Source organism: Paraburkholderia aspalathi (assembly GCF_900116445.1).
In the GTDB taxonomy this organism is placed as follows: Bacteria; Pseudomonadota; Gammaproteobacteria; order Burkholderiales; family Burkholderiaceae; genus Paraburkholderia; species Paraburkholderia aspalathi.
Map to the genome: position 1 here is coordinate 1 of NZ_FPBH01000024.1, position 56,878 is coordinate 56,878.

Annotated in this window: 52 protein-coding genes and 5 pseudogenes (1 of these 57 cut by a window edge); 23 read left to right on the forward strand and 34 right to left on the reverse strand. The window is 61.6% G+C overall.

Features of this window, described 5'->3' with window-relative positions:
- Positions 1–272 (reverse strand): catalase (locus BM438_RS29975; RefSeq protein ID WP_143131777.1); only part of this gene is annotated, 272 nt, incomplete at its 3' end.
- Between the two features lie 324 nt (positions 273–596).
- On the opposite strand from BM438_RS29975, the gene BM438_RS29980 reads away from it, so the two are divergent.
- From BM438_RS29980 to BM438_RS30010, 7 genes are all read left to right on the forward strand, one after another.
- Positions 597–2,393, forward strand: a complete 1,797-nt coding sequence (locus BM438_RS29980; protein WP_093642130.1) for a thiamine pyrophosphate-requiring protein — start codon at positions 597–599, stop codon at positions 2,391–2,393.
- Positions 2,390–3,532, forward strand: a complete 1,143-nt coding sequence (locus BM438_RS29985) for an enolase C-terminal domain-like protein (protein WP_093642133.1) — start codon at positions 2,390–2,392, stop codon at positions 3,530–3,532. Before BM438_RS29980 ends, BM438_RS29985 begins: the two co-directional genes overlap by 4 nt.
- A 17-nt stretch (positions 3,533–3,549) precedes the next feature.
- Positions 3,550–4,512, forward strand: a complete 963-nt coding sequence (locus tag BM438_RS29990) for a hypothetical protein (RefSeq protein WP_093642136.1) — start codon at positions 3,550–3,552, stop codon at positions 4,510–4,512.
- Entirely contained in the window at positions 4,509–5,162 is a 654-nt protein-coding gene (locus BM438_RS29995; protein WP_093642139.1) for a gluconate 2-dehydrogenase subunit 3 family protein, read from the forward strand. The genes BM438_RS29990 and BM438_RS29995 overlap by 4 nt, the downstream gene beginning before the upstream one ends.
- Positions 5,152–6,795 carry a GMC family oxidoreductase gene (locus BM438_RS30000; RefSeq protein ID WP_093642142.1) on the forward strand — a complete coding sequence of 548 codons (1,644 nt, stop codon included), beginning with the start codon at positions 5,152–5,154 and terminating at the stop codon, positions 6,793–6,795. Before BM438_RS29995 ends, BM438_RS30000 begins: the two co-directional genes overlap by 11 nt.
- 72 nt (positions 6,796–6,867) lie before the next feature.
- Positions 6,868–7,878 (forward strand): SDR family oxidoreductase, encoded by a 1,011-nt coding sequence (locus BM438_RS30005; RefSeq protein ID WP_244179488.1) that lies wholly within the window; start codon positions 6,868–6,870, stop codon positions 7,876–7,878.
- 17 nt (positions 7,879–7,895) lie between these two features.
- A complete protein-coding gene (locus BM438_RS30010; protein WP_093642530.1) occupies positions 7,896–9,710 on the forward strand; it encodes a glycoside hydrolase family 15 protein in 1,815 nt (604 codons plus the stop codon).
- 56 nt (positions 9,711–9,766) lie between these two features.
- On the opposite strand, the gene BM438_RS30015 is transcribed toward BM438_RS30010, so the two are convergent.
- Together BM438_RS30015 and BM438_RS30020 are read right to left on the reverse strand one after the other, a co-directional pair.
- Positions 9,767–10,120, reverse strand: coding sequence for a hypothetical protein (locus BM438_RS30015; protein ID WP_093642145.1), 354 nt, complete (start codon positions 10,118–10,120; stop codon positions 9,767–9,769).
- A gap of 97 nt (positions 10,121–10,217) precedes the next feature.
- Entirely contained in the window at positions 10,218–10,994 is a 777-nt protein-coding gene (locus BM438_RS30020) for a DUF4396 domain-containing protein (RefSeq protein WP_244179489.1), read from the reverse strand.
- A 108-nt stretch (positions 10,995–11,102) separates the two neighbouring features.
- On the opposite strand from BM438_RS30020, the gene BM438_RS30025 reads away from it, so the two are divergent.
- The 4 genes from BM438_RS30025 (at position 11,103) to BM438_RS46740 (ending at position 14,005) form a co-directional block, all read left to right on the forward strand.
- Positions 11,103–12,035 carry an SDR family oxidoreductase gene (locus BM438_RS30025; RefSeq protein ID WP_425270752.1) on the forward strand — a complete coding sequence of 311 codons (933 nt, stop codon included), beginning with the start codon at positions 11,103–11,105 and terminating at the stop codon, positions 12,033–12,035.
- 37 nt (positions 12,036–12,072) lie between these two features.
- Positions 12,073–13,383, forward strand: a complete 1,311-nt coding sequence (locus BM438_RS30030; protein ID WP_093642151.1) for an NRAMP family divalent metal transporter — start codon at positions 12,073–12,075, stop codon at positions 13,381–13,383.
- A gap of 78 nt (positions 13,384–13,461) precedes the next feature.
- Positions 13,462–13,749 carry a hypothetical protein gene (locus tag BM438_RS30035; RefSeq protein ID WP_093642536.1) on the forward strand — a complete coding sequence of 96 codons (288 nt, stop codon included), beginning with the start codon at positions 13,462–13,464 and terminating at the stop codon, positions 13,747–13,749.
- Positions 13,750–13,870: 121 nt separating this feature from the next.
- Complete coding sequence (locus BM438_RS46740) at positions 13,871–14,005, forward strand: hypothetical protein (RefSeq protein ID WP_279630566.1); 135 nt, start codon at positions 13,871–13,873, stop codon at positions 14,003–14,005.
- A gap of 554 nt (positions 14,006–14,559) precedes the next feature.
- Here BM438_RS46740 and BM438_RS30050 read toward each other — a convergent pair.
- The 5 genes from BM438_RS30050 to BM438_RS30070 form a co-directional block, all read right to left on the reverse strand.
- The gene (locus BM438_RS30050; RefSeq protein WP_093642154.1) at positions 14,560–16,809 is read right to left on the reverse strand and encodes a xanthine dehydrogenase family protein molybdopterin-binding subunit; all 2,250 of its coding nucleotides are present in this window, start codon (positions 16,807–16,809) and stop codon (positions 14,560–14,562) included.
- Entirely contained in the window at positions 16,806–17,810 is a 1,005-nt protein-coding gene (locus tag BM438_RS30055) for an FAD binding domain-containing protein (protein ID WP_093642157.1), read from the reverse strand. The genes BM438_RS30050 and BM438_RS30055 overlap by 4 nt, the downstream gene beginning before the upstream one ends.
- Complete coding sequence (locus BM438_RS30060; RefSeq protein WP_093642160.1) at positions 17,807–18,355, reverse strand: (2Fe-2S)-binding protein; 549 nt, start codon at positions 18,353–18,355, stop codon at positions 17,807–17,809. Before BM438_RS30060 ends, BM438_RS30055 begins: the two co-directional genes overlap by 4 nt.
- 116 nt (positions 18,356–18,471) lie before the next feature.
- The gene (locus tag BM438_RS30065) at positions 18,472–19,338 is read right to left on the reverse strand and encodes a glucose 1-dehydrogenase (protein ID WP_093642163.1); all 867 of its coding nucleotides are present in this window, start codon (positions 19,336–19,338) and stop codon (positions 18,472–18,474) included.
- A 94-nt stretch (positions 19,339–19,432) separates the two neighbouring features.
- On the reverse strand, positions 19,433–20,608 hold the full coding sequence (locus BM438_RS30070; protein ID WP_093642166.1) for a hypothetical protein: 1,176 nt from the start codon (positions 20,606–20,608) through the stop codon (positions 19,433–19,435).
- Between the two features lie 498 nt (positions 20,609–21,106).
- Here BM438_RS30070 and BM438_RS30075 point away from each other — a divergent pair, with 498 nt between their 5' ends.
- The gene (locus BM438_RS30075; RefSeq protein WP_341865788.1) at positions 21,107–21,454 is read left to right on the forward strand and encodes a hypothetical protein; all 348 of its coding nucleotides are present in this window, start codon (positions 21,107–21,109) and stop codon (positions 21,452–21,454) included.
- Here BM438_RS30075 and BM438_RS30080 read toward each other — a convergent pair.
- Positions 21,422–21,982 (reverse strand): annotated as a pseudogene (locus BM438_RS30080) (cupin). The gene BM438_RS30075 and the pseudogene BM438_RS30080 sit on opposite strands and share 33 nt — an antisense overlap.
- Positions 21,983–22,395: 413 nt before the next feature.
- On the opposite strand from BM438_RS30080, the gene BM438_RS30085 reads away from it, so the two are divergent.
- Complete coding sequence (locus BM438_RS30085; protein ID WP_093642173.1) at positions 22,396–22,737, forward strand: hypothetical protein; 342 nt, start codon at positions 22,396–22,398, stop codon at positions 22,735–22,737.
- A gap of 483 nt (positions 22,738–23,220) precedes the next feature.
- On the opposite strand, the pseudogene BM438_RS30090 reads toward BM438_RS30085, so the two are convergent.
- The 7 genes and pseudogenes from BM438_RS30090 to BM438_RS30130 form a co-directional block, all read right to left on the reverse strand.
- A pseudogene (locus BM438_RS30090) lies at positions 23,221–24,237 on the reverse strand (IS110 family RNA-guided transposase).
- A 2,299-nt stretch (positions 24,238–26,536) separates the two neighbouring features.
- Complete coding sequence (locus BM438_RS30105) at positions 26,537–26,989, reverse strand: PA2169 family four-helix-bundle protein (protein WP_093642180.1); 453 nt, start codon at positions 26,987–26,989, stop codon at positions 26,537–26,539.
- A gap of 190 nt (positions 26,990–27,179) precedes the next feature.
- Positions 27,180–27,761 (reverse strand): glycine zipper 2TM domain-containing protein, encoded by a 582-nt coding sequence (locus BM438_RS30110; protein ID WP_093642183.1) that lies wholly within the window; start codon positions 27,759–27,761, stop codon positions 27,180–27,182.
- 97 nt (positions 27,762–27,858) lie between these two features.
- The gene (locus BM438_RS30115) at positions 27,859–28,161 is read right to left on the reverse strand and encodes a DUF1488 family protein (protein WP_093642186.1); all 303 of its coding nucleotides are present in this window, start codon (positions 28,159–28,161) and stop codon (positions 27,859–27,861) included.
- Positions 28,162–28,203: 42 nt separating this feature from the next.
- Positions 28,204–28,746, reverse strand: coding sequence for a DUF4142 domain-containing protein (locus BM438_RS30120; protein ID WP_093642189.1), 543 nt, complete (start codon positions 28,744–28,746; stop codon positions 28,204–28,206).
- Between the two features lie 149 nt (positions 28,747–28,895).
- Positions 28,896–29,192 (reverse strand): hypothetical protein, encoded by a 297-nt coding sequence (locus tag BM438_RS30125; protein ID WP_093642539.1) that lies wholly within the window; start codon positions 29,190–29,192, stop codon positions 28,896–28,898.
- Between the two features lie 220 nt (positions 29,193–29,412).
- On the reverse strand, positions 29,413–29,661 hold the full coding sequence (locus BM438_RS30130; protein WP_093642192.1) for a hypothetical protein: 249 nt from the start codon (positions 29,659–29,661) through the stop codon (positions 29,413–29,415).
- A 37-nt stretch (positions 29,662–29,698) separates the two neighbouring features.
- Between BM438_RS30130 and BM438_RS45660 the strand changes: the two genes are divergently transcribed.
- Entirely contained in the window at positions 29,699–29,839 is a 141-nt protein-coding gene (locus tag BM438_RS45660; RefSeq protein WP_167378485.1) for a hypothetical protein, read from the forward strand.
- 441 nt (positions 29,840–30,280) lie between these two features.
- Here BM438_RS45660 and BM438_RS30135 read toward each other — a convergent pair whose 3' ends face one another.
- From BM438_RS30135 to BM438_RS30150, 3 genes and pseudogenes are all read right to left on the reverse strand, one after another.
- Positions 30,281–30,619 carry a BON domain-containing protein gene (locus BM438_RS30135; protein ID WP_093642195.1) on the reverse strand — a complete coding sequence of 113 codons (339 nt, stop codon included), beginning with the start codon at positions 30,617–30,619 and terminating at the stop codon, positions 30,281–30,283.
- A gap of 85 nt (positions 30,620–30,704) precedes the next feature.
- A pseudogene (gene ligD, locus BM438_RS46365) lies at positions 30,705–31,266 on the reverse strand (non-homologous end-joining DNA ligase LigD); the annotation flags it as partial.
- Between the two features lie 183 nt (positions 31,267–31,449).
- The gene (locus BM438_RS30150) at positions 31,450–31,986 is read right to left on the reverse strand and encodes a ferritin-like domain-containing protein (RefSeq protein WP_093642542.1); all 537 of its coding nucleotides are present in this window, start codon (positions 31,984–31,986) and stop codon (positions 31,450–31,452) included.
- A gap of 138 nt (positions 31,987–32,124) precedes the next feature.
- On the opposite strand from BM438_RS30150, the gene BM438_RS30155 reads away from it, so the two are divergent.
- Positions 32,125–32,514, forward strand: a complete 390-nt coding sequence (locus tag BM438_RS30155) for a DUF3175 domain-containing protein (RefSeq protein ID WP_093642204.1) — start codon at positions 32,125–32,127, stop codon at positions 32,512–32,514.
- Positions 32,515–32,577: 63 nt separating this feature from the next.
- Positions 32,578–33,549, forward strand: a pseudogene (locus tag BM438_RS46370) (cation:proton antiporter domain-containing protein); the annotation flags it as partial.
- A gap of 249 nt (positions 33,550–33,798) precedes the next feature.
- Here the strand turns inward: BM438_RS46370 and BM438_RS30165 are convergent.
- The 8 genes and pseudogenes from BM438_RS30165 to BM438_RS30200 form a co-directional block, all read right to left on the reverse strand.
- Positions 33,799–34,341 carry a cupin gene (locus BM438_RS30165; protein ID WP_093642209.1) on the reverse strand — a complete coding sequence of 181 codons (543 nt, stop codon included), beginning with the start codon at positions 34,339–34,341 and terminating at the stop codon, positions 33,799–33,801.
- Positions 34,342–34,469: 128 nt separating this feature from the next.
- The gene (locus BM438_RS30170) at positions 34,470–36,353 is read right to left on the reverse strand and encodes an AI-2E family transporter (RefSeq protein WP_093642213.1); all 1,884 of its coding nucleotides are present in this window, start codon (positions 36,351–36,353) and stop codon (positions 34,470–34,472) included.
- Between the two features lie 355 nt (positions 36,354–36,708).
- Entirely contained in the window at positions 36,709–37,410 is a 702-nt protein-coding gene (locus tag BM438_RS46865; protein WP_341865790.1) for a hypothetical protein, read from the reverse strand.
- A gap of 432 nt (positions 37,411–37,842) precedes the next feature.
- Positions 37,843–39,622, reverse strand: a pseudogene (locus BM438_RS30180) (SulP family inorganic anion transporter).
- Positions 39,623–39,624: 2 nt separating this feature from the next.
- Positions 39,625–40,017, reverse strand: coding sequence for a VOC family protein (locus BM438_RS30185; protein ID WP_093642216.1), 393 nt, complete (start codon positions 40,015–40,017; stop codon positions 39,625–39,627).
- A gap of 191 nt (positions 40,018–40,208) precedes the next feature.
- Entirely contained in the window at positions 40,209–40,388 is a 180-nt protein-coding gene (locus tag BM438_RS30190; RefSeq protein WP_093642220.1) for a hypothetical protein, read from the reverse strand.
- A gap of 224 nt (positions 40,389–40,612) precedes the next feature.
- On the reverse strand, positions 40,613–40,795 hold the full coding sequence (locus tag BM438_RS30195; protein ID WP_093642224.1) for a DUF2934 domain-containing protein: 183 nt from the start codon (positions 40,793–40,795) through the stop codon (positions 40,613–40,615).
- 179 nt (positions 40,796–40,974) lie between these two features.
- On the reverse strand, positions 40,975–42,039 hold the full coding sequence (locus BM438_RS30200; RefSeq protein ID WP_093642227.1) for a sensor histidine kinase: 1,065 nt from the start codon (positions 42,037–42,039) through the stop codon (positions 40,975–40,977).
- 282 nt (positions 42,040–42,321) lie between these two features.
- Here BM438_RS30200 and BM438_RS30205 point away from each other — a divergent pair, with 282 nt between their 5' ends.
- Positions 42,322–42,981 carry a gamma carbonic anhydrase family protein gene (locus BM438_RS30205; RefSeq protein WP_093642230.1) on the forward strand — a complete coding sequence of 220 codons (660 nt, stop codon included), beginning with the start codon at positions 42,322–42,324 and terminating at the stop codon, positions 42,979–42,981.
- A 381-nt stretch (positions 42,982–43,362) separates the two neighbouring features.
- On the opposite strand, the gene BM438_RS30210 is transcribed toward BM438_RS30205, so the two are convergent.
- A complete protein-coding gene (locus tag BM438_RS30210; protein WP_143131778.1) occupies positions 43,363–43,728 on the reverse strand; it encodes a hypothetical protein in 366 nt (121 codons plus the stop codon).
- Positions 43,729–44,008: 280 nt separating this feature from the next.
- On the opposite strand from BM438_RS30210, the gene BM438_RS30215 reads away from it, so the two are divergent.
- Positions 44,009–44,200, forward strand: a complete 192-nt coding sequence (locus BM438_RS30215; protein WP_093642548.1) for a DUF3008 family protein — start codon at positions 44,009–44,011, stop codon at positions 44,198–44,200.
- 155 nt (positions 44,201–44,355) lie between these two features.
- Positions 44,356–44,643: a hypothetical protein gene (locus BM438_RS30220; RefSeq protein ID WP_093642236.1), complete on the forward strand. Its 288-nt coding sequence runs from the start codon at positions 44,356–44,358 to the stop codon at positions 44,641–44,643.
- Between the two features lie 107 nt (positions 44,644–44,750).
- Here BM438_RS30220 and BM438_RS30225 read toward each other — a convergent pair whose 3' ends face one another.
- Complete coding sequence (locus BM438_RS30225) at positions 44,751–45,032, reverse strand: hypothetical protein (protein ID WP_093642239.1); 282 nt, start codon at positions 45,030–45,032, stop codon at positions 44,751–44,753.
- Positions 45,033–45,502: 470 nt separating this feature from the next.
- On the opposite strand from BM438_RS30225, the gene BM438_RS30235 reads away from it, so the two are divergent.
- The gene (locus BM438_RS30235; RefSeq protein WP_093642246.1) at positions 45,503–49,567 is read left to right on the forward strand and encodes a CheR family methyltransferase; all 4,065 of its coding nucleotides are present in this window, start codon (positions 45,503–45,505) and stop codon (positions 49,565–49,567) included.
- A gap of 560 nt (positions 49,568–50,127) precedes the next feature.
- Here the strand turns inward: BM438_RS30235 and BM438_RS30240 are convergent.
- Entirely contained in the window at positions 50,128–51,285 is a 1,158-nt protein-coding gene (locus tag BM438_RS30240) for a response regulator receiver protein (RefSeq protein ID WP_208620724.1), read from the reverse strand.
- 701 nt (positions 51,286–51,986) lie between these two features.
- Here BM438_RS30240 and BM438_RS30245 point away from each other — a divergent pair.
- Both BM438_RS30245 and BM438_RS30250 read left to right on the forward strand, forming a co-directional pair.
- Complete coding sequence (locus BM438_RS30245) at positions 51,987–52,511, forward strand: PRC-barrel domain-containing protein (RefSeq protein ID WP_093642249.1); 525 nt, start codon at positions 51,987–51,989, stop codon at positions 52,509–52,511.
- Positions 52,512–52,699: 188 nt separating this feature from the next.
- Positions 52,700–54,049, forward strand: a complete 1,350-nt coding sequence (locus BM438_RS30250) for a class I SAM-dependent methyltransferase (RefSeq protein WP_093642252.1) — start codon at positions 52,700–52,702, stop codon at positions 54,047–54,049.
- A 27-nt stretch (positions 54,050–54,076) separates the two neighbouring features.
- Here BM438_RS30250 and BM438_RS30255 read toward each other — a convergent pair whose 3' ends face one another.
- Entirely contained in the window at positions 54,077–54,577 is a 501-nt protein-coding gene (locus tag BM438_RS30255; RefSeq protein WP_244179490.1) for a universal stress protein, read from the reverse strand.
- Positions 54,578–54,878: 301 nt separating this feature from the next.
- Between BM438_RS30255 and BM438_RS45000 the strand changes: the two genes are divergently transcribed.
- Positions 54,879–55,148, forward strand: a complete 270-nt coding sequence (locus BM438_RS45000) for a hypothetical protein (protein WP_143131779.1) — start codon at positions 54,879–54,881, stop codon at positions 55,146–55,148.
- A gap of 46 nt (positions 55,149–55,194) precedes the next feature.
- Here the strand turns inward: BM438_RS45000 and BM438_RS30260 are convergent, their stop codons facing one another.
- From BM438_RS30260 to BM438_RS30270, 3 genes are all read right to left on the reverse strand, one after another.
- A complete protein-coding gene (locus tag BM438_RS30260) occupies positions 55,195–56,181 on the reverse strand; it encodes a zinc-dependent alcohol dehydrogenase family protein (protein WP_093642551.1) in 987 nt (328 codons plus the stop codon).
- Between the two features lie 83 nt (positions 56,182–56,264).
- On the reverse strand, positions 56,265–56,585 hold the full coding sequence (locus BM438_RS30265; RefSeq protein ID WP_093642255.1) for a non-heme iron oxygenase ferredoxin subunit: 321 nt from the start codon (positions 56,583–56,585) through the stop codon (positions 56,265–56,267).
- Position 56,586: 1 nt separating this feature from the next.
- Positions 56,587–56,878, reverse strand: the 3' portion of a protein-coding gene (locus BM438_RS30270; RefSeq protein WP_093642258.1) for an SUF system Fe-S cluster assembly protein. 71 nt of this gene lie beyond the right edge of the window; the window shows 292 of its 363 coding nt (coding positions 72–363); its start codon lies off the right edge, out of view; it ends in the stop codon at positions 56,587–56,589.

The window sequence follows — 56,878 nt, forward strand, 5'->3', positions numbered from 1 at the left end:
ACACCATGGGCTGCCGAGCCTCGCGCATGAACGATGCGCTCGGGGATACGTTCGTGGTCGAAGTGCGTGATCTTCTCACGCATGATGAAATCTTCGAGCAGCGAGGGGCCGCGCGGACCGGCGCGCAACGTGTTCTGATTGTCGGCGATCTTCACGCCCTGATTGGTTCGCAGCGCAGCGCCGTCGGGACGCACGCGAAACGATTCAAGATCCTGCATTTTGCTGTCGTCAGCCGGCGTTGCGGGCTGACGGGTGCCGGTTTTTCCTGCCATGGAAACTCTCCTTGGGTAAGCAGCGCCAGGGCGATGATTCGCACTGGCTCGAACATCCGAATCAGCAAACATTGTTCCCAATCACGGCTGCACGAATCCACTTCCGGCATGCCCTATGACACTCGCGCATACTGTGCTGCATGCGGCACGGAATTTCTGCGCCGGGCTAAAGAGGACACGCAGGTACATACATTGCTCAGCGTGGGAATGCACGCACTCAATGCGGCACCGCTGGATGCCGCGGATAAAGTGTCATATGTGACATCGGGCGCGGCAGGGCGTAACGCGTGAAGCCTTGCGCGCCATCCGTTTGTGGAGACTGCGATGGCTCAAACCGTCGGTGATTTTATTGTAGAAAGACTGCACGCCTGGGGCGTGCGGCGTATCTACGGGTACCCGGGAGACGGCATCAATGGCGTATTCGGTGCGCTGAACCGTGCAAAGGGAAAGATCGAGTTCGTCCAGGTGCGGCACGAGGAAATGGCGGCATTCATGGCCTCGGCGCATGCAAAGTTCACCGGCGAACTGGGGGTATGCATTGCCACTTCCGGGCCTGGCGCCTCGCATCTGATCACCGGGCTTTACGACGCCCGCATGGATCACATGCCCGTGCTGGCGATTGCCGGGCAACAGGCGCGTGCTGCGCTCGGCGGTCACTACCAGCAGGAACTGGACCTGCTGTCCATGTTCAAGGACGTCGCCGGTGCGTTCGTGGAGCAGGCGAGCGTGCCGTCGCAAGTCCGGCATCTGGTCGACCGTGCAGTACGCACCGCGCTTTCGGAGCGTAAGGTCACGGCTATCGTGCTGCCCAACGATCTGCAGGACCTTGCCTATGAAGCGCCCGGTCGCAAACACGGCACCCTGCATTCGGGCGTCGGCTATCGCGCGCCGCGACTCGTTCCCTACCCTGACGATCTGCAGCAGGCGGCCGACGTGCTTAACGCTGGCAACAAAGTCGCCATTCTGGTCGGCGCAGGCGCGTTGCATGCTACCGACGAAGTCATCGCCGTAGCGGAAAAACTCGGTGCGGGCGTCGCCAAGGCCCTGCTCGGCAAGGCCGCGCTGCCGGATGATTTGCCCTGGGTCACGGGTTCGATCGGGCTGCTCGGCACCAAGCCCAGCTACGAGCTGATGAGCGAGTGCGATACCTTGCTGATGATCGGCTCCGGATTTCCGTACTCCGAATTCCTCCCGAAAGAAGGCGCCGCGCGTGGCGTGCAGATCGACCTCAAGGCCGACATGCTGAGCTTGCGCTATCCGATGGAAGTCAACCTGGTGGGCGACAGCGTTGAGACGCTCCGCGCACTGCTGCCCTTGCTCGAGGAGAAACAAGACCGCGCGTGGCGCAAGAAAATCGAAGGCTGGACGGCCGACTGGTGGAATACGCTCGACAAGCGTGCCCATGAAGCCGGCAAGAACGGTATGAACCCTCAGCGCAGTGTCTGGGAACTCTCATCGCGCATACCGGCAAATGCCATCGTCACAAGCGACTCGGGCTCATGCGCGAACTGGTATGCACGCGATCTGAAAATACAGCGCGGCATGATGTGCTCGCTGTCAGGTGGTCTTGCATCAATGGGCGCGGCAGTGCCGTATGCGATCGCCGCGAAATTCGCGTACCCCGAGCGACCCGTGATCGCGCTGGTGGGTGACGGCGCGATGCAGATGAACAATATGGCGGAACTCATCACGGTGGCCAAATACTGGAAACAGTGGGCCGATCCGCGCTGGATCTGCATGGTGCTCAACAACAGCGATCTGAACCAGGTGACGTGGGAGCAACGCGCAATGGAAGGCGATCCGAAGTTCGAGGCATCGCAGGACATTCCGTCGGTGCCCTATCACCGCTTTGCGGAGTTGATTGGCCTCACCGGCATTTACGTCGACGACGCCGAACAGATGGGTGAAGCATGGGACCGGGCGCTCGCTTCGGACCGGCCGGTCGTGATCGAAGTAAAGGCCGATCCGGATATTCCGCCCCTACCGCCGCATATCACGCTGGCGCAGGCAAAAGCATTTGCATCGACGCTGATCAAGCGCGATCCGAATGAAGGCAACGTGATAGTCGAAACGGCGAAGCAGGTGCTCGATGCCGTGTTGCCGGGGCATCGCGACAAATGACGCCACGCCCGACGTCCCCCTCCCCGGTGTTTCCCGGAGCGGACGGTTCGCCAGTCCCGGTTACCGCGCTGCGTGCCCAGGCGTTTCGCATTCCGACCGATTTTCTGGAAGCCGACGGCACCTTCGCGTGGGACGCCACCACGCTGGTGCTGGTCGAACTGGACGCTGGCGGCCAGACCGGCATTGGCTACACATACAGCGACGCGAGCATCGTCAGGCTGATTCACGGCACGCTTGGCGCATGTGTGCTGGACGCCAGTGTCTGGGACATCGGCGCGCTGTGGTTGCGCATGCAACAGCAGGTGCGCAATCTCGGACGCGCGGGCCTCGCGTCCACCGCCATCTCGGCCGTCGACTGCGCACTATGGGATCTCAAAGCCAGACTGCTTGGCGTGCCGCTCGCACAACTACTCGGCGCACGGCGCACGCATGTACCAATCTACGGCAGCGGCGGCTTCACGACTTACGACGACAGGCAGTTGTGCGAACAATTGGCGCGTTGGGTCGACCAGGACGGTTGCCGCTGGGTCAAGATCAAAGTCGGCACAGAGCCGTCCAGGGACCCGGGCCGGGTCGCGGCGGCACGCGCCGCGATCGGCGACGCGGGGCTGTTCGTCGACGCCAACGGCGCGCTCAGCGTCAAGTCCGCGCTGTACTACGCGCAGGAGTTCGCCACCCAGGGCGTTGAATGGTTCGAAGAGCCGGTTTCATCCGACGACCGGTCCGGCCTAGCCGCGTTACGTGAACGCGTGCCGCCGGCTATGGAGATCGCCGCGGGAGAATACGGCTACACACTCGACGATTTTCGCCTGCTGCTCGAAGCGCGCGCCGTCGATGTGCTGCAAGCAGACGTGAGCCGATGCGGCGGCGTCACCGGCTTTCTGCAGGCGGCAGCGCTCTGTGAAGCGTTTCATATACCGTTGTCGGCGCATTGCGCACCGGCATTGCACCTGCATGTGGCCAGCGCTGTCCCCCGTCTGCGTCATCAGGAATGGTTCCACGATCACGTGCGCATCGAAGCGATGTTGTTCGACGGTGCACCCCAGCCTTTAAACGGCGCTATTGCACCCGATATGACGCGGCCCGGTTGCGGCCTGGCATTCAGGCATCGCGACGCGCAGCGCTATCTGATCCAATGAACGGAGCGAACTGACGAATGGGCTCTCAACGTCTTCTCGGTCTGGTTTGCGCTGCGGCGGGCGCGGCCGCGCTCACCGTGGTCGCCACGCGCAATCCGATCACGCCCAAGGCAGGCAGGCAACGCATCCCGTCCAGTGCACGCCCTCCTGCGCGCGCGGCGTCGCGCGACCTGGTTCATATTGCAGCTGCGCGCTCGTTCAATCATGGCTCGGCGCTTCTCGCCCTTTCGGTGCTCGCCGACAGCGCGATGGAACACTATCGCGGCTCGTTCGACAATCCGGCGATGTATGCGCCACTCGTCTCGTCGGCATTGTCGCTGCTCGCGGGGCTGCACGGCGGTGGCGATGCGAAAACGCACCGGCACACGCTTCGGCACGCAATTTATCTGACCGCTGCCGCGGTCGGTATATCGGGCACCGCGTTCCATGTCTATAACGTCACCAAGCGTCCCGGCGGCTGGAGCTGGAACAACCTGTTTTATGCCGCTCCGATCGGCGCACCCACGGCGTTGCTGCTCTCAGGCGCTCTGGGGACCGCCGCGGAACGTCTACGCGACGAACCGGCCGTTGACCCGCAACTGTTTGGTATGCCCGCCGGACGCGCGCTCGGCCTGCTGGTCGCGGCCGGTCTTGCCGGCACGGTCGCCGAGGCCGGACTGCTGCATTTTCGCGGCGCTTTCCAGAACCCGGTCATGTATGCGCCCGTCAGTCTGCCGCCAATCGCGGCTGCGTTACTCGCGCACGCCGCGCTCGGGGCACCGCGCGAACGGTGGTTCACTCGGTTATGGCTGCGGGTTACCGCGGCGCTCGGCCTCGCCGGTGCCGGTTTTCACGCGCGCGGCATTGCCCGCAATCAGGGCGGCTGGCGTAACTGGAGCCAGAATCTTTTCAATGGACCGCCATTGCCCGCGCCGCCCAGTTTTTCAGCTTTGGCATTGGCCGGTCTTGCCGCACTTCGCCTGCGGGAGACAGAAAAATGACCCACGCGAGGAACACCCGCTACCCCGGCTACGACGTACTGAACAAACGCGGCACGCCGTCGTGGGACGACGCGACGCGCGCGGTCATCGACGAACGCCTCGCCACGCCACGTGAGCCGCAATTTTTCAACGCCGCGCAATGGCTTGCGGTGGTTCACCTCTGCCGCTGCATCGTACCGCAGGCGGACGCCGAGCCGCTGGTACCGCTCGCGGCCCTGCTCGACGCGAAGCTCGCAGAAAACGCCGGTGACGGCTATCGCGACGCACGCCTGCCACCGACGCGCGACGCCTGGCGCATCGGCCTTGCCGCGCTCGACGCCGAAAGCCGCTCGCAATTCGACCTGCCGTTCTCTAGCCTTGAAAGACCCATTCAACACGCGCTGCTCGAGCAGATGCAACGCGGCGACATGCATCACGATGCGTGGCAGGACATGCCCTCGAAGCTCTTTTTCAGCAAGCGCCTGCTGCACGATATTTGCAGTGCGTACTACTCGCACCCCCATTCGTGGAGCGAAATGGGCTTCGGCGGCCCGGCCAATCCACGCGGCTACGTACGCATGCATTTCGACCGTCGCGATCCGTGGGAAGCCGCGGAGGCGGGCCCCGGCGTCGAGGATAAAGCGCGCAAGGAGAATCGCCGTGCTCGATGACGCCTTGCATCATCCGCGCGGCAAGGACGGACGCGCCCCGGACGTGTTCCGCACCGGCGCATGGGTGCCGATGTGCGCGTATCGCAACGACGAGGAAGTCGACTTTGCGATTGTCGGCACCGGCGCGGGCGGCGGCACGCTGGCGTGCCGCCTCGCCGAACAGGGCTTCAAGGTGGTCGCATTCGACGCGGGTGCGTGGTGGCGTCCGCTTGAGGAATTCGCTTCGGATGAAACGCACCAGGCCAAACTGTTCTGGACCGACGAGCGCATCTGCGACGGCGACAATCAGCTGCAACTCGGCAGCAACAACAGCGGCAAGGCGGTGGGTGGGAGCACCGTGCACTTCGCCATGGTGTCGCTGCGCTTTCGTCCCGAGTGGTTCAGATCGCGCAGCCTGCTGGGCTACGGCGCGGACTGGCCGCTCGACTGGCGTGAGATGTGGCGCTACTACGAGCAGGTCGAAAACGCATTGAAGATAGCCGGGCCGATCAGTTATCCATGGGGGCCGCCCCGGCCACGCTACCCGTACCGCGCGCATGAATTGAATGCGGCGGCGCTGGTGCTTGCACGCGGCGCCGAGGCGATGGGCATTCGCTGGACCGAGACACCCCTCGCCACGCTGTCCGCGCCGCGTGGACTCGCGCATCCCTGCGTATATCGCGGTTTTTGCGTGTCCGGTTGCGCAACCAACGCCAAGCAAAGCGCGCTGGTCACATGGATTCCGCGCGCTGTGAAGGCGGGCGCCGAGATACGCGATCTGGCGATGGTCGGCCGGATCGCGACGAATGCCGCAGGCCGCGTGAACGGCGTCGAGTATCTGCGGGAAGGGCGCTGGCAGTTTCAACGTGCCAAAAACGTAGTGGTGGCGGGCTACGCAATCGAGACGCCGCGCCTGTTATTGATGTCGGCGACGAGCCACTATCCCGACGGTCTGGCGAATAGCTCAGGGTTAGTCGGCAAGAACCTGATGGCGCAGTCGAACCAGGCGGTCTACGGCACGCTGGATGAAGAAATCCGCTGGTACAAGGGGCCGCCGTCGCTAGCCATTACCGAGCATTGGAATTACACCGATACCGGTAAAGACTTCTTTGGCGGTTACTCGTATATGAGCCAGGGACCGTTGCCAGAAGTTTGGGCCGGCGTGCAGAACAAACGCGGCTTGTGGGGCGACGCACTCGCCGCCGAGATGCTGAAGTACAACCATCAGGCAGGGCTGAAGATTGTCGGTGAAATGCTGCCGCAGGAGCGCAACCGCGTCACGCTTGCCGACGAAAAAGATCAGTACGGCTTGCCGGTCGCGCGCGTCACCTATTCGTGGTGCGACAACGACCGGCGACTCATCGCGCATTCGCTCGACTTCATGGAGCAGGCGCTCGCCGCAGCCGGCGGCCGCGACCTATGGCGCGAAGCCGACGATACCTGTCATCTGAACGGCACAGCGCGCATGGGCGACGATCCCGCGACGAGCGTTGTCAACGCCGACTGCCGAAGCTGGGACATACCCAACCTGTGGATTTGCGACGGGTCGGTGTTCCCGACCGTGGGCGGTGTCAATCCATCGCTGACGATCCAGGCGATTGCCTGCCGCACGGCGGAGCGCATCGGAATGCTCGCCGCGCGCGGCGAACTGTAGCGTGAATATGCAAGCCGCACCGGTGCGAAAGCCAAGCGCGTACGCGCCGTCACGGACAACTCAGGAGAACTTATGTGGCACATGCTCGATCGGCCCAAAGTCGTGGTTATCACAGGGGCGAGCGCGGGCGTGGGGCGGGCCGCCGCCCTCGCCTTCGCCCAACGCGGCGCGCATGTTGCGCTGCTGGCGCGTGACCTGGCGGCGCTCGACGACACCGCCGGGCAGGTGCGCAAGTTCGGCGTGCGGGCGCTGCCTGTTGCGCTCGACGTCAGCGACGCCGACGCGGTCGAGACTGCGGCCGCGCGCGTGGAAACCGAACTGGGTCCAATCGACGTGTGGATCAACAACGCGATGCTCACCGTGTTCGGCCCGGTGGCCAGCCTGACGCCGGACGAGTTCTCGCGCGTGACGCAGGTGACTTATCTGGGTTACGTCTGGGGCACGATGGCGGCACTGAGACGCATGGCGCCCCGCAATCGCGGCTGCATCGTGCAAGTGGGCTCGGCCCTGGCCTATCGCTCGATTCCGCTCCAGGCGGCCTATTGCGGCGCCAAGCATGCGATCCGCGGTTTCACTGACGCGCTTCGATGTGAACTGCTGCATGAACACAGCCGCATCCATCTGACAATGGTCCAGATGCCCGCGCTGAACACGCCGCAGTTCGACTGGGCCGAGAATCACATGCCCCATGCTCCGCAGCCGGTGGTGCCCATCTATCAGCCGGAAGTCGCGGCGCGTGCGATCGTCTGGGCGGCCGCGCACCGGCGAAGGGAGGTCTATGTCGGTATGTCGACGGTGAAGGCCATTCTCGCCAACAAGATTGCCCCCGGCTTGCTGGATCGCTTTCTCGGACGCACCGGATATCAGGCGCAAGAACGAGCGGCGCCGGTCGATGCGGCAGCCCCTTCCAATCTCTGGCAGCCGGTGACGGGCGCCCATCGCGTTCATGGTCCATTCGACGCGCAGGCAAACGGGCGCAGTGGCGCGCTATGGCTGGACACCCACCGACCACTCGTGCTCGGTGCCGCGTTGGTCATCGCGGCGTTGAGTTGGCGCCGGTGGGCTCGACGCCCGGATCGTTAGGCGGGTATCCCATGGCCATGCGCATCGAGGACTACGCGCTGCTCGGCGACGGCGAAAGCGCGGCATTGGTCGACCGGCAGGGTTCCATCGACTGGCTCTGCTGGCCCACGTTCGATGCGGATACGTGCTTCGCCGCATTGCTAGGCGGCCCGCGCAATGGGCACTGGCAGATCGCCCCACAGGAAGCTTGGGCGAGCAGCACGCGACGCTATTGCGGACAGACACTAATCCTTGAGACGACGTTCGAAAGCGTGTCCGGCACACTCGTACTGACCGACTGGATGGCGTGGCACGCCCCGCGACCCGTGCTCGTCAGACAGTTGCGTTGTGAGCGCGGCAGTATGAAGGTTGTCAGCAAACTGGCTGCGCGTTTCGACTATGGCAGGGCGATTCCGTGGTGCATGCAGGCGGATAAGCGCGTGCGGATGGTGTGCGGGCCGCGCGCGCTATGGCTCGACAGCACCACCGTGCACAGCACGAGTGACGAAAACTCGCTGCGCGCCAGCTTCGACATGTCAGCCGGAGAACAGCGGGACTTCGCTCTGACGTGTTGTCGATCATACGAAGACGAACCGCCACGACCGGCCATCGAACAGCTCTTTGCCGACACAAACCGTTTCTGGATCGATTGGTCTGCACGCAGCAGGATCGAAGGGGAATACGCCGAGCCCATCCGGCGCTCGCTGATCACCCTGCGTGCCCTGACGAGCACCACCACCGGCGGGATCGTCGCCTCGCCAACCAGTTCGCTGCCCGAGTTGATCGGCGGCACGCGCAATTGGGACTATCGCTTTTGCTGGCTGCGCGATGCCGGTTTTACGCTGCTTGCATTGCTCAGCGGCGGCTATCACGCCGAGGCCGCGAGCTGGCGCGACTGGCTGGTGCGGGCAATCGCGGGTCATCCGGCGCAATTGCAGATCCTGTATGGCGTCGACGGCTCACGCCGGGCCGACGAATGGGAATGCGCCTGGCTGCCCGGCTACGAATACTCGACTCCGGTGCGTTTCGGCAACGCGGCAGTGAATCAGTCGCAGCTCGACGTGTATGGAGAAGTGCTCAACGCACTGTATATGTCGCGATGCGCCGGATTGCCGCCAGACCCCGACGCATGGTCGCTCGAACAGCGCCTCGTCGAGCACCTGCAAGACATCTGGCGCGAACCCGACGACGGTATCTGGGAAGTGCGCAGCGGCGCCCGGCAGTTTACGTTCTCGAAAGTGATGGCATGGGTCGCGGTCAATCGGGCGCTGCGCTCAGCCAGCGAGTTTGGCATGCCCGCTCCGATCGCGCGCTGGTCCGCTCTAGCCGATGAGATCCGTCACGACGTGCTCACGCACGCCTTTGATCAGCAGCTCCAGACATTCATGCAAAGCTACGGCAGCCGGCGCCTTGACGCGAGTTGCCTCTTGATTCCCGTGACGGGATTCTTGCCGGTCGACGATCCACGGGTCACGGGAACGGTAAAGGCGATCGAAGCCGGCTTGATGGATGAAGGCCTACTGCTGCGCTATCGCGAAGACGGCGGCGACGGCGTCCGAGCCGAGGGCCAACGCCCGTTCCTGCCATGCAGTTTCTGGCTTGCCCAGGTGAGACACATGCAAGGCCGCGCCACGGAAGCGCGCGAACTGTTCGACCGGTTAATCGCCTTGCGAAACGACGTCGGTCTTCTCGCCGAAAAGTACGACAACGCTCGCCAGCGCCAGGTCGGCAATTTCCCGCAGGCGCTCTCGCATGTGGCACTCGTCAATGCGGGACTGTGTTTGCAGGGAAATGACGGAAGCAGCACGACGCCGGGACAAGCGACCCGCCATGGGTCTGGCGGTGTGCTATAGGGTTCGCTCGACTTTGCCAGGTGCATGGTTATCGTGCTTCAGGTGCTTCCCGTGTTTCATTCCGGCGCCGGGTCGCGGTTATGCCGCTCGCCCGCCTGTGCCGATGATTCGGGCGCTTGCGACACTTCGGGGTTCGACGGCGATTGCCCGCGCGCTTGCGATGCGCGCCTCGACGGCAGCCCCCCGCCGCCCGGCGGCTCCGGGACATCGCCCGTGCCGAGCGGAACCTCGGCTGTCTGACAGGTTGGCCGGCCGCCCTGGTGCGGCATGAATCCGTCCCGCGGTGTCGGTTGATCGAAGCTGCCTGGCGTGCCGCGCGCACGTGGCGCTTTTTGTTCATTTTCTGTGGCGCCGCCCTTCGTTGCATCCTTCTGGGCGTCCTGCCGTTTGTCGTGTCGATCAGTACTCATTGCACCTCCGGTTGCAAGGATTATCGCGTTTGCGCTTTGGAAGCGATGCAGCAAGCCGCGTGCCAGCACCTCGCAACTGATCGCCTTCGGAACGGAGTCACATCTTCTCCTTGATGCCCCGGCGAATCAGCCAGTAATTGACGGGATAAGTCGTAACGAAGCCCGCAATCATCGCTCCCTGCATGAATACCCAGTAGCTGGCATGAGTCGGTTTCGACGGATGGAAAAGTGGTGCCAACGCGATCATGCAGCCGAACATACCAAGCTCGTAGGCAAGGAGGGACAGCGTATCGGCCTTCACCGCCGCGACGATGCCATCACGAAAACCCAGGCCACGCATCGGTGCGATAGAGAAATATTGAAAGGCAACGCCGAAGAGGTAGGCCAGAATAAAGGCTGTGGCAAGTCTTGCGGCGGGTTCGGAGCCGGCGATTCTGATCGACAGCGCGAATACCAGCCATTCCCCTATAAAATCGCCAAGAGCGCATCCTGCGCCGCAATGCGTGGCGCCGAGAAACGTCGCCCACCACATGGGTGGGCTTTCTCTTTTTACACCGGGATTCGAGCGCCCGAACCGGTAATAGAAGAACAGACCCACCGGTCCCCAGTACAGCACAGTGAGCGGCCACGCCACCGACATGACCGCCATCGGCTGACGATGCGCACCCATCGTTACATCGCAGGCCACGACGGCCGCCGAGACAATGGATAACGTCAGCCACACCGTCGGAAAAGAGATCGACCCGTGCCATGCCATTGTTGATGTGCGGCGCTTGCGCGCGCCGTCCATTTGAGAATGTTTGGCTGGGCTCGTGACACGGACCTCGTTGCGCGCAACCCAGCCGCCTCTACGCCAGCGCTTTGTGGAGAGCATGTGGCGTGCCCGTCATTGATCGCCGCACGGGTGCGCCACGCATTAACCCAGGAATGGCCGTTGCTCGTCAATTGAGTCCATTCAAGCATCGCCAGGCAATGCTCGCCCATTCCACCGACCGGTACAAGGAGTCCACCCATGTCCGACACCAAAGATCAGTTCACGATGCAGGACCCTACAAAGCAGTACCCACAACCGCCATTCGAACGCCAGCCGCAATCGGCGCCGGGCCTCGCGAAACAGATGAATCCTCAGCCTGATCACGGCGAAACCAGCTACAAGGGGTTCGGCAGACTGGCAGGCCGGCGCGCACTGATCACCGGAGCGGATAGCGGCATCGGCCGCGCGGTCGCGATTGCATTTGCACGCGAAGGCGCCGACGTGGCGCTCAATTACCTGCCGAGCGAAGAACCGGACGGACGTGAGGTCGTGAAGCTGGTTGAGGCGGCCGGGCGCAAGGCTATCGCGCTACCTGGCGATATCGCCGACGAATCCTTTTGCACACGGCTGGTCGACCAGTCGACCGAACAGCTCGGCGGGCTCGACATTCTCGTGAACGTCGCGGGCAGGCAAACCTACGTCGCTAACATCGCCGGACTTTCGACGGAGCAGTTCGAAGCGACTTTCCGCACCAACGTGTTCGCCATGTTCTGGCTCTGCAAGGCTGCGTTGCCGCATCTGCCGCCGGGTGCGGCCATCATCAATACGACCTCGATCCAGAGCTATCAGCCAAGTCCCGGACTGCTCGATTACGCGTCGACCAAAGCTGCGATCACGGCCTTCACCCATGCATTGGCGAAACAGGTTGTCGGCAAGGGTGTCCGGGTGAATGCCGTCGCACCTGGTCCGGTGTTGACACCATTACAACCGAGCGGTGGTCAACCGCAGGAAAAGGTCGAGAAGTTCGGTTCCGAGGTTCCGATGAAGCGGCCAGGACAACCGGCTGAGCTCGCGCCAGTTTATGTGCTGCTGGCATCGCAGGAATCGAGCTTTGTGACCGGCGAGGTGTATGGTGTGACTGGCGGCAATCACCTGACGTGATGAACGCGGGCGCCGCCAGCGCAAATACAGGAAACCCATGTCTCTCGTCGGCGAACAGGAACGGGGCACAGAGGCACGCGACGAGCTACCCGCGCATTCGTGGGCTGTCCACGTCGGACCAGGACTTGTGTCGACCGCGACGGACAACGACCCGAGCGGCGTGGTCACCTATTCGCTGGCCGGCGCGCAATTCGGCTATGACATGCTCTGGACGTTCGCGCTGTCGTATCCGTCAATGGTAGCGTTCCAGCTCGTTGCCGCGAGAATCGCCGCGCAGACCGGCAAGGGGCTGACGGTGAACATGCGCGAGCACTATTCCCGCCTCCTGTTCTACCTTGCCGTCATGCGTTTTCTCATCGCCAACGTTTTCAACATTGCGACCGATGTCGTCGCAATGGGTGTCGGTGCACAACTCGTCTGGGGCGGATCGGTACCGCTGTTCGCCGCCGCATTCGGCGTCCTGTCGATGGCGCTTCAATGGCGGGTACCTTACGCGCGCTACGCACGGGTTCTGAAATGGCTCGCGGCGTGCCTGTTTGCGTACGTCGCGGTGACGGTAGTCAGCCATACTCCATGGCAGACCCTCGCCCTACGCGCTATCGTGCCGCGGATCACATGGAGCGAGGACTACTTCACGATGCTGCTCGCGGTGCTCGGTACGACGATCAGTCCGTATCTGCTTTTTTCTCAGGCCGAGCAGCAGATCGAAGAGCAAGGGCCACCATCGCAATTTGAATCAAAGGCGGCCGACCCGGCAAGCCATACGCGCAACCCACACCTGAAAAAAATGCGCCGCGACACCCTGATCAGAACGGCCCTCTCCAACGGGGTCGGCCTGTTCATCATGGCAGCCGCCGCGGCGACATTACATGCAAACGGACATGGCCTCGCCAATGCCAACGACGCCGCAAGCGTACTGCGCCCGCTGGTCGGTGACTACGCGTCTCATGTGACGGGAATTGCGTTCATCGGCACTGCCCTGCTCGCGCTGCCGGCGCTTGCCGGGTCGGCCGCCAATGCAGTAGTGAGCGCGCGCGACCGACTCACGGGCAAACAACACAACCGGCCGGTTGCGCGAGCGCTACTCGTCGTAATGGCGCTCGGCGTGTCGGTCGGCGTTGCGCTGACACTCACGCATGTCGAGCCGATTCGCGCGCTTTACTGGAGCGCTGTGCTCAATGGCTCGACTGCGACGCCCGTCATGGTGATGCTCGTGCTGCTAAGCATGAAACGCTCGGCAGTGGGCGATCTGAGTGCGCACTGGACCTTGCGTGCGCTGTGCTGGCTCGCAACGATATTCACCGGTGCGGCGCTGGCCGCCCGGTTTGCATGCGAGTGGCTTTCGTGAGCGCTGCACCGACCGGACACGATTCTTGCTGATCGAACAGGCAGGGGCATGCGTGCTCCGCGTTTTACAGAGGTCGCGATGAGTGAGAACGTGAAGAAGATTCTGCTAATCCTGTCAATGTCAGGATTAGCCATGGCCGCCACCGGCTGCAAGAAAGTGGATGACACGAGCAAGGACGCCATGAGTTCCGGCAGCAGCGGCGTAATGAGCAATTCTGCAGGATTGAGCGGAACACCCGGCACGAGCGACGCAGCCAGGCGCGCGAGCGATGCCGCGCCAGCGAGCAGCCCCGCAGCAGCGTCGAGCGAACTGGCGGTCAAAACCACGCCGGATGCGGCGGCCAGCGGAGCGTCGTCCGTGCAGTAAGCGCGCGGGTGCTGCGAAAAGCGCCGTCCGAAGCGCTCGCTGCCTGGGCTATTGCAGGAATGCAGCGCATTCGAGTGCGCCGCGACAAACATGCAGGCCTCGGCCGCACGGAGGATTTGCGATGAAGGACATAGACCTGAACGAGCGCGTGGAAGAAATTGAACTGGTGTTGTCCACCCTATTCGAATTGCCCAAAGCGCCTGCGACCAGCAGCTATGACGACGGCGCAATCTTTTTCATCCAGGCCCCTGGGTAATCGGGTCACATTGCGAGACGACGCTGGATGCACGATGCGTACTCATAGTACGCTTTCCGGAGGCGCAGATTCAGCGCTACGCACGGATGGACACAGCACAACGTATTCACGTGCGCGAACGCCTATGCCAGATGCCCCGGAATCGACTCCCATCAGGGATGCTGAGCAGCCATTCAAGGGAGATTGCGCCGAAGACCTGCAAACAGACGATCGGCTGCTGGAGTTCGACGATCCGCCCGAACCCTATTGATATCGCAAACGGCATGGCAAGCAATCGCCATTGTGTGCACGTCACGCTTTGGCGTCGTCCGGAAAAGGGCAGAACGGTCGCGCCGCCGGGCCTGGCATCACGTGTCAGAGTACCCCCCGCGATGGATTTTCAGGGTACCTCATGGAAGTCCGTTCAAGGTGGCGCCTGCACGAGTATTGCAGCACCGGGTGGCGGCCATGGCTTGCTCACCGCCAATAGTCTTCTGCAAAAATTGCAGCGCCGCGTAAAAAGACGCTACCTACATATATCTTCTATAAGCGGCTCCTTACCGGAGAAATCGCGCTTAGATGAACAGCTTGTCCAGCGTAATCGGCAAGTCCCTGACCCGCTTGCCGGTCGCGTGCCAGATTGCGTTGCCTACTGCGGCGGCCACGCCCACCACGCCGATCTCGCCGACACCCTTCGCCCCCAGCGGATTGACGATGTCGTCAGGTTCGTCCACAAATAGCACGTCGATAGCGTGGATGTCCGCGTTCACCGGGAAGTGGTATTCGGCAAGGTTATGGTTCATCAGCCGCCCGAGCGCCTGGTCGAACAGTCCGTGCTCATGTAGCGCCATGCTGATGCCCCACACGACGCCGCCGGCGATCTGACTGGCGGCGGTTTTCGGGTTGATGATGCGCCCCGCGGCGACAGCGCTGACGACGCGCGTCACACGCACGGCACCAAGCGCCTCGTCAACCCGCGTCTCGACGAACACTGCCGAATGCGTGCCCATCGAATACGCTTGCTGCTTTTCGTGCGGCTTGACGCTCGCCTGCTCTTCCAGTTGATCGAGCCCCGCACAATCCAGCAGCGTGTCGATGCTCACGGCCTCGCCCTCAGCCGTCCCGCACACCATTTGCTTGCCCGCGCGCTTCACGTCCTCGCGAGCAGCCTTCGCGAACCGGTCACCGCCATGCTCGCGCGCCAGTTCGACGAGATGGGTGTGCAGCCGCTTGCAGGCGGCATCGACCGCACTGCCTACCGAAGACACCGTCCACGAGCCCCCCTCGATGGGCGCCTTCGGCAGACGCGTGTCGCCAAGCTCGAAACTCACCTGTTCGATGGATACGCCCAGCGCATCGGCCGCAATCTGGCACATCGCTGTGTACGTGCCGGTGCCGATGTCGGCGGTCGAACTCGAAACCGTCACATGCCCATCGCGGCCTAATATCGCGCGCGCGGTGGCCTCGTTCTGCATGGCATCCCACGAACCGGACGCCATGCCCCACCCGATCAGCTCGCGGCCCTCGCGGCGCGCGCGCGGCTCGAGCGGCCGGTTCGCCCAGCCAAAACGCGCCGCGCCTTCGCGATAGCATTCGCGCAACGCCTTGCTCGAAAACGGCAGGTTCCTGTTGGCGTCTCGCTCGGCATAGTTGATCAGCCGCAATTCCAGCGGGTCCATCTTCAACGCTTCGGCCAGTTCGTCCATGGCGACTTCCAGCGGGAAAAAGCCCTGAGCCGCCCCCGGTGCGCGGGTATCGGCGGGCGTGGGTACGTCGAGGTGAACGACCTTGTATCCCATCGTCACGTTGTCGCACTTGTACAACTGCCCGGCCCAGTTCACCACCACATCGCAATAGTCCTCGTATCGCGAGGTCTCCGACACCGCCTCGTGAATCACCGCCTGCAGCGTTCCGTCCTTCGCGGCGCACAGCGCCACACGCTGGATCGATTGCGGTCGATGCGCGAAGGTAAACATCTGCTGCCGCGTCAGGCTGAGGCGCACCGGCCGCTTGAGTTCGAGCGCGGCCATCACCGCAAGCGCCAGATGATAGTGCGGCCGCAAGCCCGAGCCAAACGCCCCGCCGACAAACGGCGCGATTACTTGCACCTCGTCGTCCTTCAGCCCGAACACGCTGGTCAGGTAAGCCTTGGTGTTGACGACGCCCTGGGTCTTTTCATATACCGTCAGACGCCCGTGCTCGTCAGGCACCACGGTGCAGCCGTGCATTTCCATCGGATTGTGATACTCCGCGGGCGTGGTGTAGAACGCATCGACCCGCACCGCGGCACTCGCCAACATCGCATCCGCGTTGCCGCGAGCGGGTGGCGGCGGCTCGAAGCCGCCCTTTTCCGTCGAAGGGGGCACCGCACTCATCAGCGCCCGATCCAGGTCCGTCTCGTGCGGCGTGGCCTCGTAGCGCACCTTCACGAGCGACGCGGCATAGCGCGCCAATTCCAGCGAATCAGCTACCACCAGCGCAACCGGCTGCCCGCTGTACCACACTCGTTCGTCCCATAGCGGCCTGAACGGAACGCCGCCAGGCGCGACCTGATCCTTGTACAGTTTGCCGGCTTGCGGCAGTTGCGGGCGATTCTTGCGCGTGAGCACAAGCAGCACGCCGGGTATCGCGAGCGCGGCCGAAACATCGATAGATACGATATGCCCGGTCGCAATCGTGCTCGACACGACGGCACCGTACGTCAGCCGGTCGGCGGCAAAATCGGCCGCGTACTGCGCCGCGCCGGTCACCTTGAGCTTGCCGTCGACACGGTTATGCGGCACGCCGATGGCGGCCGGCGTCGGCAAAGTTTCGGAGCGGTTCATGATGCAGCCTCCCCGCGTGAGCGTTGCGCTGCGATGTCGAATGCGCGGACTATGACGCGCGCGGCCAGTTCGATCTTGAACGCATTGCCGCTGCGGCCGCGCGCGCCGTGCAGCAGCCGGCCCGCGAAGTCCTGCGCTGTGGCGGCGTTCAGAGGCTTGCCGCGCAAGCTGTCTTCCGCACCGGGATCACGCCACGGCTTATGGGCGACGCCGCCGAGCGCGCAACGCACGCCGGCGACCGTGTCTCCGTCAAGCTCGAGTCCAACCGCAGCCGATACCAGCGCGAATGCGTACGACGCACGATCGCGAACTTTTACGTAGGCGTGATGCGCGGCATACCCTTCTTTCGGCAATTCGACGGCGGTGATCAGTTCGCCTTCGGCCAGGTTGGTGTCGATGTGAGGCGTATCGCCAGGCAGGCGGTGGAACTCGGCGAAAGACAGCGCGCGCGTGCCTTTGAGGCCGGTCACATGTACCCTCGCATCGAGCGCCGCGAGCGCCACACAGAGATCGGACGGATGCACGGCGATGCACTGGTCGCTCGCGCCGAGGATCGCGTGGATGCGGTTGAGGCCGTCCATCGCGGGACAGCCGGTGCCCGGTTCGCGTTTGTTGCAAGCCGTACCGGCGTCGTAGAAATAGTAGCAACGCGTGCGTTGCAGGAGATTACCGCCCACGGTCGCTACATTGCGAATCTGTGCGGACGCGCCGGCAAGGATTGCCTCGGCGAGCAGCGGATAGCGCGCGGCGACGGTTTCGTCATAGGCGAGCGCACTGTTGGTCACCAGTGCGCCGATCTTCAGACCGCCGCCGGGCGTAGCCTCAATGCTTTTCAGCGGCAAGCGATTGATGTCGACCAGCGTCGCCGGTCGCGCCACATCCTCACGCAACAGGTCGACCAGGTTGGTTCCACCGGCAATGAACACGGCAGAGCCATTCGCGCGGCGCTGTTCGAGCGCCTCGCGCACGGCACTCGCGCGAGCATAGGAGAAGCGGTTCATGAGCGCGCTCCCTGCGATTGCCGCCCAGACCCCGCCCGATTGGCTACCTCCAGAATGGCCGCGACGATATTGACGTAAGCGCCGCAGCGGCACAGATTGCCGCTCATCAGTTCGCGGATATCGTCCTTGCTTTTGACGCGGCCTTCGTCGAGCATCGCCACCGCCGAGCAGATTTGCCCGGGCGTACAGTAGCCGCACTGGAACGCGTCGTGGTCGATGAAAGCCTGTTGCACCGGATGCAAGCTGTCGCCTTGCGCGAGTCCTTCGATGGTCGTGATCGACGCACCGTCGCGCACGGCCGCCAGCGCGAGACAGGTGTTGATGCGTTGACCGCCGACGATCGCTGTGCAGGCGCCGCATTGACCGTGATCGCAGCCCTTCTTCGTCCCGGTCAAATGACAGTGTTCCCGTAACAGATCGAGCAGCGTGGTCCACGCTTCTACTTCGAACGACTGGGTTTTGCCGTTGATCTCGAATGTCACCGGCACACGCTCGACAGCCGGCGGAGCGGTATCTTGCGCCGTTGCAACGATAGGCGTATCCATGGATCTTCTCCTGATGGACGGAAGGTGCAGCAACGCTTGCTCGGTGCGCGGGCGATGTGCCGTGCGGCAAGCGCTATTGCCTTGCTGAAGGCGACCGTCGGACCTGATTTACTGAACTAGATAATTGGCGCTCCGCCCGTTACGGCAATCGTTGCGCCCGAGATATAGCTTGCTTCGTCGGACGCCAGCATGACATAGACGGCTGCCAGCTCGGCAGGCTGGCCCGGGCGTTTCATGGGCACCTGCTCGCCGAATTTCTCGACTTTTTCGACCGGCATCGTCGACGGAATCAGCGGCGTCCAGATCGGCCCCGGCGCGACGCAGTTCGCCCGTATGCCCTTCTGCGCCAACAATTGAGCGAGGCCGCCCGTGAAGTTCTGGATCGCGCCCTTCGTCGTTGCGTAGGCAATCAACCCCGGATTAGGATGATCCGCATTGATCGACGACGTGTTCACGATCGACGCTCCGGGCTTCATATATTTCACGGCCGCCCGCGTAATCCTGAACATTGCGCCGATGTTGGTATCGAAGGTCTTGTCCCATTCCTCGTCGCTGATGTCTTCGAGCGACGGGTAGCTCATCTGGTAGGCCGCATTGTTCACCAGCACGTCGAGCCGTCCAAACGCCTCGAGCGCCCGCTCGACGATCTCCTTGCAATGCGCGGGACTCGTGATGTCACCGCGCAGCAGCAGCGCCTTTCGGCCCGCTTCTTCCACCCAGCGCGCGGTCTCGCGCGCGTCGTCGTCTTCGTTGAGATAGGAGATTAGCAGGTCGGCGCCCTCGCGCGCGAAGGCGATAGCGACAGCGCGGCCGATGCCGCTATCGCCGCCAGTGATAATCGCGGCTTTACCTGCGAGACGCCCTGAACCTCTATATGATTTCTCGCCGTGATCCGGCTTCGGCTTCATCGCTGCAGTTTGCCCGGAGGTCTGCTCCTGCTGCTGGTTCGGAAAAGGCGGAGTAGGATATTTCGGCTCGGTCATGACGGTCTCCAAGGGGCAAATGAAATACGCTGACGGGGCTGGGGTGTTTCCCGCACAGCAATCAGCGATGACGGCAGCGTAATGGCAAGCCGCATCAGTGGCCCGTAACGCGTTCCCAGCCCTGACGCACTGCAGCCTTGAACCGTTCCCACCCACTTTCTGGATAGTGCGACTCCCAATGCTCGCGAGCGCCCGGCTCGATCAGTTGCCAGTCCTGTCCGCGATATCGCTCGTCCTGCCCGAGCGTGGCTCCATGTGTGTAGGCGCGCCGATATTCGTCGTATGAGGCACCGGTATTCGCGTAGTGAGCCTCGTAGTCCTTGCGGAATTCATCGTCGTAAGGGTCGCCGTCCAGCGGGTTGTCCGTGACAGGATCATCCATGAGGCGTGTTCGCGAGATATGCTGCACGTTCGCGGCGCTCGTGCTGTCATCGAGCGGCGCCGCTGCGCGGGATTTGAGATCCGCGTCCACACCTTCCGCTGTGCGGGGGAGCCCGACGTCGGGTGCACCCGATTGCTGCCTCTGGTCAACGGACGGACCCGATCCACCACCCTCCGTGCGCGTTGTTGCCTGTTGCATCCCGCCGACCATGTTCGGCTCGGTCGACGAGAAGACACTGCGCTGAGTTTCGGTCCCGGCAGCGGCATAAGCTTCGCTGGTCGATTCCGGTGGCAATGCCGAAGCCGGCGATGTGCCACTCGAAATTCCGGGCTTGTCCATTGCATCCAACGAAGCAGCCATGCCCGCAGCAGGTCTGCTGCGTAACATCCCGCCGTCCTGCTGCCCTGTCGCCGGATCGTACTGGCTTGAAGGGTACCAGGCCGCCGGGCTACCGCGGTCGTCCGCGCGCTCTGACGTATCCGCTTGCATGGACCCAGTTCGCCAGGCATTGGCGCGCTCCTCGATGTCGGCTGCGCCCGCGCGGCGCATCAGCTCACGCGCCAGATCGACTTGCATTTCAGAAACATCGGCGCTGAGAACCGTCCCGCCTCGGCGAATAAATTCCCTGTAATCCTCAGTTACTCGCGGATACTCGCCCCGGCTGAAGAGCCGTGCGAACAGTTGTTCGAGTTGATCGAATACCGGCTTGTGATGGCCCACATCGCCACCGCCCGGTGCATAGACACGCGGCCCCTTTCCGACGGGGGCGTCAACCGACATTGAGTAGGTGGCAATATCGGCCTGCGCAACGCCAGCCTCGCGTAGTGCCCGTTGCGCCGTACACGCGTCCGCGTAGCGGTCGTAGACGCCTAACACGACTTGTCTCATGACTGCCTCCCTCCGTAATCCATCTGCGGCATTTTCTCCGCCGTACGGACCGGCCGCGCAACACGTGTGCCCGGTCGGCTCGACACGCAGTTGCGAAACCGCAGTCTAGTCACTGTCGACAATAGCTGCGACGACGCGAGACGCATCCAGATTGACGCAAGAATCCAACCCCGCGTCCCATCGCCATAGCGGATGACAGCTTGTGACGAACGACAGCACTGCGAAGCTATGCAGCGGCGGCAGCGCAACGGACCACTTGAGCGCCGCCTCCTCTTACAGGTTATCGCCTGCATTGACAACGAGTTATGAACGGAGATCAACGCCCGGGCAGCACCAAAGTCGCAAGCGCTATCTGAGTCGGCACAGGAAGTTGGCAATCAATAGCGAGTGAGCATAGCCAGTGAGGCATAGGGATTGCGGTCGGGGTCGTACGCGGGTCGTCACAGGCTCGCTACAACGTAACTCTCACTTCTGGAGGATCGGACGATGAAAACCTCAATGAAAAAACTGCTTGTTTCGGCGCTGATGATGGCATGTACCGGCGGCGCGTATGCGCAGGCAGGTGGTGCTGGAGGGAGCGGCGGCGCTGGCGTAGGAGGTGGCGGTGACGGTGGCAGCAATGGAGGCGGAGCAACGGGCACGAATGGCACCATAGCTCGGCCGGCCACCTCCCCGACACAAAACATGGGCGGCTACGGCAGCCCGGGCGGTACCGCTACCGGCGGCGGACAAGGGACTGGGACTGGTGCCTCACCTAACTCGATGACGCCGAACGGCGCGAATGGCATGAACGGCAGGAATGGCATGAACCGGTTAACGCCGGATACGCAACAGAACGGCCAATAGCGATGAGCGCCGTACACTCCCGCTCAATTGCGGAGGGCAGCGCTCGTCCAGCACCGGGTCGCTCGGGGGAAACGGCAGCGACTCCATGGCGATCAATTCTTCCGGGGTCAGCTTACCGCGCCGGATTTCCCATTGTTGCCTGCCGGGTAGGCGCCCACCACGAGCAGATTATCGGCGAATCCTTGCAGGCAGTGCCCGGTGCCGGCGGGCAGCAGTGCGTCGCCCGAGTGCAACGCGACCACGCGTCCACCGGGACCGCCAATGATGACCTCCGCCGAACCCGATGCGATGCCCAACACCTCGTGCGCCGACGAATGAAAATGGTGATAGTCGAAGATGCCGTTGCGCCATTGCGGCGGCCATTGGTTATGCAAGCGCCTCGAATTCGGTCGGCAGATCGTTGCATGTGTCCGGTATCGCGGTTCGGTAAATCGCCACGGCAAGCTTGCGGTTGTTCGACACCCAATCGCGCGGCGCCAGCGTGACCGCCTCGTAGTGTCCCCGTTCTATCTTCCGGCCGTACTGCATATCGCCCCCTTATTCCCGAATCTGTGTACCCGCAAACATCGTCTCCCGCGGTGTTGCACGACGAATTTCAGCGGCAAGCCTTACATCGCTCCGGGGAGCATTTACAAAGGCTGGCGTGGTGCAACCTCCCGCTCATCGGCCAGTCACGTCGCACCCCTTCTCTGCTGAGAAGATGCATAACTCGGAAGATGCATAGCTCGGGCCGCGGACGCATGCTTCAGAGCGATCTGGCTTTCGACGACGCGCCACGGATCATAGGCAGCACAGTGTGTTCCGCGACTTCGGGAACTTAATTGCGCTGAAGGTCCGACGCCTGATCTCATCAATGAGCGCTTGCGCAGCAGCGCCGCAAAGCGCCTCGGTGGAACGCTGCTTGCTGGCACTATGCGAATGCCACGCAACTGGAGTTCATCATGTCGAGCAGCAGAAATATGCCGCACGGTACCCGGCAAGATGCCGATAAAAATATGCTCCCGAACGAGCGTCACCCGCATGCCGACAAAACCGAGGAGCAGATCGACGAGGCCGTCGAGAATACCTTTCCTGCTAGCGATCCGCCGTCAACGGGTGGCTCGACCTGGATAGATCCCGGGCAACCCGTCTCACGCGAAACAGGGCTGCGCGCCAGATCATTGGCGGACACGGCTCAAAACGCGCAAGACTCACAGGAAAAACGCCGCCATCCACCATCCGAGAACGCGCTTGAATCGTCCCAGGACAAGAATCCGATTCCTCAAGATTCGGTGCGGAAATAAATTGCCGCGCGCGTCACCTGAGCGCCGCGGTCGGACAGAACGGAAGAAGAACCCGGTGATTCCTGTTGGCGAGTCATCATCGCACGCGCGTATCACCGGGCGCCTGTTCCATAGGCGGCTCGCTCCGCTGGATGAGTAGAGAAGACTTATGTGAACGTCTCCCGGATTGCAAACAATGTTGCGATTTTGGCTGGCAGGTAAAGGCAGCACGCTTATACTCGGCCTCGTCCCGTTTGCCAAATGATCTGGTCTACAGCAAGCAGGTGCTGGATTGCATATATACATTCGGCCTGTTGATGGCACAGCTGTGCCTGGCCCCAATGGATTTCGCCCGACGACTCCTTCATATATCCACGGCTTCGAAAGCCCTAAGTCTGTGCAGGTTCTATCGTCGACGGTCCAACCTATTTTGCCATTGAATCAGATCACTTGTGCAACCAAAGAAGAGGTGTAGCTGCGACACATGATGTATCGGGTGTCCGTTTATACCGGCGGCGCATACTCCCGACCGCGTGCGAGCAATTCCCAAATCGTTCTGGCAATCTTGTTCGCGAGTGCTACGACGGCCACGTTTGTTCCGCGTCGCGCCTGAACCTCGAGTATCCATCGGGATAGTTTGTCCGTATGCCTTACGGCTTGCTGAACGACCGATCGGGCACCGTATACCAGCAGCATTCGCTGATACCCGTTACGGCGCCTCGTAATACCGAACAGACGATCTTTGCCGCCTGAGGAGTGCTGACGTGGCGTCAAGCCAAGCCACGCTGCAAACTACCGGCCGTTTGAGAACTCAGAGGCGCTTCCGGTCGCAGCGATGACGCCGGTTGCGATCATCGGTCCGACCCCACGGATCTTCTCCAGGCGCTGGCTAGTGGGCGATGCCTTGTGCACTTGCTGGATCAGATCATCATACCGTGTGATCTGCCTGTCGAGCAGTGCAAGTCGGTCGTACATGTCGCGCATCATTGCGCGGGTCAGTCCTGTCAGCTCATTGCGCTCGTCGTCGATAATCGCGGGGAGTTGCGTCCTTACGTTCAGAGGTGTTTGGGCAATGACCACACCGTATTCAGCCAGCAGGCCTCGAATCTGATTGATCTGTGCGATGCGGTCCCGCATCAGCAGACTGCGGATGCGATGCATGGACTGGATGTCTTGCTGTTCAACGCTGTTGACTGCGACGTAGCGCATCGTCGGACGGGATGCCGCTTCAACAATCGCCTCCGCATCGTTTCGATCGTTCATCTGCGATTTGACGAACGGCTTGACGAATCGCGGCGCGATGATCTGGACGTGATGCCCCATTGCAGAGAACCGCCGAGCCCGGTAATGCGCTCCACCACAGGCTTCCATCACAATGCGGCAGCATGGCAGGCAAACGAACACTTCCAGGAGCTTGTTGCGGCTGACTCGTCGGCTCAATACCGGGTGGCCGCGCTCGTCAACGCCGCACAATTGGAAGACGTTCTTGGCAAGATCAATGCTCAGCGAGGTAACGTCCATGACACGCCTCCGCTCATTCGTGGATCAGTGAATGCTCATACTGCCATGTCTTCGGATGGAGATCGGTCGCGTTGATCTACCGAAGGTGGGACGAGGCCATTCCGCTATATCCGGCTTTGCACAAGCCGAAGCTGCGAGCCCTGACGGAATTCGCCAGGAACGTCCTCACCTGGGCCACGTGCTTCGAGTACAAGACTGTGTTCAGGTTTGCGTTCTTGCGGTCCGACCTGTTTTGCCATCACATGAAATCAACCCTAGCAACCTACCAGTTCCTGCTGTGTGAGGCCCAGCTCACAAGAGGTACTCTTCACGAAGTATTCGAAGCGGAACGGCAGCTGAAGAGGTTTTTGATGGGGACGGGCCATTCCCCGATCCCGTAATCGCCGTATCGGCAAGCCTTGGGAGACTACCATTTGTGGCCGAACTCCTGCCGACCGGGTAGTTGCATTGATAATTCGGCTGTCGATAAACTTCGAATCCCTCAATAAGGTTAATTATATTGATCAACATTCGACGACATGACAGACAGAGAGAAATATCGGATATGACGAGATGGCACGGCATGGTTTCCTCTGACTCCGTCAATTGTCGGGATTTGCCTTAAGATTGGGTTCTCCAATCGACCTGAAAAGCCTGCTGCGTGGGCTATGCGGACATCCAAACAGGGAACCGCGTACGGTGATGTTATCGACACTTCCATTAGCGTTATTATCGTCGACCAGAATCCCGGCTTCTGGCCCGGCCCACCCGGTATGCACGGCGTAACCTGTGCCGTAGAGGTCATATAGTACGCGTTTGACTGCGCTAATGGAATCAGCCGCATGCCGTTCCCGGACAGATCGATGATCAGAGAATCCGCCATGCTATCGTTAAATGGAGCAGCGACGAGCGGGAGGTACGGTCCGTCGATTAGCGGATATCTTGTCGAGATATGAACTCGCCCCCCGGATCGAAGTTCCCGAAGAGCCATTTGGCCCAAAAAGATTCGAGAACAATTCCAACGGCGCTGGCAGATCTAACCCATCAGCAACTACTCGCCCCAAGCCTGCCAGAGCCCCGGTTAGAGCGTTATCGATGTTTCCCATGGTTTGGACAGAATTGCCATCTTGATCTACAAAGCTTGCGTAGTTTCCGCCTAGGAGGAAGCCATCCGCCAAGGCACCAGCCCATGCGGCCTCTGGCAGGACCATGTCGCTTTCCATATCGGACACGTCCTCTGCCCCGATCGTCTGCATATCCGGAATTGCACCTTGGAAACTATTTCCCCGAGGAAACTCCTCGCTAGGTCGTCCGATGCGGCTTCGAACTGTGTGTCGTCAATGCTAATGCCGTTGGCGCCCGCCTCCGATTCAGTATAGCCTAGCCACGCACGAATGAGCCGAAAAACCCGGTATTGCCGTCAAGCTGTGCGGCAATACCAAACCGATTCGATGCGTCGGTCACCGCTGCGTTCCAGTTCACGTTCGCGTCGTCAAGCAGGCCTCCAGTATATCCATATGCCGCTGGGTATGAACCTGTCGAAACATAGCCCTGCGGCGTAGATATATGGTCGCGCGTCAACGTGAATAGGGTGGTCATGTTGCCCTTAGCTATGGAGTATCGGGCGGCATATTTTTTGCGTAAAAATTAAGTTAATTATCCTAACATAATGATCTACTTATAAAAAATAATAAAATCAATCGCACCACTGCGGCGTCGACGTCTTTATGGTCAACCTTAATATTTTCGCTGAACGCAGCCTTAATTAAATAATGTGGCTTTACGCCATGAATGATGTGATACCTGATGGACCACTCATCCGGATATTCTATCGCTACGTTGTTTCCATACTGAAGCCATTATGGAGGCAGACTCCTTTGACGCCGCCATCCGGCAACTGAAGGCTGAAGGGAAATCTGGCGAGGCCCTGTTTTTGCGAACTCGCGATCGAGGATCGGAGCCGGGCCGCCGACCTCTTCCGTCCCGTCCACGACAGCACCGGCGGGGTTGACGGCTGGCTGTCGCTGGAGGTATCTCCTATGCTGGCACATGATACGGACGGCACCATCACCATCGGCAGATCGAATGACCGCCAGAAACATCAAGTCAACTCATATTCACGTGACGTCCCGCAAGGGCCTTGTATGGCTCTCCGGATCGGAGCCGACGGCAGACGATAGATCCGCAGCCGAAGAAGTAGTTCATAAAAATCAAGGGAGCGACGAGCGTGAACACCGCCTGATGACCACGACTGAGTAATCGTCGTGGTCAGGGGCATTCTACAACCGGCGCCCGTTGGAGCGCCGGCGCTTACCACCGATCAATGCCTGACCTCCGCGTACTGGTTGCGCAGGTCACGCACGCGATCATGGTTTTGCAGCACGCCCTGATACTGACGCTCAACGACGCTGCGAACGTCCGACGGCAAATCCTCTTCAAGCGCGTTGTGATAGCGCTTCTTCGCTACATCCTCGCCTTTTTCGCATTCAGCCAGGATTTCGTGGTCGCTGCGATCCGTCACCGCCGACTTCACGTCGAGCCAGCCGCGATGCAAGGCACCGCTCATACTGCCGTGCATTTCCGGCTTGCCGCCCAAGCCTTGAACCACATCCTGCAATTCACGTGCGCCACGCGCGCAGTCTTCGGCCCGCGACAGAAACAGCGTTTTCAGTTGCCCGTCATGCGCGTCTTCCGCCGCCTTCAGAAAGCCCTTCTCGCCATCCTTCGACGTTTCGATCAGATCGTTCAGCAGGGAAACAATATTCGTAGCCATTCAATACCTCCTGGGGTTTCGTCAACCATGGAGTCTGTCGCCGCATACCCTCATGCAGCAGCCCAGAACCACGAATCTATGCGCATAGGGCGTGCCTGGAACGTACCGCCGGGTATGCAGATCGGCTGGCGTATGCAGGCCGTTCCTGTCTCCTGGTTCGCTGAAAACCCCGGCGAAAAATTCCCTCGATTCATACGTGCTTCCCGCTGACTTCGTTGAGCGGCTCCGGCTTTCTGGTTGGATCGAAGTCAGCCCACCGTCCTTGCTGCCAGCGGCCGCTCGCGCGTTCGATTTCCGCGCCTCCCGCGTCGCGCAACACCCGCGCGGCGTCCAACTGGTTGTCCGGCGACACGTGTACGGCAATCAGCACGCCGGATTCCCGGGTTTCTTCGTAATACGGCACCGCGTGTCCTGTCTTATTGGCTTCGATGGTACGTGCCATCGCGCCGACCAGTGAACCGACATACGCACCCACCCCGGCTGCGATCAGCGACACGACCAGGGGCGCCGAAAATGCTGCAAATATTCCGACGCCGACCATCGCACCCACCACCGCACCAATCGTGACGCCCATGCCGGCGCCCTTCGGCGCTTCCCTCGCGTTTGCGTCGGTGCTGGTATCGCCACCGAGTCGAAACCGCGCGTGCTGGCCGCGCGGATTAACGAAAAACAGCGCGACGTCCTCCTCGACGAAACCCGCAGCGAAGAGCCGTTGCGCCGCATCTTCAGCGGCGGGGAATGTCGTAAAGCGTGCTGCGACGATGAGTGACATGTGCCCTCCTTCAATCGTTGACTTGGCGGTTGCGGACTATGCCCTCCACCCCGGCGTACGCCAAGGCGCAAATGCGCGCGGTGACGCGCAGGGGGGACTATGCCGTGGTGTCGTGATCGGGTTCCATGCTGTCCACCCCGAACAGTCCGCTATGTGACACGACGTCTTTTCCACCGTTCCGATCGAGCGCTTCCGCGCAAACCGAATGGATGCGATTGCGGCCGGTGTCGAAAGCAGCCAGCAAGACGGGTTCCAGCGCGGAATCGGCGTCAAAATGATCTTCCAGCGCCTCGGCGATAATGGTGGATTCAACCGGCTTGCCGTCGACGCGCGTCGTAAAACGCATTGTCAGATTCGCACCGTCGAATACCGGCTGGTAGTCGGGAAAAGTGATGTGCATCGGAAATTCTCATAGGCTAGCCGCGCAAAATCGCAGTCGTGACTACCCCTTCATCACGCCAGCGAGTTGCTGCGCCATCGCGAGGTGATGCCTGATGGTCGGCAGCGCGTGCCCGGCCGCGGCCTTCAGTTGCGCATCGCTGCCGCTTTCGCTCTCGGTCTGGAACAGATCGACCGCCTTCCGGTGACCCTCGAGCGCAATTTGTTCGACGTACGCCTGATCGAACTCCTTGCCCTTAAGCGTCTCCAGCTTGCCGACCAGCGCGGAATCGGCGGCCGGTGCGGCGTCCAGCCCCTTTCTGGCAAACAGTGCGCCCATGCTGCGCGCAAGCTTCGTATGGTCGGTGATCATTTGCTGGAGGAATGTCCTGACCTGCGGATCGCCCGAATTCCTGAACGCTATTTTGCTTGCCGCGATTTCGGTGGCATTGGTCTGCGAAGCATCCTGCACGAACTGCTGGTCCGCCGCCGACAGCTTCACAGTGCCCGCCGCTGCATCGCTCGTTTGCGCATACGCTGCGCCGGTCGACGCGACACCAAGACCCAACGCGGCAGCCAGCACCTGAAGGAAACACCGGCATTTCATGCTTTTTCTCCCTGGTCGATGTTTTCGCCGAAACGCCGCGGATCGCGGATACATGCGGCGCAATGTTTCAGATCGCATTCGGCGAGGCAGGCTCGTTGAGCGCGCCGATCGCCGGCCGCAGGGAGAGAAGACAAGGCGCGCGGAGCGCCTCAGCCTTCTTCTTCGAACGCTGCCATCACTAGCCACAGGTCGCGCTCGCCATCGCGAATCTCGGCGGCAAGTGCATAGGGATCGTCCGGTCCGCATACGCGTGCGAGCGCCTGATGCGCGACCTCGCCGTTGTTGAATACACGTCCGGGTAGAGGACGCACTTCCTGTTTTCCCTCGAACATCCGCTGATTCCAGCGATACACGAGCGGCTGCGATTTCCAGTCACGGAAGCATTTTCTGACGTGCGTGAAATCGCCGCCGCAGATGTTCATCTGGCAATGAATTTTCGAGTCCATGATTGCATCTTCCGCGATGCAAGCGCATGCGTTCATTCCCACCCTTGCGAGAACCGGATCGCATGCATCGATTGCATCGATACTGCCGGAGCAGTAAGTCCGCGCTTGTCCACCTTGCAAGCCCGCCGGCATTACTGCTCCGGCGCCTACCTGGTCATGAGGCGTTCAACCCAGATCCTCTGACTGCGAATCGACGCCGAACCGGCATCATCGGCTGTCGCTAGCGCGCTTGCAGCCACCAACTGCCGTCAATAATTAGGAGCGCTGCCGCCATCAGCTGTTGCCTGGCCGTGCCCTGATTAGTTGGCTGTTTCATCACCCGTTCGCCGAAGTCTGGTTCGGTGAATGCGGCGTTCGCCGCTTGCTGCGCAACTGTTTCCTGCTGTCGTCGATTATGCCGCAAGGTCTGTGCCTTCCTGACGCACGGCTCGCGGTAATACTGGGCGCGTAGAACATTGGCACACAACATGCGCTGTCTTCATCCATAAGGTTTTTTGGAGAAAGCGATGCAATCCACGCAGATACCTCCTGACAACGTCGCCGGCATACCTGCATCGGAAGACGACCAGGCACAACCGGTACCGCCGGACGAGAGCGGCAATCTGCCCGAATTACCGGATCCTGCTGAAGTCGGCGAAGACGGCTAGGCATCGAGGCATCGAGGCGCGACTGTGTGCTACGCGGCCATAGCCCTGCTCATCGACGATTTGACAACGATGCAGCGCACGACGTGCACCTTCGGCATTCGCAGGCATGCAGGCACGCAGGCAAAGACTGTTCACCCGTTCTCCTCGTCTACGCATACGAAAGAATTGCGAACCAGTCTGTATCCTTTACGCGCGGCGCGTCGAAATTCGCGATGATCGTGTTTGATGACCTGGGTACCGCGTCTCACTCCGCGTACTTCCGCGCGGCGAAACCGTATCGCCACGGTCATCGATGCGGTGGCCGACAGCGCCTGACACTCATTGCGCAGATGTCTCTTCGTCTGGGGTCGAGCGCCGAATACCACGGATTGAAGCCCGGGACTGGCGCCCGGGCGTGCGATCTGGTGCTGCCCGTTCGTCGCACAAGGGAATGCGAGACGCTCATTGCGCGGCGACTTTCAGATTGTTCTTTACGCCGGCGACACCTGAGACGTTCTGCGCCACCTCTGCGGCAGCCGCTTTATCGTCCACTGTCGGCACCGTGCCGCTTAACCAGACGATGCCCTTGCGTGTCTGCACACGGATATGAGCCGACTTCACGTTTTTCGCGGTGAGCAGATCGGCTTTCACTTTCGTGGTGATCGTGCCGTCATCGAGATGTTGCCCCATCGTTTCGGAACTTGCCGGCGGGGCCGAGCCGCTGGTTTGCGCAGTCGCACTCAGCGCGAAGGTTACGCATGCGATGCTGCAGGCACCCCGGATGAACTCGATGGTCTTCATGGTTTCTCCTTCGCATGGCTTACGGGTTTCGAAATTCCCTGCTTTCACTATCTGGTCGAGCAAGGAACGTTCCGCACGAACGCCTTCAATCGCCTTTTCCTGACCAACCAAGACTCTTTCGCGTTGCCGCGGCGATGCGCTGCCGGCACTTCACGTAACCGGCCCACGGGTGGCCTTTGAGCGTGTCGCGGCGTTCGCGCAGGTTGCCGACGGTCCATTGATCACCGCTCGTCGTACGTTTGCCTTCATCCCACGCAAGCGGCACCGATACACCTACCCCTGCCCGCGCGTGCCGAAAATACCGCGCTTATGCTCGATCCGCGGTTGTTGCGCAGATAGTCGACGAATATCTTTTTCTTGCGGTTTTGCTTGCCCATCTTCGCGCTGAAACGCTCGGACAGCGTCCCGGCCATATGTTGAGCGATCGTCTGCGAAAACACCTTGAGCTCCTCCCAGCCCAGCGCATTCGCAAGCGGCACCACCACGTGCAGCCCGTTGCCCCCGCTCGTTTTGCACCACGATTAGAGTGCCGAACTCGGCAGGCAGTTCGCGTGTGAGCGGCGCCGCTTCAATCATCGCGCTCCAGTCAAAGACAGGTCCGGGTCAAGATCGAACACCATCCGGTCAGGCTTTCCCGCGGTCGACGCGGCCCCCTCGTTGACAAAATTGTAGAAGGATCCGCATCCGATGTCCGGCGCAACAAATCGACAAGTACCCGTTCCGCGCGCATCTCACTAGTTAGCATTCGAACACGATACCTCGACATCTGTCGCAGCGGCCTTCCATCCGTACGTGCAAGCGTGGTGCCGCGCCATCTACTTCCCGATCTTTTACGGCATGCCTTCAAGCAAATCGGCCATCTCATCCGCGTGTTCCTCTTCGACAGCCAGAATGTTCTCCATCATACGGCGCGATGTCGGGTCCTTGTCGGCGAGGTACTGCACGATCTCGCCATAGCTGTCGATCGCGATTCGCTCGGCGACCAGATCCTCGCGAATCATGTCGCCCAGTGTCTGGCCTTCGACGTATTCCGCGTGGCTGCGCGCGAGCAGTCCGTCGGGAGAGAAATTCGGTTCGCCGCCGAGCTGCACGATGCGCCCGGCGATCTGGTCCGCGTGCTGCTGCTCTTCGTTTGAGTGCTGCAGGAACTCGTCGGCAATGCTCTTCGACTGAATGCCCTTCGCCATGAAATGGTGGCGGCGATAGCGCAGCGTGCAAACGATCTCCGTGGCGAGCGCGTCGTTGAGCAGCTTCAGGACGGTCTCGCGGTCGGCGCGATAGCCCGCGGTCACGGCTCCTTCGGCAATATGGTCGCGGGCGCGCTTGCGGATGGTTTCAATGTCGCTCACGAAAAGCTTCTGTGACATGAGATTCTCCATGAGTTCCAACCCACCGAAATGGTGAGTTCCTTCATGGGCTACCCAGCATTCTTCGTACCCGTATCCACAAGCCCAGGCACAGGCATTGCGCACTTCCCGACTACGATCACCTGTTCGAAGGCCCGCATGCCACGTACGAAATCCCCTCACCCCTCGACGCGGCGCCATGCCGGCCGGCCTGCCCGCCAGCGCCACGCGAAGGCGAGGGCCGCACATCGAGCCCACTACCACGCGAGCAAGTCGCCCAACCGCTGGTCGCACCACGTGATGGAAACCAGCGACGCAATGGACATCGACGCCGGCATCTTCAGGACAGGCAGCGCGGAGGAGATTGCGCAATCGCTGAAACGTTCGTCCACGCAGAGTCGCCGTCGCAAAGGCACGCCGTTTCAATCGGCCATGTCGATGCTGAACTTCTATATCAACCGGGCCGGCAGAAACCTTCCCAGGTCGCGCCGCGACGTACTCGAAAAAGCCAAACACAAGTTGCGCGAAGCGTTCGGCCGCGAGCCCTGAGGGCAGGCGCACGCAGCATGCGCGAGACAGCGTAGTTCCATCGTCGGCGGCATCTTCGTGGAAATGGGCATTGCGAGTTCGATGGTCGAGCGCCTGCCTTGCAGCACCGCGATGCCTTATCTGGCTGCCGGCTTCGCGCTCGGCCCGGCGGGTATCGGACTGCTTGCTCTCTCTCGCACGATGCCGGCATGCCGCGCATCCTCACGCAGGGCGAGCTCCTGGTGTCGCTGTTCGCGATCGGCCTAAGGCTGAGGGTACCGGTACTCGACGCGTTATGGGGCTTGCCGCTGCGGGCTCGGATTGCTTGGCATGATCGTCACGGTGCCGCTCCTGACGCTGGCCTGGTGTCGGCATATTGCATCCTGACTGGGGACCATCGCTGCAGCTTGCCGCCATTCTCGCGCCGACCGACCTTGTGCTCGCGCATGACGTGCAGGAGCGTCACTCCAGCCGTCTGGAGCGCGTGCGCTTCGCGCTCTGGGCGAAGACGGCTTGAACGATGGCGTCGCGCTGCCGTTCGTGCTTGCCAGACCCGCGCTGTGTCCAAATGCACCAGCAGACACACAGCACGTGTTCCCGGTCGGCTTTCTGGGCATGACGGCATGGGGCATCGCTGGCTCAGTCGCCGTGGGCGCGCTGCTGGGCTGGACGACGACGCATGCAGTGGCCTGGCTGCGTACTCATCATGCGCAGGCACTCGGCCTCGAAGGTTTCTGCTCGCGTGGGTTGATCGAACTCCCGTACGGCGCTGCGCAATTGCTTTATACGTTCAGGTTCCTCGCCGTGTTCGCGGCGGGTGTCGCGGTGCGCTATGCCGAACTTCGGGCGAGCGGCGAGCGTTCGCTGATTGCCGCGATCGGCGCCGTCGATCCCAAAGATTTCGAAGCAACCGCCGCCCATCCGGAGAAAGCTCACGCATATATGGCCGAATCGGTGTTGGGCTTCACGATCGAACTCAAACGGATCGCCGAGATGGCCGCCATGACGATCGTCGGCAACGTCCTTTCGACACTTGCTGTACTCCTGATCACCTGGTGAACTGGTATCAGCGTCTGCGCGGCGCGGCCCGTTGAGCCGGCCGCGCGGCGTCCCTCACCATCGATGCGTCCACGGCCAGGCCGACACATATCGATCGAAAGCGGGAGGGGAAGTTATCCCGAATAATTTTGAATCCTTTTTGCTTTGCTCAGCGCGACGATCATCGAGGGGCGATCAGCCGTGTGACTGGCTCTTAGCGAGCGTGACGTTCTATTGAACGAACGATTCTTTTGAGGTTTTGCGGTTTCACGCCACACCAAGCCATTGCTCAATGACGGGACCGCGCTCGCCAAGCACCGGATCGCTCGGGGGAAACGGTAGCGACTCCATTGCAACAAGCTCGTCCGGGGTCAGCGCCCCGCGCCGGATGTCCCACTGTTGTCCCGGCGGATAGGCACCCACCACGCGCAGATTGCCGGCGAATGATTGCAGGCAATGTCCGGTGCCGGCAGGCAGCAGCAGCGCGTCGCCTGAACGCAACGTGAGCACGCGTCCACCGGGGCCGCCAACGATGACTTCAGCCGAGCCTGATGCGATGCCTAACACCTCATGCGCCGTCGAATGAAAATGATGATAGTCAAAGATGCTGTTGCGCCATTGCGGCGGCCACTGGTTATGTTCGAAAAGCGCCTCAAATTCGATGGTCAGATCGTTGCTCCCGCCAGGTATCGCCGCTCGGTAGATCGCCACAGCAAGTTTGCGATTGTTCGGCACCCAGCCGCGCGGCGCCAGCGTAAATGCTTCGTAGCGTCCCTGTTCCATCTTCCGCTCGTATTGCATATTGGCCATCCTGATTCCCGAATCTGTGCGTAAGAATTTCCACAATCTGCTGAACATGCTGAACAGGCACGCTCCGCGATGTACAGCGACGATTGACCATGATCTCGCTCCTGGAGGAGGGATGTCATGCGTCAGTCTCAGTGCATGGCATGGCTGGCATTGTCACGTTCCGGCTCCTGCTCGTGTTCCAGTGGCTGTTGCGCAGCTTGTGCGCAGGTCCGCAGCAACTGTTGGAACGACGCAACGACGGGGATCGTGCGTCCCGGTACCACGACAGAAGAATGTTCGCTAGCGGATTCGTCGTCTGCCGTCATGCCCAGTATCACGTCGCGGGAGACCCGCGTCTCGGTCAGCCGCAACACCAGCTTGCGCAGATATGGCGGCGGCTCGCCCGCGTCGAATGAAATCACGGATATGACTGGACGCGCCGCAAGCCGCGCTTCATCAAGACGTCCTGCGGCAAACCGCTCATAGCTTGCCAGCGAAGCCTCGAAACCGTGCTTGTTCAGGAGCTGCACAGCGATTGCGGTCAGCAGATCGTCCAGCTTGCCGCGACCGCCAATACATAACACGGGTACCGTCTGCACCCGTTCACCGTCCGGCGCGATCATCCTCACATCGCCGGCCTCCTCCAATCCGGCGATGATCGTGTGCGCCGCCGACCGGACCCGTCTGAGCTGGGCCGCCGGCACTACGCCACGCCGGACGTCGGCGTGCGCGATCCGCAGACCGGCCAGCACCGCGTCGTCATAGTACGCCGCCAGCGAACACGCTTTCAACAATGCGCCCGCCTGCTGCAATGCCTCTACCGGATCGTTGGCCAGCAGTCTCTGATAAAGATTTTCAGCTGGCGTCAGGCCAGGGCGATCGCCGAACAGGACATCAAGGAATTCGAGCCGTTCAACATGGCGGCCGAGCGTCACCAGGCACAGCATCAGCGGCGTTGATAGCACCAATCCCACCGGCCCCCACAGCCAGCTCCAGAAAATCGCCGCGACGACCACGGCAAGGGGGGAAAGTCCGTTGCCGCGCCCGTATAACCACGGCTCGATCAACTGACTCGAGGCTCCCTCGGTCACTGCAAAGAGACCTGCCGTGCCGGCCGCCGTCCACCATCCTGGACTGACTGCGACTGCCATGACCATTGCCATCAGCGCCGCGATCCACGCACCGACGTAAGGCACGAATCGCAGGAGCGCCGTCACGACGCCGAACAGCAGCGCGCCAGGCATCCCGATGATCGCAAGGCCTATTGCGACAAAAACGCCGACGCCCGCATTGATTGCCAGTTGCATCAGGAAATAGCGGCTCAGGCGGGTGGCGGCCTCGCTGATCGCCGTCGACGTTCGATGCAGGTCGCCCGAACCGAATAGCCGGATCATCCGGTCGCGCAACAGCTCGCGCTCCAGCAGAATGAAGATCGCGACCACCAGCACAATACCGGCTGTTTCCAGCGGGCCGACCACCGGCGACAGATAGCGCTGCGCAAGTTCAATCGGCGACGGCGTAGGTTCGTGCACTTCGACGGGCATCGGCGTACCGCTGCTCGCGGAAACCGGATTGTCCTTCCTGCGCGGGTCGCCAGGCGGCGGCGTGAAGCGCTTCAGCGCATTCGATATGCTCGCGAGCACCGTATCGGCGCGGCCGAGGGTATCTTCCTGCACGACACGGATCTTGTGCTCAACCGTCCACTGATACTGCGGCAGATCCTCCGCCAGTTGCGCCACCTGCGCGCCGATCAGCACACCGACCGCCGACAGTACGGAAAGCGCGCATAACACCGCGACGATCACCGACGGTAACCTGCCGAAACACAAGCGCCTCAGCAGTCCGACGAACGGCGCAACGATGAAGCTGAGCAGTACCGCCAGCGTTATTGGAATCAGCACGCCTCGTCCAACGTACAGCGCAGCGATCACGACCACGCCGCTGGCTAGCGAATTCAGCGCGCGCAAGCTTTGTGCTGCGGGAGCCAGTTCTTGCCGGCTCGGCGACAGGTGGGGTGATGAGCGGGGTTTCATGAACGCGTCGGCGCAATTCACATGCCTGTCACGATGCAAACACTGTTCCCGGCAGGCACCCTCAGGAAGTATCCCCTTGGCCCTTGTCATACCGCGAAGAAAGCCGGCGCCGAAGTCAGGGGAAAACATTGTCTAGCGTAATCGGCAGATCGCCAATACGCATTCCGGTCGCGTGACAATCGCATTCGCAATCGCCGCCGCGGATCGCGTGTGCGACGTAGAGCCGACCAGTCGCCCCGCGGATCATCAGCCGATACAGCTTGAGTTGCGCTGATCCGTGGCAGTCTGCTCCACCTCGATAGATGCCTACAGGCAGCGCCGGCGTTCAGGATGCCATGTCGCACACCCGAATGGGTCACGTGCTTTTCCCGCCTCCATCTATTCCCGCGCCTCTGCGCCACACCTCCTTTCCTTTTTCGGATAGCTGGCCGCTGCTATGCGTCGCGTCGGACTCTGTCCCTTCAACGACCATCGAGCCGCCCGCTTGTTCTTGCGCTTTTTGCTTTCTGTACTTCCGTGCAGCAATCCGTTCGTCTTGGGACTGCCCTGCATAGGTCCTCATTTCGCTCTCCGTAAGTTGCGATAGGGTTTGCTCACGCTTGCCAGGCGTGTGGGCTCGGACAGTCCCACGCCCGCCGGCGGCGCCATCGGTGTGCAGGCGACAGGTGCGGGTGCCCTCAGGATGGACCCTCCTGTACTTCAAAAAGCGCGTCATCGACATCGAGTTCGACCGAGCAGGCGCCTTGTCGCGGAGGTCGGTTGTATCGCTCGTCAAAGCGTCGCCGCACGAATGAGCCAAGCCGTTCCCGAAACGCGTTGCGTCTTGCCGTTTCCATTGCGCCGTAGCGATCGATCTGCTGTGCGGAGAACCTGAGCGCCACGACGCAGCGTGAATCCAGCGAGTGTCGCCGGTGGACGCGACAATCCACGAAAGATGAAGATAAAGACTCGATCCTTCCGCGTAACTTCGTATGGCAGGTGCCTTGGGCGACGCGAATAATTTTGCCAACTCCAGTTCGATCTCTTCGATCCGCAGCTCCCTGTCAAGCGGATTCATGATCGTTCCTCCTGTCGCTTCGCGGCTGCGCACGTATTTACATCTGCGCCGGGTCGCCGGGCAAGAACCCATGGTCGCGTACCCGTCGTCGGCGATGAAGCACCACTGCCGTTGCTGTCGTGCCGACCGGGAACAGCGATTCCGCTATCGTCCTTCCGCGAGCACGCACCACACGAAGTAACAATCGCAGCGAGGAGAAGAAGTTTCGCCCATCCGCTTAGCATCGCGCTCTCTACAAGCTTCACCCGTTTTGCGATGCGCGCCCGGCGGTCACGCCTGCCATGGGAATATTCACGATCGCCTGTTTATGCAGGCGCGCATGCCACAGCTGACACCGTTCACGCTACTTCAATAATGTCCAGCATCGCTCGTGCCCGCGGTGCACGCTAAGTACGGGCGAGACTGCAATCGGCCCCTTTTGGATTCTCGGGGTCACGCGTCGTCTTCCCAGTCGTGCCATCCGACGTGGTGCGTTTCGAGGTACTCGCCGACCGCGTGGCCCACCGTTGGCATGAAATGGTGCTCGCCGATCCGCCCGAAGATTCCATAGCGTTTCAGGCTGTCCTTGACCGGCCCCTTCAGCTCCGCGAAACATAGCTGCACGTGCAGCCCGTCGAGTTCTTCGTCGAGCAGTGTGAGCATGTCGGCAGCGGTAATGTCGATATCGGTGACCGGCTCGGCGGCAATCACGATCCAGCGCGTTGCCGTGGTGCGTAGTGCACCGCCCCCAGCACGCGCTCGCGAAAGATCTGCGCATTTGCGAAGAACAGCGGCGCGTCCCAGCGCAGCAGCACGAGGCCTGGGACGCGGCGCGCGTCCTGGTGTCGCGAGATATCGTGGTAGCCCTTCACGCCATCGACCCGGCCCAGCACGCTGAATAGGACCGCCACGCGCGCCACAGAAACATGAGTACCGCAAGCCCAAGCGCAATGCCGACGCCTGTCATCACGCCCGATAGCACTACCCCGGAGAAGCACACGAGCGCCTGCGCCAGTTCGCCCCGCCGCAGCCGGTAAAGTCGCAGCATCCCGCGGGTTTCGAGCAGCGCCAGCGATGCCGCCACCACTACCGCCGCAAGCGCCGCTTGCGGCGTATCGTGCAGCGCCTATGGCAGGAACGGGAGCAAGGTCGCCACCACCAGCGCGGCGACAAGACCGGTCCCCTGGGTCTTCGCCCCGGCGGCTTCGGCGACCGCCGTGCGCGAGCCGCTGGCGCTGACCGGAAACCCCTGAAACAGCGCGGCAGCGATATTCGCGATGCCCAGCGCGACGCATTCCTGGTTACGGTCAGCGGGCACGCCGCTGCGCAATCCGTAAGTCTGCGACAGCATGCTCACGTCGGTGAACGAGACGAGCGCGATGGCGGCGGCCGTCGCGCTCAGCACTGTCCACTCGTGCAACGAAGACAGCGGAACTTGCGGCGTTGACAGGCCGCGCGGCAACGTGCCGACCACGGCCACACCCGCGCTCGAGGCGAGATTGAGGAGTGCGGTCGCGAGGGTGGCCGCAGCAACCGCAATCAGGACACCCGGTGCCTTCGACGCCCAGCGTCGGCATCCCAGAATCATGGCGAGAGATAGCACGCCGATCGTCATCGCGGCTACGTTGGTCCGGCCTGCAAGTACACCGCCCACCAGTTCGCGCACCTGCTGCACGAACGTTTCGCTGTGGACGGAAAAGCCGAGCAGTTCCGGCAACTGGCTGAGCACGATCGTCAGCATGATGCCGTTCAGATAGCCATGACGGATCGCCGTCGAGAGCAGATCCGCCACGAAGCCGAGCTTCAGCAGACCGACCCCGGCGCAGATCGCGCTCGGCAGCAGCGCGAGCGCCGCAGCGAGCATGGCGGTGTGTGCTCCGCCGTCGTGTACCAGCGGCGTGACGGTCGCCACAATCAGCGCGACCAGGGCCGAATCTTGTCCCGGCACCAGGATGCGGCTCGGACCGGACAGCGCGTACGCGAGCAACGCCGCGAGCGGCGCGTACAACCCGGACACGGCCGGCATGCCCGCCGCTTCCGCATACGCCATCCCCGCAGGCACGAGAACCGCACTGAGCGTCACGCCAGCGACTACATCGTGCGGCAGCCAGCCAAGCCGATACGCCTTCACCCACGCCAAGGACGGGATCCAACAGGCCAGTCTGTTGGGAACAGCGCCCGGCCTCGCCGACGGCAGCGTTCTGCCGGTCACGGATTTTTCGTCAGCCGCCATACTCAATCAGCCATTGGCGAGCAGACCTCCACCACGAAGCCGTTGTTGTCGCGGACATAGCCAACCACCTGGCCCCAAGGCTTCTTCTCGGGCCGTTTGACCAGAACCGCACCGCCGGTGACAGCGCGATCAAACATCGACTCCACGTCGTTGGTTACAAGCCCAAGCTCCAGTGGTGGTGCAGCCTTTGCAGGGGACGCGGCTTCGAACGGAACACCGGCCAATCCATTAACGATGCTATTGGCGGCGAAGGCCAGTTTCGTCTCGCCCGTTCTGAGTTCACCGTAGTCGCCGGTGTCGGCCACCATCCCGCGCTCGAGGCCAAATGCTTTCTCATAGAAGGCTATCGTGTCGGTGACGGATTCGACATAGAGGATTGTGTATCCAAGCTTCATGAGATAGCTCCGGAGGTTACGGTGACTGGAAAGAGTCAGGCGAGCAACCAGGCGGATGAAAGGTCTACAGACCTGCCGGTAAGCTTTGCAATAACGGCTACGGCGGCAGAAAGCAGGTTCAACCGCGTGATGCCGCAGTCATCCAGAAAGTCTGGTGCGCGACAGGACGGATCGCCGGATACCATCTCCGCCTACTGACTGGCGCCCGACGCCGGTTGGCCCATCGCCGGCGGTACGCTGCTGCTGGCCGCCCCGGGGCTCATGGCGTTGCCGCTGTCGCTGTCGTGGTCGGCACGTTTGCACGCCGCGGTGCCTCCCGCGAGCAGTGTGGCTGTAATGATTACGAGCACATATTTCAAAGTCGATTCCATGACGTTTCTCCATGAAGATCACAGGGTGTCATGCCGTGAAACGGCGAACCCGCGCGATCTGACACCCCTTGCCGATGTCACGCACGGGTCGTGCCCACAGGGCGGGCAGCGTCGCGCACGCCAGTTACGCCCGACCACGGACAAGCCCATCGCTCAGGCAAAGGCATGAACCCGCGTTGCGGGAGGCGGCCCCGCAACGACTGGGGGAATCTCGGAGGGACCGGTCAGCCCGGTGCCGGAAGGTCTGTTTCACCCTTTTCACCGGCACCCGCATGCGCGAGTTCCTTCTCGACCAGAGTACGGGCCAGATGCCAGTACTCGTCCGCGCAGCCTTCAAGGCCGCCATCCTGTTGCCAGAGTTCATAGGCACGTGCACGGATCTTTTCTTCAACGGTCGTATTGCTCATTGCACAGATCTCCGTGAATCGGTCACATGCCGGAAATACCAGCATGCTCCTCGTGCCACACCCGGAGGGCGGCCATGGCGCCCCTGGCACATCACAGCTGGGCCGTGATGACCTCTGCCGGAAGCCGCCGCCCTTGCGGTGATAATCCGGTTGAAGCCGACAGGCATGTTTTCAATGGGTCAGGCATTGGCTCCATCTCCTAACCGCCGGGCCCGTCGCGGCACGCGAATGGTGAAGGTGGTGCCATCGCGTCTCGAACCCGCGTGCACGCTTCCGCCATGCGACTCGACGATCTGTCTGACTATGTAAAGGCCAAGCCCCAGGCCTTCGCCGGTCCGGTGCGAAGCCCCGTCCTGCCCGGCCCGACAGAGTGGATCGAAAATGTTGGAAAGCGCGTCGGCCGGAATGGTTGGCCCATGGTTGAACACCGCCGCTGTGACGCCGTCCCCTTCGGATCCAACCTCAACCAGGATTGTGCTGTGAGAATCTCCGTGCTGGATGGCATTACCGAGCAGATTGGTGGCGACTTGGGAAAGCCGCTCGACGTCCCGGAGGCCGTTCAGATTGCCACGGAACGTCGTCCGGATGGTGCGCTCCGGATTGAACGCTGAAATCTCGTCGATCGCCCGCTCGCAGATCACTTTCATGCTGGCCGGTCTGGGTTCGGCGGGCAAGGCATCGCCAAGCCGCGTGCGCGTGAAATCGAGAAGATGGTGGATGGGGAGCTGCATGCGGGCACAGCTTGCCTGGATGCGCGCTACCGCTTTCACGCACCGGTCGGGAAGATCGGCGACTTCAAGGAGATAGCCGGCGGACATGACCATTGCCTGCAGGGGCGACCTTAGATCATGCGCGAGAATCCCTTCGAAAAGGTCCCGTGTTCGGGTCAGGCCGTCCGAATAACGTCTGACTGATTCCGTCAGGGCCTGATCGACGGACTCATTGAAGCGTACCAGCTCGTCGAGCGCGTAGCCCTTCAGCCTGCGGTTCTCCGCGTGACTGCGCGCCTGATCCCTAATGCCGGGAGCCTGAAGCGGACGCTCCCCTTTCGATTTCGCTGACTGGTCACCTGCCTCTAGGGGCGCGCGCATGTCGGCGACGATCCCGGCCAAGATTTCCCGGGCCGAATCGCGGAGGTCTGCTTCGGTATACGAATGATCCATGACACCAGGACGCCGGGCAAATCCCGCCCAGTCATTCATGATCGGCTCGATATTTGCCTCGATGAAGTCAGCCAGATGCACGAGTCCTCCGGTTTATCGCTGCAGATTGTTTGGAAGCCCCCGTAACCGGGACTGTGATCACACGGTATGACACTGATTCTAGGTGTTGCGTAAGCGATGACGAAGAAAAACTGGCTCAGTCGCGGTTGTTTCCCTTGACGACGCTCGCCTGGCGCGGCCATGCAGCGACGAAGCGAATTGCAAACGCGACTCCACTCCATAAATTTTTGTCGCGAACTGGCGGAGGAATCAATTTTGCTCCCGATCCGATGTCCCGAAGACAACCGCAGGCGGAGAGATCGTATGCTCCTGGAACACGATGGTCACTCTCCCCACGTTCACCCGGCCTCACGCGTGGCGCCGAACGCGGTGCTCTGCGGCGAAGTCATCGTTGGCCCAAACTGTTCGATAGGCTTCGGTGCGGTGCTGGTGGCAGAAAGCGGTGTCGTGAGACTCGGTGGCAACTGCGTGATCATGGACACCGCCGTCCTGCGGGGCATAAACGGTGCACCGTTTACGCTTGGCAATCACGTTCTCGTCGGCCCCCGCGCCTGCCTCTCGGGCTGCACCGTCGAAGATGAGGTGTTCCTCGCCACGGGGTGCACCGTGTTTAATGGCGCGCGCATCGGTCGGCGTGCCGAGGTGCAGATCAACGGCATCGTGCACATCCGCGCGGTCCTGCCTCCGGGCGCCATCGTGCCGCTGGGCTGGGTGGCCGTCGGCGACCCGGTGCATATCCTGCCGCCCGGTCAGCATGACGCGATCTGGCGCGTGCAAAAACCACTCGACTTCCCAGGTTACGTGTTTGGCGTGAAGCGACCGCCGGATGGCCAGACCATCATCCCAGACGTCATGCCCCGCTATGCCCACGCGCTGAACCTTCGGCACGCCGACGACCGGGTGATTAACGAAGACTGGGAAGACAGTGGCGCCAGGCCACCCCGCGACGTTCCAGGATCCTGACAGATGGACGGTGGCGAACGGCGCCCCACAGGCGCGCATCGACAACGGATATAACGGGACCGGACTATGGAGGCCGGTACGCGCAGGCGACCGGGCGGTGCCCGGAATGAAGTCGTTCCCGACGATTTCATCGTACGGCCGGCCGCACCACCGCGCAGCGGCCTGCCTGAGGATTGTGACCGTCTGGCAGATGCTCGGCGACGGGGCTGGCAAGGCAACTCGAATCGAGGTTGCTGTCGGTCGTCGTCGCGGGTTTGAAGAACTGACCGTCACATTCACGACGCAATCGTCAACAATTCTGGCCAATCCGGTGGACCGCCTGATCGCATTGCCATGGGTTCTGGACACGTGTTTTTATTCCTCAGCGCCACCCGCCCGACGTTACCGGAAATGGTCCATATGCAGCGCGGCGGCCAGTGCCGCATCGGTGCCCGGGCGATCGAGTGCCTGCGCGAACGCGCTGTACATGTTGGCTAGCGCCGCGCGTTGCCCGTTAATGTCAAGCCCCTCGATTTCGTCCAGCAATCCTGGCGCGAAGGAGACCGCGACCGGTACCTCATGATTGTCCCGAATGAATGAAAAAACCAGCCCGCCTTTGCCCGCGGAGCTCACCACGAACGGGATCCGACGCGCCTCGAAGTACCGGCCGAACTGCTCTGCCAGCTCCCGTTGTATACCTGCAGGAACGGATATCGACATGGTGAGGCCTGTTGGGTCGGATTCGGTTGGGCGCGCGGTCAGTTTCACAGGGTCTGCGAAATGTCATGCAAGGCGGCTGTGACATTCATACCGGCCTGGGTGAGCCGTTTCGTTCTCCACAGCATGGAGTCGAAAGGTGAACCCATGTGCAGCATCAGGCGTGCCTGCGGTAGCTTTGCAGTCACGACGTGAGCGGAACAGCGTCGTGAATCAGGTTCTGACAGGCGACGCCAGGGCACGTCCCTTGCTGGCGGGATGCAGTAAACCGTGATCCGCGGCAAATCGCTCGTGGATGAAAGTGGACGTATCTTATTTACAGGGGAATCAGATGCCCGCGAAATCAAAAGCCCAAAAGATGGCTGCTGGTGTGGCGCTCGTCGCAAAGAAGGGAGAGAAGCCGGCAGGAGAACTCAGGGGTGCCGCGAAGTCGATGTACGAGTCGATGAACAGGGAGCAGCTTGAAGCATTCGCGTCAACCAGCCAGAAAGGTAAGCCGGTCCATAAATCGAAATTCGGATAAATGGATTCGCCGATCGGCTGATTCGCGACCCGGTTGTGGTCAATGCTGGAAAGGTGCTGTCCGGAGCCTCGGCCCGAATGCATGCTTCATGACGAGCTTCGCGGAACTGATGACCAAATCAGGCCTGACGAATGCGAAATAGCCTGGAGACCGACATGGCAGCGACAGTCCCCATCGTTTTGTTCGTGGTTGTCGCGGCTTGCTATGCGCACTATGCGATCCCGAAGTTCACCAGGGGCGCGATGCAGAGGGTGGTCGCTCACGCTGTCCTGCTGCTGGTAGGTGTTGCCTGCGGCGCTGCAAGCATGTGGACAACGGGACTGGGTGGGCCGGGACCGGCGGCGCCGCGGTGGCTGGTATTCGTCATCGCCTTTGGCACCGTGCACGTGCCGGCAGCGGCGATCCTGTTTATCAAGCAGTTGCGCGGATCGGCGCAATCATGAAAATACGCCCGGCGGCCGGCAGGCGCGAGCGGGAGTCGATCCCGGCAAGCGGCGTAACCGGGCGAATCACGACTGACCGCGCACCAGTGCGTCGAGACCCATGCCTTTCACGTATCGATCCTGCTGTCACTTCGTTGTACGAAAGGTTGGGTAGCCTGGCCACCGGAGATGTCGTCATCACGCTCATTGATCCACGCAATGGCCGATTGGCGCCCGCACTGGATAGCCTCTTCCTCGCTGTCAAACCATGCGAGGTTGCGCTCGATGTGCATTTCAGTGTCGACATCATCGTCAGACGAGGACCGCGTCAGGCGCGCGTGCGCGAAGAAGAGTCCAAACGAGAAATCTGGCGTCGCGTCGACGATCCAGCCGTGATAGGAGAACGTCATGGTCCGCTCCGATACTTCAAACTGACCGGGATTTCGAACGAGCACGGATTCGTGATGATGCAGCCGCCAGAACGAGGGGCGACTCCGGGGACGTCGGCTTATGCGCGAGCGTCACATCAATGTCGTGCTGCACTTACTGTTATAGACCCTACGGTGTAGCGTGCCAGCGTTTCCCATCGTTTTTCTGAGGCTGTAACGATCCGCTGTCGCGATCTGCCGCATCACCACTCCACTGGCGGCATGCCTCCTGCACGTCCGGCAGCCGCGCAGCCTCGTCTGTTCGAACTGACGGGTCCTTTCCTTCCGGGGAGTCCCGGCGTACGCTACCAGTCTGAGCCCATTCTCATCATCCATTGCCAGCGCGGCTCGAACCGCGTCGATGCATATCCTGGCCTGTAACCGTTTAATGACCACCGACGCCCCACCCTCGGCCCCCCCAACCCGACTCCGCCCCGGCTGCGCCCGCCCCACTGGACTTTCCGGTGGTGGGCATAGGGGCGTCGGCCGGTGGCATCCAGGCGCCCCTGCGCTTCTTCGAACAGATGCCCCAGGACGCCGGCATGGCGTTTGTCGTTGTGCTTCACCTGTCGCCCCGACACGAGAGCCGCGCCGACGACGTGATCCAGCGGGTGACCGCGATGCCAGTCGCGCAGGTGCGCGAACCGACGCGCATCGAAAAGAATCATGTCTATCTGATCTCACCGTCCAACGATCTCTCGATGGCCGACGGTTATCTGCGGGTGACGCACGCTGAACGCCATGCTGGACGGCCGGTCGCCATCGACCGGTTTTTCCGCAGCCTCGCCGAGGTCCACGGCTCCCGCGCCATCAGCGTCATCCTGTCTGGCACCGGCAGCGACGACGCGGTCGGCATCGGTCGCATCAAGGAGTGCGGAGGCATCACGCTCGCGCAAAGTCCCGGGGATGCGGAATACCCGGAGATGCCGCAAAACGCGCTCGCGAGCGGCCTCGTGGACATCGCGCTGCCGGTCGTCGACCTGCCGCAAAAACTGGTCGAACTGTGGACGAATGCCCGGACCATCCAGTTGCCGGCCGACGATACGGCTTCAACTGTCGTGAAGGCGCCCGCCGCTGCAAACGAGACCGCTGAACACGCCTTGCAGGAGATCCTGTCGACCCTGCGCGTGCGGACCGGTCACGACTTCCGGCATTACAAGCGCGCCGCCGTGCTGCGACGCATCGAACGGCGCCTGCAGGTCAACGCCCTGCCCGATCTGCCGGCCTATGAGCAGTTTCTGGGCAAGCATGCCGACGAAACCCGTGCGCTGCTCAGGGACATGCTGATCGGCGTGACGAATTTCTTTCGTGACCGCGAGGCGTTCGAGGCGCTCGAACGGGAGGTCATGCCCCGCATCCTCGCCGGCAAGCACGACGAGCAGGTTCGCGTGTGGGTAGCGGGCTGCTCCACGGGTGAAGAAGCCTATTCCGTGGCGATCCTGCTTTGCGAGGAAATCGCCAGCGGGACAGAAGCGGATCGCATCCAGGTGTTCGCCACTGACATCGACGAGCGGGCGATCGAGGTGGCCCGGGCCGGCCGCTATCCGGACTCGATCCTGACCGACGTTCCGCCAGCGCGGTTGCGGCAGTTTTTTACGCATGAGCGCAGTGGTTATACGGTCAATAAATTGCTGCGCGAAAAGGTGCTGTTCGCCGCGCACAATATCCTGCGCGATCCGCCGTTCTCCCAGCTTGATCTGGTGGCGTGCCGCAATCTGCTCATCTATCTCGATCGCACCGTCCAGCGTCGGGCGCTGCAGACTTTTCATTTCGCGCTGCAGCCCGGCGGGTATCTGTTTCTCGGCAGTTCCGAATCGGCAGAAATTGCGGAAGACCTGTTTTCTCCGGTCGACAAGAAAAACCGCATCTATCGCGCCAGGCCTGTCACGAGCGGCAAACGGGTCGCGCCATCTCTGCCGGTCGCCGGCCGGGCGGCGCAACCCGTGTCGGTCGATGTTGCGAAACCTCCGCGACAGGCCGCCAGTTATTCATTTGCCCCACTGCACCGGCAGGTGATCGAGCATTACGCAGCGCCCAGCATCCTGGTCGACCGGGATGCGGAAATCCCGCACATGTCCGAACAGGCCGGCCGCTTCCAGCGCTACGTGGGAGGCGAACCATCGCATAACCTGCTCCGGATGATCAATCCGGACCTGCGCCTCGAGCTGAGAACGGCGCTGTTCCAGGTACTGCAGCACGGCAGCAGCGTGAAGGTGGAGCACGTACGGCTCTCGCGCGGCGATACCGGGTCCTACGTCAATCTGACGGTGCATCCGTTCCACGACGATGCAGCCGGGGGTAACGTGATGGCCGTATTTTTTGACGAGCTTGAGGATACCGACAGTCAGGAAAGCCAGGAGAACCCGGAAGCTGGCCTCCCCACCGACCAGAATCCCGTCATCACGCACCTCGAGAACGAGTTACACCGCACGAAGGAACTGCTGCAGTCGAATATCGAGCAGTCGAACGTATCGAATGAGGAGCTGAAGGCATCAAACGAGGAGTTACGCTCGGCGACGGAGGAACTTGAAACCAGCAAGGAAGAACTGCAGTCCGTCAATGAGGAACTGGTCACGGTCAACGCCGAGTTGCAGACGAAGGTCGAGGATGAGGCCAGGGCGAACGACGACCTGCAGAATCTGATTGCGTCGACCGGCATTGCAACCATCTTTGTCTACCGGGGCATGCGCATCAAGCGCTTTACGGCGCCCGCGGTCGGCATCTTCAACATTATCCCGACGGACATTGGCCGGCCGTTGCTGGACCTGACGCACCGCCTGAACTACCCCGAACTGGCGCAGGACGCTGCGGCAGCATTCGAAACGCTGAAGCTGACTGAACGGGAAGTCAGCACGCGTGACGGACAGTGGTTCATCGCGCGGCTCACGCCCTACCGGACGCTTGATGACCGCATCGACGGCGCGGTGCTCACCCTTATCGACATCACGGCACGCCGACAGGCGGAAGCGGCGGCGCAGGCAAGCGAAGAGCGGCTGAAGTTCGCGGCGCTCACCACCAACGACTATGCGATCATCGTGCAGGATCAGGACGGCACGATCGTGAGCTGGAACAGGGGCGCGCAGAACGTGTTCGGCTTCGGCGAAGAAGAAGCGCTCGGCCAGCCGGTCGATCTGATCTTCTCGGCCGAGGACCGGACACAGGGGGCGCCGCTTGCCGAACGCACGGAGGCCGCGAAGTCGGGGCGGGCGGATGACGAGCGGTGGCATGTGCGCAAGGACGGCAGACGAATCTACTGTAGCGGCGTGATGACGCCGATCGAGACACCGGGCTTCCGGGGGTTCGCCAAGATCGCGCGCGATCTCACCGATCGCAAAAGCGTTGAAAGCCAGCAGACCGTTCAGCTTGAACTCGAGCGGCGGGTGCGCGAGCGTGCAGAATTGGCCAACCGGCAGAAGGACGAGTTTTTCGCGGTGCTCTCGCACGAGCTCAAGAACCCACTGAACCTGATTCACGTCAAGGCCGAGATGTTATCTCGCGCGGCGGAGTTCCGGGAAGCCCCGCTCATCCAGGATGCGGCCGACGTCATTCTTCGCGCGGTCGTGGGTCAGGCGAAGATCATTGACGACCTGCTGGATCTGTCACGGGCGCGCACGGGAAAGCTCGCGCTCCACCTCGCCGCGGTCGATATGGCTTCGATTGTGCACACAGTGGTCGATGCGAGTGCAGTCGACGCAGCAGCCAGTGGCATTACGTTGTCGGTGTCCGGTGTGGACACGCCCATCCCGATCCAGGCGGATGCCGTGCGCGTCGAACAGATGCTCTGGAATGTGATCCGCAATGCGCTGAAATTCACGCCGTCAGGAGGAAGGGTCGATGTGGTCGTATCCCATGGCAACGGGTACGTAAGCGTTGATGTGACTGACACGGGACAGGGCATTGCTCCTGATTTTCTGCCGCGGGTGTTTGACATGTTCAGTCAGGCCCATACCGGTGCGGGCCGCGAGCACGGCGGGCTGGGCATCGGTCTGTCGCTGGTCCGGCAACTGGCGCAGATGCACGGCGGCCGGATCGAGGCCTATTCCGAAGGAATTGGACGAGGCGCGCGTTTCTGCCTCAGGTTGCCCGACATCGCGCCCGCGTCGCCCTCACCGTCCCCGCGCATTGCCGTTGATGCGAGCGTGCTGCATGGGTTACGTGTATTGCTCGTTGACGATTCTGCAGAAGGGCTTGAGGGTTTCCGGGCGCTGCTGGAAATGGAAGGCGCACAGGTCCGGCCTGAACCGGGCGGCAAGTCCGCGCTCGCCGCTGCGAAAGAGACGCAATTTGACCTGGTCCTGTCGGACATCGGCATGCCCGGTATGAGCGGTTATGACCTCATCGCAGAACTACGAAAACTCCCGCAGACGGCAACCATCCCGGCCATCGCGCTGACTGGGTTCGGACGGAATAAGGATGAGGCCGAAGCACTGCAGGCGGGTTTCGACGCACATCTGGGAAAGCCAGTGTCGCTGCACGCGTTGCTGGCCGCAATCGCCGATATCCGGTCGAGGCGGTAAAGGGGGGCCGGCGGTAGCGGGAAGCAACTTCGTCCACTATTGGTTAATGAACTTGGCCGAAACTTGACGACAAGGCAAGACCCCGTTGCAGGGCTCGCGTCGATCCGCAGTGGTGGTTCATCAAGACTGCGATGAACCGTGTCGCTCGGACCTTGTTGCAGATGAGTGTGATGACCAGGTCATTTGAATAAAACACTTATTCCTGTCCTTATGACTGGGATTTGTGCTCAAAGGTGGGCGCCTCGTTGACGGATCACGAACGGCTAGGCAAAGCGCGTTCCTCATTCAGATCGGCCAATACCAAAATCATGTTTCACGTCAGGCGCAGCATTTTCCGTCATTGGCCACATCGCTCAATCGATATTTATTCCGTTTTTTGGCTTTAAAACGCAGTTCGCGCTGAACCTGAATATCGCCAGATCAACACTCGCGGAAGGCCGCGACTTACACTCTCCAAGCGGCAGGCATGCCCCGTATGGAGGCCCGCAGACATTCTGGTGGGCATTCACCGACCATCGGATCGCCGCTAATACGGCGTATTGGCTACCAAACAAACCGCTTCAGTCGAGCGCGTCACTGTCATCCCGCGAAACGTCAGTGCCGACGCAAGGTGAGAAGGAACTCCTGGCTCGCTGTCGATGGGAAGCACGTCCATCTGCGCGGCCAGAACTGCGAACATCGTCATGCTCGCGCAACGCACTCAATTTCGTGCGGATCAAACGCTTGACCGGAACCGTGGCGAGCCCGACCAGGTGCGCGAAGACAAGTTGCCTCCAGATGCGGTCAACATTGAACCTGCGCGTCCGCGCCTGGCGCTCGAGGACTCTCTTCCGGTCCGGCAAATGCAGCAGGGAGCAGTGTTTAAACCAGCGAAGGTCCCGGTGAGTGTTTCCGGACCAATGGCGACCGACGACCCGATACGAGCCCACATCGATGATCTGGTGTCCGTCATCGGCAAGTAGGTTAAGCGCTGCCGAAACGAACGCTTCGTCTCCGTTGTGACTGAGTTGGTCAGTCACAAGCCTGTAGCGATTGAAGCATTCGCGCGCACGGGGCACCAATTCGGCGATGAAGTTCGCAGAAGCGAAGAGACACTCGCCCCCAAACCACCGTGGGTTCTCTAGCGGCCTACCCGCGACCATCTCCAGATCGGAAATGACGCGCTCCGCGCCATATGCGAAGAACTCCTGATCTGAAATGTCGAATGCGCCCGCACCGCAGCGATAACAGCGTTGCAACACGCCCTGATCGAACGATCGCAGCGCGACCATATCTGTATCAAGAAGGAGGGCCAGCGTCCCCTTTGGCAAGCTTTCGCCTATCTGTTGCAAAAGATCGAGCTTGAAGTGAGCCGCGTAAAAGCGTGTTGTTTTAGGCAGCGTCAATGACGGTTTCAGTTCAAGCAACTTCAGGCGTGCACTCCCGTTGACGTCAGCGAGGTAGCCTTCTACCTGCTCCCGGGCATTCGTGGCAATCGTGAGCGCCGGAATCCGGGCTGCAAGCAGGCTCCGGTTCAACGTTATCGCCTGTTCGACATAACCGAAGGAGTCGACACTCGTGCAATTCGGGCTCCCATTTCCTTGCGGGTCGATATAAACAAGTGCGCAGGGCATGACACTCACATGATCCTGGTCTCTTGCGCACGCCGAGCGATCATCGACAAGGCCAATGCCTGCATCAACCAGTTTTACACATTCGTAGAGTCTCGCGCCAGCCATCGATCCACCGTTATTCCGCATTTTCGACCACGCTTGCCGCGCGACGTTTCGCCAGCGGCGGCATGGTCGATAGACTCAAGCTTCGTCCAGTTGCACCGGCCGTTGCATCGCAAAAACGTAGCATCTGGCGGACGTAGTATCCGCTGACCACCCCCGGAAGTCAGCCTTACCGGTCACGACGGCTGTCCGGTCATATTTATACGTAACAATAGTCGCGTGCCACAATCTGTTTCCTGGCATGGTCCGCACCACTAACGGATTCGTACAACCCGATGACATGCCCGGCGTTGCTGCATCGTCGGTTCGGGAATCTTCGTCCCCATGGGACACGCAACTGCGGCGAATACCGGACCGCCGGCCGACGCTTCCTTCGTTCCAGGCGAAATCGCCTGTGCCCTCGCCAGTCTTTGCCGCACCACGATGGCCTCTACTGCGCCGCTTCGCGAGCATCGATCTGGCGCGAGAAGCCGCACCTGATAGCACCGCGATCCAGGATTCCGGGCACGCGTGATGCTACGGTCTACATATCCTCTGCCCGCGGCGGGACCGATGCCGCAGCATGCCACTCACACGCGGGAACCGAGGCCGGCGGGAGCGTCGCAGGAGATATCGGGAATGCTGCAGTTGTCGTCGTGCTTGGCGGCACGCAGTCCTGTCACGTCGTCTCATCAAACCATTGTTGATAAACAGGGAGCCCTTTCATGAACCAGATCAGTCAGTCCGCCACTGAAGGCGCCGCAAAGATCGCGCCCGCGAGCGACGATCCGGCCGACGGGCCGGGCCCCGATGTAATGGCGGCGGCGACGCTCGACGGCACTACCGTGCTGAGCGCGGACGGCGACGACGTCGGCAAGATCGGGGAGATCATGCTCGACATGCGCACCGGCCGCGTAGCGTACGCGGTGCTGGCAAGCGGCGGCTTTCTTGGCATCGGCGGCAAGCTGTTCGCGATCCCATGGTGCGCGCTGACACTCGACAGGTCGCGCGAATGCTTTGTGCTGTCGGCATCGTCCGGGCAGATCAGGAATGCACCGGGCTTCGACAAGGATAACTGGCCGGCGATGGCCGATCCGGATTGGGCCACCACCGTGCATGCGTACTACGGCAGAAAGCCTTACTGGAAAGGCCGCACGGAAGCACCCGTGGACGAGCGCGGCGATCTGCGGATCGGTGAAAGCGTTGCGGATTCACCGGCGTCGCCGGAGCGAGGGGACGTCAAACTCTAACACTGGCGACCTTCGCGTCGCGCGGAAGTAAAAACCGCCGAATCACCTGAAAACGGGCCGCCGGTTTTTCCTTGTGAGCTTTCAACCTGAGAGAACCGGTGCCCCGTCGCCGCAACGGTCACGCCGGATATAACCCGTCTCGCCTGAAGCCAGCATCACATACCAAGTTGCTGCAAGGAGTAGATACCATGACGTTGTCGAGTCTCTTGCGTTCGCCCGCGGAACAGCAGATCGCCGGTTTGCCGCTGCCCTGTTCCGTGGCGCTGCCCGACGGCCGACGTATCGGAGCACAGCAGCCGCGTCTGTCGTTCGTGATCCGCGACATGCGGGCCCTGCTGCATCTGACGCAGGGCGCGATCGGGCGGCTGGCGGAAGACTATGTGGAAGGCCGCCTCGAGATCGAAGGGAACATGCATGATCTGATGGCGACCGCACCTGCGTTGCTGCGCAGCGATCCCACACACGAAACGCACGGATGGCTGATGGGCCCGATCAGCCGTACTCGCCGTGCGATCTGGGAGCGCACACATCATAGCCGGGCCAAGGACGCGGCGCAGATCCAGCATCACTACGATATCTCCGATGATTTTTACGCGCTGTGGCTCGACCCATTGCGCGTGTACTCATGTGCCTATTTTTCGGCGACGGACATGTCGCTCGCCGAAGCTCAGCAGGCGAAGCTAGATCACATCTGCAGGAAACTGATGCTGCGCGCGGGCGAGCGTTTTCTAGACGTGGGCGCCGGTTGGGGCGCGCTCCTGCTGTGGGCTGCCGAACACTACGGCGTTGTCGCGACCGGCATCACGCTGTCGAGGAATCAGCACACATACGTCAACCGGCTGATCGAACAAAAGGGACTGCAGGGCCGCGTCAAGATGCTGTTGCAGGACTACCGCGAGGTCGACGAGTCGAGGCCATTCGACAAGATCGCTTCCGTCGGCATGTGCGAACACGTCGGCCGCCCGAATCTGCCCGCGTACTTCGCAAAGATGCGGCGACTCCTTACACCCGGCGGCCTCATGATGAATCACAGCATTACCGCGGGCGGTGTCGACAACCCGGAAGTTGGCGCCGGCATGGGCGATTTCATCGACAGATACATTTTCCCCGGCGGTCAACTCGTGCACGTGAGCCTGATGATCGACGCGATGGCGCGCGGCAATCTCGAGCCGGTAGACGTCGAGTGCCTGCGTCCGCATTACGCGCGAACCTTATGGCATTGGGCAGATGCGCTCGAGGTGCATCTCGACGAGGCGCGCCGGGTACTGGGCAAGGATGCGGAGAAGATTACCCGTGCGTACCGCCTGTATCTTGCAGGGTCGGCGATGGGGTTCGAGCGCGGATGGACGTCGCTGTTCCAGATTCTCGCGTCGCGTCCGGCTGACGTGATGGAAACGGATGGCCGTTCCCCCGCTCGCATCGCCAACGCCCGAAGTGCCTATCCGTTCAACCGCGCTTACATGTATGCGCGCGACGCAGAGCTTGAACGCGCCGAACACGTTATTAGCCACCTGGACAATGAACGGGTGACAGGCTGAGTTGGTCAGCCCTTTTGTTTTCTTTTTTCAGGCGACCTGGTGTCGGCATAGGTTACGAATGCTCAACCGGTGACGCCATTGTGCCGACGCCTGGAGTTCCGCCTGCTGCTGCGCCTGAACCCTCTTCCGGCCATAAGTTACAAGCATGCTGCAACTGACCCTGTCGAGCAGCAGACCGTCTGTCCTGCCACCCCACCAGCGCGCGAGCCGGCTCGTTCGATGATGCCTCACGACGATCAGATCGACGTACAGGTCCCTGGCGAAGAATGGAATCTGATCCAGCGGATCACAGATTGCGAAGTGCCCGGCCGCGTTAATTCCTCGCGCCGTGAGTTTCTGCAAACCTTCCTCAAGCACGCTTTTCGCCGAGTCGCAGACAAGATCAGCCGACACTGCGGACGTGGTATCCGCTCCCTGCATCCATGCGGGATTGTCGACGACCGAAAGCACATGCATTTGCGCCCGGACTTCCTGCCCCAACCGGACGCCGTCCGCGAGCCGCGTGCTGCCCTTCGCGGGTTCCGTCATAACACAGAAGAATGCGGTTGAAGGCCGGCACGTCGCTTTCCCTGCGTTCGTTGCGCGACCATACGACAACTGCGATGGATACATCGCAACAGATCGAGTCGTTGCAAGTTCAGTATATGTCACTTTGTGACATGCGGTAGATAGCCACTGAAACTGCGGTATCGAGCCGGCTAACGGCAAGCTCCACATATGTCGCAACGTGACACATACTCTCTAAAAGAGGGGTCGTTCGAATACGCCGTCGGTTCCGATTGCGCTCCGAAAAGTGATCAACATGACGAGTCCTTTTCGAGCACACAGCATGACACCACTGTGGCGCGGTACCGTCCGGCCGGGCTATGTCGGGCCGACTCGCGTACGATCATTTCACGTCACATCGCGACGTAATAAAAACGTGAAAGATTACCCTTATGCCCAGCAGGGAAGGCTTGATGTTCGCTTTCCGCCAGGCCCTTCCGATCAAACTGTTCTGTATCAGGAGAGTGTGGATCTGGCGGTGGTGCGCGATCCGGCGCAGTGCATCTACTGGTCCGGCCAGTTGCTTTTCGAGGAGGAGTTCTTTCGGTTCTAATGAAGTGGACCCGGCCGTTCTTCGATGAAATGTGCAACCGCTGCGGTCACCGCATGCACAGCACCGCCGCGCCTGTGATCCGTCCGTCGCGCAGGTCGCTCAGCGCGCGGTTCGCCTTCGAGAGCGCATAGCGGTGGGTTTCGATTTCGAGCGGAATCCCGTCGGCGAGCTGCATGAAAGCGCGACCGTCGGCGCGCGTGAGATTGGCAACCGAACAGATACGCCGTTCTCCCCACAAAAGGTCATACGGAAACGACGGAATATTGCTCATATGGATGCCGCCGCATACAACGACACCGCCCTTGGCTACAGCCTTCAACGCCGCGGGCACGAGCGCGCCGGCGGATGCGAAGATCAGCGCGGCATCGAGTTCGGCGGGTGCGGCCTCGTCGCTGCCGCCGGCCCAGCAGGCACCGAGGCGCAGCGCAAGCCGCTGGGCGTTCACGTCGCCGTGACGCGTAAACGCGTAGATCGAGCGTCCCTGCTGCCGTGCCACTTGCGCCACGATGTGCGCAGCGGCGCCGAATCCATAAATGCCGATGCGTTGCGCGTCTCCTGCCATGCTGAGCGTGCGATAGCCGATGAGCCCGGCGCACAGCAGCGGCGCCGCCTCGACGTCGGAATAGCGCTCCGGCAAATGAAAGCAGTAGTGGCTGTCCGCAACGGTGCGCTCCGCGTAGCCACCGTCGATCGTGTAACCCGTGAAACCCGGTTCGTCGCACAGGTTTTCGTGGCCGCCGAGACAATAATGGCAATGGCCGCAGGTGTGCCCGGTCCACGGTACACCGACGCGCTCGCCAACCTGGAATCCGGACACGCCCGCTCCCAGTTCGGCTACGGTTCCCACGATTTCATGCCCCGGAATGAGCGGCTGTTTCGGACACGCCAGTTCGCGGTCGATCACATGCAGGTCCGTGCGGCACACCCCGCATGCATGGATGTCGATCAGCAACTGGCCGGCCGACGGTTGCGGATCGGGTACCTGCACGTCTCGCAGTACTGGAGCGGTTCCGTCGAACACCATTGCACGCATGTCGTTCTCCTCGGCGCGGCGGTTGTGAATGCGGCCTTTTGCCATGCACCAGCGCAGGAATCAGGCATAGCCGTCATCGGCCATCAATCCCACCGCGCGTCCCGTACCTGAATGAGCCCGCCCTCGACGCGAACTGGAAACGTCGCGACATCCTCATAGGCGGGGGGCCCCAGGGCCTTCCCCGTCCTGATGCAAAAGCTGGCGCCGTGACGCGGACAGACGATGATGTCATCCTTCACCTCACCGCCCGTGAGAATGCCGCCATCGTGCGTGCAGACATCTTCAATCGCATAATAGACGCCATCCAGATTAAAGACGGCGACCTGCGCGCCATCGACGTCGACCGTACGGTACGCGCCGGGCGGAAGATTCCCGATGGCGGCTACCTCGACCCAGTCCGACATGTCAGGACATCCCCAGTTGCAGGCGCGCCGCATTAGATATCCTGTCGCGTGACCAGGGCGGATCCCACACCAGTTCAACGTGCACATCGCTCACGCCGCTCACCGCAAACACCGCATCCTCCACCGTCGCCGGGAACGTCTGCGCCACCGGGCAGCCGGGCGCGGTGAGCGTCATGCGGATACCAACCCGCCCAGCATCCTCATCGACATCGAGCCCATAGACGAGGCCCAGATCGAAGATGTTGACCGGAATCTCCGGGTCGTACACCGTGCGCAACGCCACAATCACGCGA

What these genes read in the sequence shown, in the direction of transcription:
- BM438_RS29985 (WP_093642133.1), top strand. Translation starts at nt 2,390, where the DNA reads ATGACGCCACGCCCGACGTCCCCCTCCCCGGTGTTTCCCGGAGCGGAC.
- BM438_RS30255 (WP_244179490.1), bottom strand. Translation starts at nt 54,577, where the DNA reads ATGACGGAACCCGCGAAGGGCAGCACGCGGCTCGCGGACGGCGTCCGG.
- BM438_RS30035 (WP_093642536.1), top strand. Translation starts at nt 13,462, where the DNA reads ATGAGTGAGAACGTGAAGAAGATTCTGCTAATCCTGTCAATGTCAGGA.
- BM438_RS29990 (WP_093642136.1), top strand. Translation starts at nt 3,550, where the DNA reads ATGGGCTCTCAACGTCTTCTCGGTCTGGTTTGCGCTGCGGCGGGCGCG.
- BM438_RS46740 (WP_279630566.1), top strand. Translation starts at nt 13,871, where the DNA reads ATGAAGGACATAGACCTGAACGAGCGCGTGGAAGAAATTGAACTGGTG.
- BM438_RS30265 (WP_093642255.1), bottom strand. Translation starts at nt 56,585, where the DNA reads ATGTCGGACTGGGTCGAGGTAGCCGCCATCGGGAATCTTCCGCCCGGC.
- BM438_RS30015 (WP_093642145.1), bottom strand. Translation starts at nt 10,120, where the DNA reads ATGAGTACTGATCGACACGACAAACGGCAGGACGCCCAGAAGGATGCA.
- BM438_RS30225 (WP_093642239.1), bottom strand. Translation starts at nt 45,032, where the DNA reads ATGACGTTCTCCTATCACGGCTGGATCGTCGACGCGACGCCAGATTTC.
- BM438_RS30120 (WP_093642189.1), bottom strand. Translation starts at nt 28,746, where the DNA reads ATGAAATGCCGGTGTTTCCTTCAGGTGCTGGCTGCCGCGTTGGGTCTT.
- BM438_RS30125 (WP_093642539.1), bottom strand. Translation starts at nt 29,192, where the DNA reads ATGGACTCGAAAATTCATTGCCAGATGAACATCTGCGGCGGCGATTTC.
- BM438_RS30055 (WP_093642157.1), bottom strand. Translation starts at nt 17,810, where the DNA reads ATGAACCGCTTCTCCTATGCTCGCGCGAGTGCCGTGCGCGAGGCGCTC.
- BM438_RS30185 (WP_093642216.1), bottom strand. Translation starts at nt 40,017, where the DNA reads ATGAAGCTTGGATACACAATCCTCTATGTCGAATCCGTCACCGACACG.
- BM438_RS45660 (WP_167378485.1), top strand. Translation starts at nt 29,699, where the DNA reads ATGCAATCCACGCAGATACCTCCTGACAACGTCGCCGGCATACCTGCA.
- BM438_RS30115 (WP_093642186.1), bottom strand. Translation starts at nt 28,161, where the DNA reads ATGCACATCACTTTTCCCGACTACCAGCCGGTATTCGACGGTGCGAAT.
- BM438_RS30075 (WP_341865788.1), top strand. Translation starts at nt 21,107, where the DNA reads ATGAAAAAACTGCTTGTTTCGGCGCTGATGATGGCATGTACCGGCGGC.
- BM438_RS45000 (WP_143131779.1), top strand. Translation starts at nt 54,879, where the DNA reads ATGACACCACTGTGGCGCGGTACCGTCCGGCCGGGCTATGTCGGGCCG.
- BM438_RS30205 (WP_093642230.1), top strand. Translation starts at nt 42,322, where the DNA reads ATGCTCCTGGAACACGATGGTCACTCTCCCCACGTTCACCCGGCCTCA.
- BM438_RS30010 (WP_093642530.1), top strand. Translation starts at nt 7,896, where the DNA reads ATGCGCATCGAGGACTACGCGCTGCTCGGCGACGGCGAAAGCGCGGCA.
- BM438_RS30250 (WP_093642252.1), top strand. Translation starts at nt 52,700, where the DNA reads ATGACGTTGTCGAGTCTCTTGCGTTCGCCCGCGGAACAGCAGATCGCC.
- BM438_RS29995 (WP_093642139.1), top strand. Translation starts at nt 4,509, where the DNA reads ATGACCCACGCGAGGAACACCCGCTACCCCGGCTACGACGTACTGAAC.
- BM438_RS30005 (WP_244179488.1), top strand. Translation starts at nt 6,868, where the DNA reads ATGTGGCACATGCTCGATCGGCCCAAAGTCGTGGTTATCACAGGGGCG.
- BM438_RS30195 (WP_093642224.1), bottom strand. Translation starts at nt 40,795, where the DNA reads ATGAGCAATACGACCGTTGAAGAAAAGATCCGTGCACGTGCCTATGAA.
- BM438_RS30105 (WP_093642180.1), bottom strand. Translation starts at nt 26,989, where the DNA reads ATGGCTACGAATATTGTTTCCCTGCTGAACGATCTGATCGAAACGTCG.
- BM438_RS30110 (WP_093642183.1), bottom strand. Translation starts at nt 27,761, where the DNA reads ATGTCACTCATCGTCGCAGCACGCTTTACGACATTCCCCGCCGCTGAA.
- BM438_RS30220 (WP_093642236.1), top strand. Translation starts at nt 44,356, where the DNA reads ATGGCAGCGACAGTCCCCATCGTTTTGTTCGTGGTTGTCGCGGCTTGC.
- BM438_RS30170 (WP_093642213.1), bottom strand. Translation starts at nt 36,353, where the DNA reads ATGAAACCCCGCTCATCACCCCACCTGTCGCCGAGCCGGCAAGAACTG.
- BM438_RS30030 (WP_093642151.1), top strand. Translation starts at nt 12,073, where the DNA reads ATGTCTCTCGTCGGCGAACAGGAACGGGGCACAGAGGCACGCGACGAG.
- BM438_RS30215 (WP_093642548.1), top strand. Translation starts at nt 44,009, where the DNA reads ATGCCCGCGAAATCAAAAGCCCAAAAGATGGCTGCTGGTGTGGCGCTC.
- BM438_RS30060 (WP_093642160.1), bottom strand. Translation starts at nt 18,355, where the DNA reads ATGGATACGCCTATCGTTGCAACGGCGCAAGATACCGCTCCGCCGGCT.
- BM438_RS30130 (WP_093642192.1), bottom strand. Translation starts at nt 29,661, where the DNA reads ATGTTGTGTGCCAATGTTCTACGCGCCCAGTATTACCGCGAGCCGTGC.
- BM438_RS30070 (WP_093642166.1), bottom strand. Translation starts at nt 20,608, where the DNA reads ATGAGACAAGTCGTGTTAGGCGTCTACGACCGCTACGCGGACGCGTGT.
- BM438_RS30245 (WP_093642249.1), top strand. Translation starts at nt 51,987, where the DNA reads ATGAACCAGATCAGTCAGTCCGCCACTGAAGGCGCCGCAAAGATCGCG.
- BM438_RS29980 (WP_093642130.1), top strand. Translation starts at nt 597, where the DNA reads ATGGCTCAAACCGTCGGTGATTTTATTGTAGAAAGACTGCACGCCTGG.
- BM438_RS30260 (WP_093642551.1), bottom strand. Translation starts at nt 56,181, where the DNA reads ATGCGTGCAATGGTGTTCGACGGAACCGCTCCAGTACTGCGAGACGTG.
- BM438_RS30020 (WP_244179489.1), bottom strand. Translation starts at nt 10,994, where the DNA reads ATGCTCTCCACAAAGCGCTGGCGTAGAGGCGGCTGGGTTGCGCGCAAC.
- BM438_RS30135 (WP_093642195.1), bottom strand. Translation starts at nt 30,619, where the DNA reads ATGAAGACCATCGAGTTCATCCGGGGTGCCTGCAGCATCGCATGCGTA.
- BM438_RS30190 (WP_093642220.1), bottom strand. Translation starts at nt 40,388, where the DNA reads ATGGAATCGACTTTGAAATATGTGCTCGTAATCATTACAGCCACACTG.
- BM438_RS30050 (WP_093642154.1), bottom strand. Translation starts at nt 16,809, where the DNA reads ATGAACCGCTCCGAAACTTTGCCGACGCCGGCCGCCATCGGCGTGCCG.
- BM438_RS30085 (WP_093642173.1), top strand. Translation starts at nt 22,396, where the DNA reads ATGTCGAGCAGCAGAAATATGCCGCACGGTACCCGGCAAGATGCCGAT.
- BM438_RS46865 (WP_341865790.1), bottom strand. Translation starts at nt 37,410, where the DNA reads ATGAATCCGCTTGACAGGGAGCTGCGGATCGAAGAGATCGAACTGGAG.
- BM438_RS30155 (WP_093642204.1), top strand. Translation starts at nt 32,125, where the DNA reads ATGCCACGTACGAAATCCCCTCACCCCTCGACGCGGCGCCATGCCGGC.
- BM438_RS30165 (WP_093642209.1), bottom strand. Translation starts at nt 34,341, where the DNA reads ATGGCCAATATGCAATACGAGCGGAAGATGGAACAGGGACGCTACGAA.
- BM438_RS30240 (WP_208620724.1), bottom strand. Translation starts at nt 51,285, where the DNA reads ATGGCTGGCGCGAGACTCTACGAATGTGTAAAACTGGTTGATGCAGGC.
- BM438_RS30065 (WP_093642163.1), bottom strand. Translation starts at nt 19,338, where the DNA reads ATGACCGAGCCGAAATATCCTACTCCGCCTTTTCCGAACCAGCAGCAG.
- BM438_RS30150 (WP_093642542.1), bottom strand. Translation starts at nt 31,986, where the DNA reads ATGTCACAGAAGCTTTTCGTGAGCGACATTGAAACCATCCGCAAGCGC.